Origin of the sequence: Stenotrophomonas sp. G4 (assembly GCF_003428825.1) — a bacterium.
Classification (GTDB): Bacteria; Pseudomonadota; Gammaproteobacteria; order Xanthomonadales; family Xanthomonadaceae; genus Stenotrophomonas; species Stenotrophomonas indicatrix.
Map to the genome: position 1 here is coordinate 420,001 of NZ_CP031741.1, position 56,826 is coordinate 476,826.

Annotated in this window: 49 protein-coding genes, 3 rRNA genes and 1 pseudogene (2 of these 53 cut by a window edge); 33 read left to right on the forward strand and 20 right to left on the reverse strand. The window is 66.1% G+C overall.

All coding sequences use genetic code 11. The annotated features are described in order from the left end of the window. The 3 genes from D0Y85_RS01880 to rrf (D0Y85_RS01890) form a co-directional block, all read left to right on the forward strand. Positions 1-1,776, forward strand: a 23S ribosomal RNA gene (locus D0Y85_RS01880); it begins 1,100 nt to the left of the window's first position. Positions 1,777-1,944: 168 nt separating this feature from the next. Beyond that, a 5S ribosomal RNA gene (rrf, locus tag D0Y85_RS01885) occupies positions 1,945-2,059 on the forward strand. Positions 2,060-2,190: 131 nt separating this feature from the next. Further along, a 5S ribosomal RNA gene (gene rrf / locus D0Y85_RS01890) occupies positions 2,191-2,305 on the forward strand. Positions 2,306-2,520: 215 nt separating this feature from the next. On the opposite strand, the gene D0Y85_RS01895 is transcribed toward rrf (D0Y85_RS01890), so the two are convergent. Next, the gene (locus D0Y85_RS01895) at positions 2,521-4,236 is read right to left on the reverse strand and encodes a M28 family metallopeptidase (RefSeq protein ID WP_117309337.1); all 1,716 of its coding nucleotides are present in this window, start codon (positions 4,234-4,236) and stop codon (positions 2,521-2,523) included. Positions 4,237-4,314: 78 nt separating this feature from the next. Beyond that, entirely contained in the window at positions 4,315-4,977 is a 663-nt protein-coding gene (locus tag D0Y85_RS01900; RefSeq protein ID WP_117309338.1) for a hypothetical protein, read from the reverse strand. Positions 4,978-5,146: 169 nt separating this feature from the next. On the opposite strand from D0Y85_RS01900, the gene D0Y85_RS01905 reads away from it, so the two are divergent. Together D0Y85_RS01905 and D0Y85_RS01910 are read left to right on the forward strand one after the other, a co-directional pair. After that, complete coding sequence (locus D0Y85_RS01905; protein WP_240329379.1) at positions 5,147-6,376, forward strand: peptidoglycan DD-metalloendopeptidase family protein; 1,230 nt, start codon at positions 5,147-5,149, stop codon at positions 6,374-6,376. Positions 6,377-6,483: 107 nt separating this feature from the next. Next, positions 6,484-7,977, forward strand: a complete 1,494-nt coding sequence (locus D0Y85_RS01910; protein WP_117309340.1) for a S41 family peptidase — start codon at positions 6,484-6,486, stop codon at positions 7,975-7,977. Positions 7,978-8,063: 86 nt separating this feature from the next. Here D0Y85_RS01910 and D0Y85_RS01915 read toward each other — a convergent pair whose 3' ends face one another. After that, positions 8,064-8,756 carry a rhomboid family intramembrane serine protease gene (locus D0Y85_RS01915; protein WP_117309341.1) on the reverse strand — a complete coding sequence of 231 codons (693 nt, stop codon included), beginning with the start codon at positions 8,754-8,756 and terminating at the stop codon, positions 8,064-8,066. A 226-nt stretch (positions 8,757-8,982) separates the two neighbouring features. Here D0Y85_RS01915 and D0Y85_RS01920 point away from each other — a divergent pair, with 226 nt between their 5' ends. The 3 genes from D0Y85_RS01920 (at position 8,983) to D0Y85_RS01930 (ending at position 12,138) form a co-directional block, all read left to right on the forward strand. Then, positions 8,983-10,335: an outer membrane protein transport protein gene (locus D0Y85_RS01920; RefSeq protein WP_117309342.1), complete on the forward strand. Its 1,353-nt coding sequence runs from the start codon at positions 8,983-8,985 to the stop codon at positions 10,333-10,335. 137 nt (positions 10,336-10,472) lie between these two features. Beyond that, entirely contained in the window at positions 10,473-11,081 is a 609-nt protein-coding gene (pnuC, locus tag D0Y85_RS01925; RefSeq protein ID WP_033830164.1) for a nicotinamide riboside transporter PnuC, read from the forward strand. Then, positions 11,068-12,138, forward strand: a complete 1,071-nt coding sequence (locus tag D0Y85_RS01930) for an AAA family ATPase (RefSeq protein WP_117309343.1) — start codon at positions 11,068-11,070, stop codon at positions 12,136-12,138. Before pnuC ends, D0Y85_RS01930 begins: the two co-directional genes overlap by 14 nt. A gap of 89 nt (positions 12,139-12,227) precedes the next feature. Here D0Y85_RS01930 and putA read toward each other — a convergent pair whose 3' ends face one another. After that, positions 12,228-15,446, reverse strand: coding sequence for a bifunctional proline dehydrogenase/L-glutamate gamma-semialdehyde dehydrogenase PutA (putA, locus tag D0Y85_RS01935; protein WP_117309344.1), 3,219 nt, complete (start codon positions 15,444-15,446; stop codon positions 12,228-12,230). A gap of 273 nt (positions 15,447-15,719) precedes the next feature. Here putA and D0Y85_RS01940 point away from each other — a divergent pair, with 273 nt between their 5' ends. The 6 genes from D0Y85_RS01940 (at position 15,720) to D0Y85_RS01965 (ending at position 20,516) form a co-directional block, all read left to right on the forward strand. Next, on the forward strand, positions 15,720-16,196 hold the full coding sequence (locus D0Y85_RS01940; RefSeq protein WP_025878297.1) for a DUF2244 domain-containing protein: 477 nt from the start codon (positions 15,720-15,722) through the stop codon (positions 16,194-16,196). 50 nt (positions 16,197-16,246) lie between these two features. After that, positions 16,247-17,164, forward strand: coding sequence for a cytochrome c oxidase subunit II (coxB, locus tag D0Y85_RS01945; protein ID WP_229290603.1), 918 nt, complete (start codon positions 16,247-16,249; stop codon positions 17,162-17,164). Positions 17,165-17,225: 61 nt separating this feature from the next. Next, entirely contained in the window at positions 17,226-18,833 is a 1,608-nt protein-coding gene (gene ctaD, locus D0Y85_RS01950) for a cytochrome c oxidase subunit I (RefSeq protein WP_025878294.1), read from the forward strand. An 8-nt stretch (positions 18,834-18,841) separates the two neighbouring features. Then, the gene (locus D0Y85_RS01955) at positions 18,842-19,039 is read left to right on the forward strand and encodes a hypothetical protein (RefSeq protein ID WP_093821020.1); all 198 of its coding nucleotides are present in this window, start codon (positions 18,842-18,844) and stop codon (positions 19,037-19,039) included. Next, positions 19,036-19,626, forward strand: coding sequence for a cytochrome c oxidase assembly protein (locus tag D0Y85_RS01960; RefSeq protein WP_025878292.1), 591 nt, complete (start codon positions 19,036-19,038; stop codon positions 19,624-19,626). The genes D0Y85_RS01955 and D0Y85_RS01960 overlap by 4 nt, the downstream gene beginning before the upstream one ends. A 14-nt stretch (positions 19,627-19,640) precedes the next feature. Further along, the gene (locus D0Y85_RS01965) at positions 19,641-20,516 is read left to right on the forward strand and encodes a cytochrome c oxidase subunit 3 (protein WP_117309345.1); all 876 of its coding nucleotides are present in this window, start codon (positions 19,641-19,643) and stop codon (positions 20,514-20,516) included. Positions 20,517-20,569: 53 nt separating this feature from the next. Here the strand turns inward: D0Y85_RS01965 and D0Y85_RS01970 are convergent, their stop codons facing one another. Next, positions 20,570-20,788 (reverse strand): twin transmembrane helix small protein, encoded by a 219-nt coding sequence (locus D0Y85_RS01970; protein ID WP_010484233.1) that lies wholly within the window; start codon positions 20,786-20,788, stop codon positions 20,570-20,572. A 57-nt stretch (positions 20,789-20,845) separates the two neighbouring features. On the opposite strand from D0Y85_RS01970, the gene D0Y85_RS01975 reads away from it, so the two are divergent. Genes D0Y85_RS01975 through cyoE form a run of 4 tightly spaced genes read left to right on the forward strand, consistent with a single transcriptional unit; the run spans position 20,846 to position 24,254 of the window. Then, the gene (locus tag D0Y85_RS01975) at positions 20,846-21,562 is read left to right on the forward strand and encodes an SURF1 family protein (protein WP_025878288.1); all 717 of its coding nucleotides are present in this window, start codon (positions 20,846-20,848) and stop codon (positions 21,560-21,562) included. A gap of 50 nt (positions 21,563-21,612) precedes the next feature. Next, positions 21,613-22,182, forward strand: coding sequence for a hypothetical protein (locus D0Y85_RS01980; RefSeq protein WP_117309346.1), 570 nt, complete (start codon positions 21,613-21,615; stop codon positions 22,180-22,182). A 10-nt stretch (positions 22,183-22,192) separates the two neighbouring features. Continuing rightward, positions 22,193-23,356, forward strand: coding sequence for a COX15/CtaA family protein (locus tag D0Y85_RS01985; RefSeq protein WP_117309347.1), 1,164 nt, complete (start codon positions 22,193-22,195; stop codon positions 23,354-23,356). A 4-nt stretch (positions 23,357-23,360) separates the two neighbouring features. Continuing rightward, positions 23,361-24,254, forward strand: a complete 894-nt coding sequence (gene cyoE / locus D0Y85_RS01990; RefSeq protein ID WP_117309348.1) for a heme o synthase — start codon at positions 23,361-23,363, stop codon at positions 24,252-24,254. An 80-nt stretch (positions 24,255-24,334) separates the two neighbouring features. Here the strand turns inward: cyoE and D0Y85_RS01995 are convergent, their stop codons facing one another. From D0Y85_RS01995 to rpsU, 6 genes and pseudogenes are all read right to left on the reverse strand, one after another. Next, positions 24,335-25,306, reverse strand: coding sequence for a bile acid:sodium symporter family protein (locus D0Y85_RS01995; RefSeq protein WP_117309349.1), 972 nt, complete (start codon positions 25,304-25,306; stop codon positions 24,335-24,337). Beyond that, positions 25,303-25,844: pseudogene (locus tag D0Y85_RS02000) on the reverse strand (protein tyrosine phosphatase family protein). The gene D0Y85_RS01995 and the pseudogene D0Y85_RS02000 overlap by 4 nt, the downstream one beginning before the upstream one ends. A 26-nt stretch (positions 25,845-25,870) precedes the next feature. Further along, a complete protein-coding gene (gene dnaG / locus D0Y85_RS02005) occupies positions 25,871-27,610 on the reverse strand; it encodes a DNA primase (protein WP_117309350.1) in 1,740 nt (579 codons plus the stop codon). A 59-nt stretch (positions 27,611-27,669) separates the two neighbouring features. After that, positions 27,670-28,629 carry a YihY/virulence factor BrkB family protein gene (locus tag D0Y85_RS02010; RefSeq protein WP_051501539.1) on the reverse strand — a complete coding sequence of 320 codons (960 nt, stop codon included), beginning with the start codon at positions 28,627-28,629 and terminating at the stop codon, positions 27,670-27,672. Between the two features lie 105 nt (positions 28,630-28,734). Next, entirely contained in the window at positions 28,735-29,178 is a 444-nt protein-coding gene (locus D0Y85_RS02015) for a GatB/YqeY domain-containing protein (RefSeq protein WP_032975623.1), read from the reverse strand. A gap of 133 nt (positions 29,179-29,311) precedes the next feature. Next, entirely contained in the window at positions 29,312-29,527 is a 216-nt protein-coding gene (gene rpsU / locus D0Y85_RS02020) for a 30S ribosomal protein S21 (protein WP_002808376.1), read from the reverse strand. Between the two features lie 167 nt (positions 29,528-29,694). On the opposite strand from rpsU, the gene tsaD reads away from it, so the two are divergent. After that, complete coding sequence (gene tsaD, locus D0Y85_RS02025) at positions 29,695-30,720, forward strand: tRNA (adenosine(37)-N6)-threonylcarbamoyltransferase complex transferase subunit TsaD (protein ID WP_117309351.1); 1,026 nt, start codon at positions 29,695-29,697, stop codon at positions 30,718-30,720. 42 nt (positions 30,721-30,762) lie between these two features. Here tsaD and D0Y85_RS02030 read toward each other — a convergent pair whose 3' ends face one another. Next, a complete protein-coding gene (locus D0Y85_RS02030; RefSeq protein ID WP_032952052.1) occupies positions 30,763-31,422 on the reverse strand; it encodes a hypothetical protein in 660 nt (219 codons plus the stop codon). Between the two features lie 365 nt (positions 31,423-31,787). Between D0Y85_RS02030 and folB the strand changes: the two genes are divergently transcribed. From folB to D0Y85_RS02050, 4 genes are all read left to right on the forward strand, one after another. Then, a complete protein-coding gene (gene folB, locus D0Y85_RS02035) occupies positions 31,788-32,141 on the forward strand; it encodes a dihydroneopterin aldolase (protein WP_025878255.1) in 354 nt (117 codons plus the stop codon). A 91-nt stretch (positions 32,142-32,232) separates the two neighbouring features. Beyond that, positions 32,233-33,504 (forward strand): mechanosensitive ion channel domain-containing protein, encoded by a 1,272-nt coding sequence (locus D0Y85_RS02040; protein ID WP_059065752.1) that lies wholly within the window; start codon positions 32,233-32,235, stop codon positions 33,502-33,504. Between the two features lie 128 nt (positions 33,505-33,632). Continuing rightward, positions 33,633-35,807 (forward strand): glycoside hydrolase family 3 N-terminal domain-containing protein, encoded by a 2,175-nt coding sequence (locus tag D0Y85_RS02045; protein ID WP_117309352.1) that lies wholly within the window; start codon positions 33,633-33,635, stop codon positions 35,805-35,807. 137 nt (positions 35,808-35,944) lie between these two features. Continuing rightward, on the forward strand, positions 35,945-36,535 hold the full coding sequence (locus tag D0Y85_RS02050; RefSeq protein WP_117309353.1) for a hypothetical protein: 591 nt from the start codon (positions 35,945-35,947) through the stop codon (positions 36,533-36,535). A gap of 106 nt (positions 36,536-36,641) precedes the next feature. Here the strand turns inward: D0Y85_RS02050 and D0Y85_RS02055 are convergent, their stop codons facing one another. Continuing rightward, complete coding sequence (locus tag D0Y85_RS02055; protein ID WP_117309354.1) at positions 36,642-37,808, reverse strand: PQQ-dependent sugar dehydrogenase; 1,167 nt, start codon at positions 37,806-37,808, stop codon at positions 36,642-36,644. Positions 37,809-37,980: 172 nt separating this feature from the next. Between D0Y85_RS02055 and yiaA the strand changes: the two genes are divergently transcribed. Then, a complete protein-coding gene (yiaA, locus tag D0Y85_RS02060; protein WP_025878247.1) occupies positions 37,981-38,433 on the forward strand; it encodes an inner membrane protein YiaA in 453 nt (150 codons plus the stop codon). 107 nt (positions 38,434-38,540) lie between these two features. Here yiaA and D0Y85_RS02065 read toward each other — a convergent pair whose 3' ends face one another. From D0Y85_RS02065 to D0Y85_RS02090, 6 genes are all read right to left on the reverse strand, one after another. Beyond that, positions 38,541-38,888, reverse strand: a complete 348-nt coding sequence (locus D0Y85_RS02065; protein WP_025878246.1) for a hypothetical protein — start codon at positions 38,886-38,888, stop codon at positions 38,541-38,543. 82 nt (positions 38,889-38,970) lie between these two features. Beyond that, entirely contained in the window at positions 38,971-40,272 is a 1,302-nt protein-coding gene (locus D0Y85_RS02070) for an amino acid permease (protein WP_117309355.1), read from the reverse strand. Further along, positions 40,269-41,033: a L,D-transpeptidase family protein gene (locus tag D0Y85_RS02075; protein ID WP_117309356.1), complete on the reverse strand. Its 765-nt coding sequence runs from the start codon at positions 41,031-41,033 to the stop codon at positions 40,269-40,271. Before D0Y85_RS02075 ends, D0Y85_RS02070 begins: the two co-directional genes overlap by 4 nt. 12 nt (positions 41,034-41,045) lie before the next feature. Further along, on the reverse strand, positions 41,046-41,894 hold the full coding sequence (locus tag D0Y85_RS02080) for a MurR/RpiR family transcriptional regulator (RefSeq protein ID WP_117309357.1): 849 nt from the start codon (positions 41,892-41,894) through the stop codon (positions 41,046-41,048). 301 nt (positions 41,895-42,195) lie between these two features. Next, entirely contained in the window at positions 42,196-43,290 is a 1,095-nt protein-coding gene (locus tag D0Y85_RS02085; protein WP_025878242.1) for a dipeptide epimerase, read from the reverse strand. Further along, positions 43,291-44,736: an SH3 domain-containing protein gene (locus D0Y85_RS02090; protein WP_117311831.1), complete on the reverse strand. Its 1,446-nt coding sequence runs from the start codon at positions 44,734-44,736 to the stop codon at positions 43,291-43,293. 132 nt (positions 44,737-44,868) lie between these two features. Here D0Y85_RS02090 and D0Y85_RS02095 point away from each other — a divergent pair, with 132 nt between their 5' ends. From D0Y85_RS02095 to D0Y85_RS02135, 9 genes are all read left to right on the forward strand, one after another. Next, on the forward strand, positions 44,869-46,341 hold the full coding sequence (locus tag D0Y85_RS02095) for a transglutaminase domain-containing protein (protein ID WP_117309358.1): 1,473 nt from the start codon (positions 44,869-44,871) through the stop codon (positions 46,339-46,341). Between the two features lie 50 nt (positions 46,342-46,391). After that, positions 46,392-49,391 (forward strand): TonB-dependent receptor, encoded by a 3,000-nt coding sequence (locus D0Y85_RS02100; RefSeq protein ID WP_117309359.1) that lies wholly within the window; start codon positions 46,392-46,394, stop codon positions 49,389-49,391. An 83-nt stretch (positions 49,392-49,474) separates the two neighbouring features. Next, complete coding sequence (locus tag D0Y85_RS02105; RefSeq protein ID WP_117309360.1) at positions 49,475-51,031, forward strand: serine hydrolase domain-containing protein; 1,557 nt, start codon at positions 49,475-49,477, stop codon at positions 51,029-51,031. Continuing rightward, positions 50,964-51,677 (forward strand): M15 family metallopeptidase, encoded by a 714-nt coding sequence (locus tag D0Y85_RS02110; protein WP_117309361.1) that lies wholly within the window; start codon positions 50,964-50,966, stop codon positions 51,675-51,677. The genes D0Y85_RS02105 and D0Y85_RS02110 overlap by 68 nt, the downstream gene beginning before the upstream one ends. 555 nt (positions 51,678-52,232) lie before the next feature. Next, positions 52,233-52,604 carry a hypothetical protein gene (locus tag D0Y85_RS02115; protein WP_117309362.1) on the forward strand — a complete coding sequence of 124 codons (372 nt, stop codon included), beginning with the start codon at positions 52,233-52,235 and terminating at the stop codon, positions 52,602-52,604. A gap of 227 nt (positions 52,605-52,831) precedes the next feature. Continuing rightward, a complete protein-coding gene (locus D0Y85_RS02120; RefSeq protein ID WP_117309363.1) occupies positions 52,832-53,251 on the forward strand; it encodes an EF-hand domain-containing protein in 420 nt (139 codons plus the stop codon). A 97-nt stretch (positions 53,252-53,348) separates the two neighbouring features. Then, positions 53,349-54,101, forward strand: coding sequence for an HAD family hydrolase (locus D0Y85_RS02125; protein WP_032975604.1), 753 nt, complete (start codon positions 53,349-53,351; stop codon positions 54,099-54,101). Positions 54,102-54,132: 31 nt separating this feature from the next. Next, positions 54,133-54,621 carry a hypothetical protein gene (locus tag D0Y85_RS02130; RefSeq protein WP_117309364.1) on the forward strand — a complete coding sequence of 163 codons (489 nt, stop codon included), beginning with the start codon at positions 54,133-54,135 and terminating at the stop codon, positions 54,619-54,621. A 165-nt stretch (positions 54,622-54,786) separates the two neighbouring features. Next, the gene (locus D0Y85_RS02135; RefSeq protein WP_117309365.1) at positions 54,787-56,148 is read left to right on the forward strand and encodes a VOC family protein; all 1,362 of its coding nucleotides are present in this window, start codon (positions 54,787-54,789) and stop codon (positions 56,146-56,148) included. Positions 56,149-56,321: 173 nt separating this feature from the next. Here the strand turns inward: D0Y85_RS02135 and D0Y85_RS02140 are convergent, their stop codons facing one another. After that, positions 56,322-56,826: the 3' end of an acetyl-CoA hydrolase/transferase family protein gene (locus D0Y85_RS02140; protein ID WP_093820982.1), read on the reverse strand. The gene runs 1,010 nt beyond the window's last position; only the last 505 of its 1,515 coding nucleotides appear in the window; its start codon lies beyond the right edge, outside the window; the stop codon is at positions 56,322-56,324.

Below are 56,826 nucleotides of genomic sequence, written 5' to 3' on the forward strand. Positions count from 1 at the left end.
TGCGGGGAAGATTTAACGGGCTAAGCACAGAACCGAAGCTTGGGGTGTGCATATTTATATGTACGCGGTAGAGGAGCGTTCCGTAAGCCGTTGAAGGTGGATTGAGAAGTCTGCTGGAGGTATCGGAAGTGCGAATGCTGACATGAGTAACGATAATGCGGGTGAAAAACCCGCACGCCGAAAGCCCAAGGTTTCCTTGCGCAACGTTAATCGGCGCAGGGTGAGTCGGCCCCTAAGGCGAGGACGAAAGTCGTAGTCGATGGGAAGCAGGTTAATATTCCTGCACCTCGCGTAAGTGCGATGGAGGGACGGAGAAGGTTAGGCGTACCGGGCGTTGGTTGTCCCGGGAAAGGCGGTAGGTTTGGATCTTTGGCAAATCCGGGATCCTTCAAGACCGAGCACCGAGACGAGCCTTTATGGCGAAGTCGCTGATACCACGCTTCCAGGAAAAGCTCCTAAGCTTCAGCTTACGCAGACCGTACCGTAAACCGACACAGGTGGGTAGGATGAGAATTCTCAGGCGCTTGAGAGAACTCGGGTGAAGGAACTAGGCAACATGGCACCGTAACTTCGGGAGAAGGTGCACCCTTTTTGGTGGCTCGTGCGAGCTATAGCTGAAGAGGGTCGCAGTAACCAGGCCGCTGCGACTGTTTATCAAAAACACAGCACTCTGCAAACACGAAAGTGGACGTATAGGGTGTGACGCCTGCCCGGTGCTGGAAGGTTAATTGATGGGGTCAGCCGCAAGGCGAAGCTCTTGATCGAAGCCCCAGTAAACGGCGGCCGTAACTATAACGGTCCTAAGGTAGCGAAATTCCTTGTCGGGTAAGTTCCGACCTGCACGAATGGCGTAACGACAGCGGCGCTGTCTCCACCCGAGACTCAGTGAAATTGAAATCGCTGTGAAGATGCAGCGTTCCCGTGGCAAGACGGAAAGACCCCGTGAACCTTTACTATAGCTTTACACTGAACGTTGAGTTCGTCTGTGTAGGATAGGTGGGAGGCTATGAAACCATGGCGCTAGCTGTGGTGGAGCCATCCTTGAAATACCACCCTGTCGTGCTTGACGTTCTAACCTGGGCCCATTATCTGGGTCGGGGACCGTGTATGGTGGGTAGTTTGACTGGGGCGGTCTCCTCCTAAAGAGTAACGGAGGAGCTCGAAGGTACGCTCAGCGCGGTCGGACATCGCGCACTGTGTGCAAAGGCATAAGCGTGCTTGACTGCAAGATCGACGGATCAAGCAGGTAGGAAACTAGGACTTAGTGATCCGGTGGTTCTGTATGGAAGGGCCATCGCTCAACGGATAAAAGGTACTCCGGGATAACAGGCTGATACCGCCCAAGAGTTCATATCGACGGCGGTGTTTGGCACCTCGATGTCGGCTCATCACATCCTGGGGCTGTAGTCGGTCCCAAGGGTATGGCTGTTCGCCATTTAAAGTGGTACGCGAGCTGGGTTCAGAACGTCGTGAGACAGTTCGGTCCCTATCTGCCATGGGCGTTGGAGATTTGAGAGGGGCTGCTCCTAGTACGAGAGGACCGGAGTGGACGAACCTCTGGTGTTCCGGTTGTCACGCCAGTGGCATTGCCGGGTAGCTATGTTCGGAAGCGATAACCGCTGAAAGCATCTAAGCGGGAAGCGCGCCTCAAGATGAGATCTCCCGGGGCACAAGCCCCTGAAGGAACCATGTAGACTACGTGGTTGATAGGTCAGGTGTGTAAGTACAGCAATGTATTGAGCTAACTGATACTAATGATCCGAGAGGCTTGACCATATAACCTCAAGTTGCCTTGGCCGACATGACATGTCGATAGATCCAAGTGCACGCTACGTCACAAGACCAAACGAGAGGCAGGCGCTCAGGCGCGTCTCTTTGCAACGCTGGCATCACCATGCCTGCCCCTGCAAGGACACGACGCCCAAGCGACACTCCAACCGCCTCCCTGGTGAAATTAGCGCTATGGAACCACCCGATCCCATCCCGAACTCGGAAGTGAAACGTAGCTGCGCCGATGGTAGTGTGGCCTAAGCCATGCGAGAGTAGGTCATCGCCAGGGTTTATACCCAAACCCCCGCTGCTCACGCAGCGGGGGTTTTTCTATTAAGTGAAGGCTCTGCTTTCTTGAGTTCCTTCCGCCCCAAGGGCAAGTACGCGAGCTGGCGCTGCAAGCGCTGCTGCAACCGTCTCCCTGGTGAAATTAGCGCTATGGAACCACCCGATCCCATCCCGAACTCGGAAGTGAAACGTAGCTGCGCCGATGGTAGTGTGGCCTAAGCCATGCGAGAGTAGGTCATCGCCAGGGTTTACATCCAAAAACCCCGCTGCTCACGCAGCGGGGTTTTTCTTTGCGCGCGAGAAACTGAAGGTAGTGCCGGCCGCCGGCCGGCAACCTCATGAACATCACGCGGCTGCACGTGGTTGCCGGCCAGCGGCCGGCACTACCGGCGCCCAGCACTCACGCACAAAAAAGCGGCGCCCAAGGGCGCCGCTTTCTTTGGAGCTCAACGGCTGGAGGACTTACTTCGCCGCAGCGGCCGGTGCCTTGGCCTTCATCATCGTGTCGCGGGCAGCCTTGAACGGATTGCCTTCGTACCAGTTGGGCCAACGATCGCCGCCGGCCAGTTCCTTGCCGACGCCATACATCAGCTGCAGGTCCTCGACCGTGCCATCCAGCTTCCAGGTGGCCGGGTCATACTCATCCTTCGGGCCGTGGTAACGGTTGGAACCGTAGTCGGCGGCCGCCTTGCGACCGGCCTCGACGCCGCCGTCGCGCAGGTCTTCCCCGCCGTCGGCGTACAGCGCCGGCACACCCGCCTTGGCGAAGTTGAAGTGATCCGAACGGAAGTAGAAGCCGCTCTGCACCGAGGTCTCGCCGTGCAGGGTGCGATCCTGGGCTGCAGCCAGCGGCTTGAGGATGTCTTCCAGCTCGGAACTGCCGAAGCCGGTCACCGTCACGTCCTTGGCACGACCGGCCACCGACATCGCATCGATGTTGATGACACCAGCGATCTTGTCCAGCGGGAAGGTCGGGTGGGCGACGTAATACTTCGAACCCAGCAGGCCGGATTCTTCCAGGGTCACCGCCAGGAACACCACCGAACGTTCCGGCTTCGGTTCCTGATGGGCCATTGCTTCGGCCACCTCAAGGATGCCGGCCACGCCGGTCGCGTTGTCGACGGCACCGTTGTAGATGTTGTCGCCCTGTTCGCCCTCGTGCTTGCCGAGGTGGTCCCAGTGCGCCATGTACAGCACGGCCTCGTCGGCGCGCTTGCTGCCAGGCAGTACGCCCACCACGTTGCGCGACTGCTTCTGCGCGACCTTGCTCTTCAGGTCCACCGAAGCGGTTGCCTTCAGCGGTACCGGCTTGAAGCCGCGCTTGCTGGCATCCTTGTAGGCCTGGTCCAGATCCAGCCCGGCACCGGCGAACAGGGCCTTGGCCGCGTCGGCGCTCAACCAGCCCTGTACCGGCAGGCGCGGCTCCGCATCGTCCTTGGCCGGCAGGTCGTACTGCGGGCCGGCCCAGGAGTTCTTCACCACGTCCCAGCCGTACGAAGCGCCTGCGGTGTCATGGACGATCAGCGCGGCAGCAGCTCCCTTGCGCGCAGCTTCCTCGAACTTGTAGGTCCAGCGGCCGTAGTAGGTCATGCGCTTGCCGTCGAACAGCTTTTCGTCATCGACATGGAAGCCTGGGTCGTTGACGAACATGACCACCGTCTTGCCCTTCCAGTCCTGGCCGGCGTAATCGTTCCACCTCTGCTCCGGTGCATCCACGCCGTAGCCGACGAAGACGAGGTCGCTGGCATCGACCTTCACTTCTGTCTGGCCGGTACGGGTGCCCACCACCATGTCGGTGCCGAACTTCAGTTCGCGGGTCTTGCCGCCCTGGGTGAGGGTGAGCACGGTCGATTCATCGGCCGTGGTCTCGGTCATCGGCACGTCCTGGAACCAGCTGTCGCCGTTGCCGGGCTGCAGGCCGATGCGCTGCATCTGGTCGCGGATGTAGTTGACCGTCAGTTCTTCGCCCTTGCTGCCGGGCGAGCGGCCTTCGAACTCGTCAGAGGCCAGGGTCTTCACCATCTCGGCGAAGTCGGCGGCGTTGATCGCCGCTGAGAAGGTGTGCGTGGCCGGCTTGGCGGCGCTGTCGACGCTGGGCGCCGGAGCCGGGGTGTCTTCGCCTTTGCAGGCGCTGAGCGCGGCCGCGGCGGCCAGGCACAGGAGGAGTTTGCGGGGCATCATCGGTTCCTGGAAACACAAGGGACGGCCACGCAGCACGCGCGACCGGTAGCGGGGAGTATCTCCCAAGCCGCAGGCTCAGTCGGCCGGGGCGGTATCGGTATCGAAGGGGATCGGATCGGCGCCGGTGACCGGGCCGATCCGCGCACTGCGGTGGACGTACAGCACCACCTCGCGCTCGAACAGCAGGCTGCCGTTGACCACGGCATTCGGCCCGATGATGACCCGCGGCTTGCGACTGGCCGTCAGCGAGACACTGAAGTTCGGCTTGCGCACATGCACGCCACCGCCGACCTGTGAGCCGATGCCGACGGTGATGTCGCCGTTGACGGTCTCCACGTCCTTGCGCACGCGGCTGCCGACCAGGCCGATGCCACCGTTGACGGTTTCCACGCCGCCTTCGATCTGGCTGCCCTGGTCGCTGAAGATGCTGCCGTTGACCGTGCTGACATCGCCGTGGGCAGTCACTTCGCGCCCCAGGCGGATGCCGCCGTTGACGGTCTCGATGCTGCCCGTGCGCGCACGAGCGGCGACCTTGACGCCGCCGTTGACGGTATCGATGCTGCCGGTTTCCACGCCTTCGCCGACACGGATGCCACCATTGACGGTGTCCAGCTTGCCGTAGCGCTGGCCCGGATCGGCGCTGATGCTGCCGTTGACCTTGCTCACGTCTGCCTGGGCCCAGGCCGGGCCACTGGCCAGCGCAATGCCCAACAGCAGCGGAATGGAGAGAGCTTTCATGGGAACCTCGTTGTTGTGCGGCTGGCAGGCCGCGTGCGGAGATGTCACCATTCCCTGCACGTCTCCGCATCTGCCTGAAGTCACTGGAAAGCCCTTGCGCAACAACGTCTTCCCCTCACGCCGGCATCACATCGCCACCCTGCGCGGTGGACGTTGCCTGTTGCTGGGAATGGCGCTGGCCCTGGCGCTGCCATTGCCGGGTGCGGCGCAGACCTCGTCGGCCCGCGAGGCCGAACGCAAGCTGCAGAAGCTGCGCACCGAACTGAAGGGCGTGGCGCAGGAGCGCCGGCAGATCGAGGGCCAGCGCGGACAGGCGTCGCAGCAGCTGCGCGAGGCCGATGAAAAGGTGGCACGCAGTGGCCGTGCGCTGGCCCAGACCGAATCGGCGCTGCGCGAGCAGACCCAGGCGCTGGCCCAGGCCGAACAACGGCGCAATGCACTGCAGTCCAACCTGGAAAAGCAGAATCGCGAATTGGCCGGACTGCTGCGCGCGGCCTACCAGCTTGGCAACCACGCGCCGTTGAAGCTGCTGCTTTCGCAGGACACGGTGGCCGATGCCAACCGTGCGCTGGCCTATCACCGCTACCTGCAGCGCGAGCGCGCGCAGCGCATCACCACGCTGACGGCCGACCTCAAGGAACTGGAGACGCTGCAGGCACAGATCGCCCAGCGCCAACAGCAGTTGCAGGGCACTCACCGCGAGCAGAAGCAGCAGGTCGCCACGCTCGCATCGGACCGTCGCGCGCGTGCGCAGACCGTGGCTTCGCTGGAAGAGCGCTTCAAGGACAAGCGCGAGAGGGAACAGGCACTGGGCCAGGACGCCAAGGCGCTGGAAACCCTGCTGGCCAACCTGCGCGCTGCCGCGGCCCGTGCCGAGGCCGAGCGCCGTGCCGCCGCCCGCAAGGCCGCTGCGGAGAAGGCCGCCGCCGAAAAGGCCGCACGCCAGGCCAAGGCCGAAGGCCGTCCGGCACCGGCGACCAAGGTCCCGCCGGCCGTCGCCTCGGCACCAGCGCCGAAGGTGGGTGGCCTGGGCTGGCCGCTGTCGGGCAATCTGCTGGCCCGCTATGGCGGCAAGCTGCCCGATGGCCGCACCAGCAGTGGCGTGTTGATCGGCGCACCGGCTGGAAGCACGGTCACTGCGGTGGCCGACGGTACCGTGGTGTTCTCCGATTGGATGACCGGCTACGGCATGATCCTGATCGTCGACCATGGCAACGGCTACATGAGCCTGTACGCGCACAACGACACCCTGCTGAAGGATGCCGGTGCGCGGGTCAGCCGTGGCGATGCGGTGGCCAAGGTCGGCAACTCCGGTGGCCAGGGGGTGACGGCGCTGTACTTCGAGCTGCGCCGCGGCGGACAACCGGTCAATCCGGACAGCTGGCTGCAGCGGCGCTGAATTCCGCCTGGCCGCAGCAGGGCGGATTCAACGGGAATTTAGCCACGCTTCGCGCATAATCGGTGCATGTGCCTTGGGCACGATGCCATCGTCGACAGGAGTGATCCATGCGCGCAGCCCGTACCGCCACCCTCTTGCTGGCTCTGTTGCCGGCCCTGTCCTGGGCACAGCAGACCGCCCCCGTCCCGTTGAAGGAAACTCCCGGGAAGGCGGCGAGCAGCGAGGAGGCGGTGACCTCGAAGGTGCCGCTGGACGACATCCGGCGCTTCGTGGCCGTCTACAACGCGGTGCGCGCGGCCTACGTCGATCCGGTCGATGACAACAAGCTGATGCAGTCGGCTGTGCGTGGCCTGCTGCTCGACCTCGATCCGCACAGCACCTACTTCAACAAGGAAGATGCCGAGGCGTTCGACGAACAGGCCAATGGCGCCTATGAAGGCATCGGCGTGGAGCTGCAGCAGCAGCCGGACAACGCCAGCATGAAGGTGATCTCGCCGATCGACGACACGCCGGCGGCCAAGGCCGGCATCCTCGCCGGCGACCTGATCATCGCCATCGATGGCAAGCCGATCAGCGCGATCGATGCCAGCGAACCGCTGCGTGGCCCGGCCGGCAGCAAGGTGGTGCTGACCATCGTCCGCGACGGCAAGCCCAAGCCCTTCGACGTCAGCCTGACTCGGCAGACGATCCGCGTGACCAGCGTGCGCAGCCGCCTGCTGGAACCGGGTTATGGCTATATCCGCCTGAGCACGTTCCAGGCCGACACCGGCTCTGATTTCCAGAAGCACCTTCAGCAGCTGCAGAAGCAGTCCGGCGGCAACCTCAAGGGGCTGGTGCTGGATCTGCGCAGCAATCCGGGTGGTCTGCTGACCGCTGCCGTGCAGGTGGCCGATGACCTGCTCGACAAGGGCAACATCGTCAGCACCCGCGGCCGCATCAGCATCAGCGATGCACGCTTCGACGCGACCCCGGGCGACCTGCTGAAGGGCGCGCCGGTGGTGGTGCTGGTCGATGCCGGTTCGGCCAGTGCATCGGAAGTGCTGGCCGGCGCACTGCGCGACAACAAGCGCGCGCGCGTGATCGGCAGCCGCACCTTCGGCAAGGGCTCGGTGCAGACCGTGCTGCCGCTGGACAACGGTGATTCGGTGAAGCTGACCACGGCGCGCTACTACACGCCCAGCGGTAAATCGATCCAGGCCACCGGGATCGTGCCGGAAGTGGAACTGAAGGCAGCGCCGCGTCCGGAGGACGAAGCATTGCCGGCCAGCCTGAGTGACTACAGTGAAGCGACGCTGCCGGGCCACCTGCGCGGTGATGAGGAAGGCACCGAGGGCTACCACGCAGGCGCCGTGTTGCCGGGCGATGGCCCGATCAACGATGCACTGGCCGAACTGAAGAACCCGGGTTCGGTTGCGGCGCGCTTGAAGGCAGAAGCTGCGAAGGGCGAAGCGGACAGGGCAGCAAAGGCCGCCGCCAAGCCTGCACCGAAGGCGGAGCCCAAGGCTGAAGCAAAGCTGGAAGCGAAGCCGGAAGCCAAGCCCGAAGCCAAGCCCGAAGCCAAGCCCGCAGCCAAGCCCGCAGAGATCCCGGCCAAGCCTTGATTGCGTAGCGTCGAGCCATGCTCGACTGATGAGCGGACACCGCCCGAGCATGGCTCGGGCGTTTCGCAGAATGCAGCAAGCGGACGCTAGAACCCGTGCCGCTTGCGCAGACGCCGCGCGATCGCCGCGCGCACGTACATGCCGTACACCACGCCGAACACGAAGCCCCCGATGTGCGCCCACCAGGCGACCATGCCGAAGGTCGGGCCGATGTAGGCGAACACCACCTGCAGCGCCGCCCACACACCAATCAGCAGATAGGCCGGGGCGCGCACGAACTCCAGGAACAGCCCCAGCGGGATCACCACGCCCAGGCGCGCGCCGGGGAACAGCGCGAGATAGGCACCGATCAGCGCCGACACCGCACCGCTGGCGCCGATGATGATCTGGTCCGGGCTGCCCATGGTGTAGATCGCGACCAGGTTGGAGATCGCCCCGCCCACCAGGAACAGCAGCAGCAACCGCCACGGGCCCAGCACCCGCTCGGCCGGCAGGCCGAAGATCAGCAGGAACACCAGGTTGCCCAGCAGGTGCGACCAGTCGGCGTGCAGGAACAGGGCCGTGAACAGGCGCAGCACGCTGCCGTCCTGCAGCGTTGCCCACCAGTCCAGCGGGTGGGTCAGGCCGGTGGACAGGGCGCCCCAGTCCAGCCACAGGCTTCCGCGGGCATCGTTCGGGCGCGAGATCGACCACAGGAATGCCAGCCACAGTGCCGCAAACAGCACGGGTGTAGCCCAGCGCAGGGTCGCCTTCTTGCGCGAGGGGAGGGAGACAAACATGGCACTAGCCTAGCGTGCGGGCGCTTTTGGCGGGGAGGGAGCCTGTTCAGCTTTTGCGACGAAGAAAGCGCCAGCGCTGTTATTGTTTCATTAACGGCTCTGGGTAATACTCGCATACGGCGTCGTATGTCGGGAGGGGAATCCGGCGCGCTTCGAAAGGCCATCCGGCCTGACGGGCGCAGGCGCACTTAGAGCACCATCACCGCTTACCGGAGAGAGAACTACGATGCAAACTGCTTCCACCATTGCCCGCCTGACCCTGCTGGCCGTCGGCGTTGCCGGTGCGCTGGCCGCCGCCGACGCCAATGCCGCCGCCTTCCAGCTGAAGGAAAACAGTGCCAAGGGCCTGGGCCGCGCCTTCGCTGGTTCCGCCAGTGCGCCGGATGATGCCTCGATCATCGTCAACAACCCGGCAGGCATGCGTCAGCTCGACGGACGCCAGGTCCAGTTCGACGCCAGCGCTGTCAGCTTCTCGGCCGAGTTCAAGGGCGCTGGCCGAAATGCCGGCCCGACCGGTCCGGGTACCGGCACCGCGATCAGTGGCGGCGACGGCGGCGACGCCGGCAAGATCGCTGCCGTCCCGGCCGCCTACTTCCATACCCCGCTCGGCGAGAAGGGTCACTTCGGCGTGTCGCTGAGCGTACCGTACGGCTTCGCTACCAAGTACGACACCGACTGGGTCGGCCGTTACAGCGGCACCCGCACCGAGATGGAAACCGTCGACCTGGGCTTCTCTGCCTCCTACGACGTCAATCCCTACGTGTCCTTCGGCGCCAGCGTGTTCGTCGAGCGCATGAACATCGAACTGCGCAACGCCATCGACTTCGGCGCCATCATGGCGCAGTCGCGCGTTCCGGGCTATGCACCGGGCAGCGCTGACGGTTCGTTGAAGGTCAAGGGGGACAACAACGAAATCGGTTGGACCGTCGGTGGTCTGTTCAGCCCGGATGAGAACACCCACATCGGTATCAGCTACCGTTCCAAGGTCGAACACAAGATCACCGACGGTGACGCGACTTTCGAGGTCCCGAACGGTCCGAAGGCGGTCCTTGGCGCAGCACGTCCAGGCTGGTTCGTCGACACCAAGGGCCGCGCCACCGTGACCCTGCCGGCGTCGGCCACCTTCAGCGTGACCCACCAGGTCAACGACAAGCTGCTGATTGCCGCCGACGTCACCCGTACCGCCTGGTCGACCGCGTTTGATTCGGTCACCATCGACTACGATTCCAACCAAGCCAACTCGGTGCTGAACTTCAGCTACCGTGATACCACCTTTGCCTCGATCGGTGCCGATTACAAGGTCAATGACAAGCTGACCCTGCGCGGCGGCCTGGCCTACGACCAGACCCCGACGACCGACGCGCACCGTGACGTGCGGGTGCCGGATACCACCCGCAAGTGGGTCACGCTGGGCATGAGCTACGCCACCTCGGAGCAGATGGAGTTCAACCTGGGCTACCTGCACATCTTCGCCAAGGATCCCACCGTCACCGCCACCTCGGACACCGGCAACGTCGTGCGGGGCAAGTACGACGTCGTGGGTGACGTTCTGGCTGCATCCATCAACTACAAGTTCTGATTCCGGCGATTGCCTGAAGCAGTACATGGAGGGCCCCGCGCAAGCGGGGCCTTTCCATTTCCGGGGAACGCATCCACGCATGGCGTGGATCTATTGACCCGACGACGTGTGGCGTGGATCTACGCGACAATAGCGCGATGAACCTGTCCGACCCGAACTTCCAGCTGGAGCTGGCTGCCAATATCGCCGTCGCCGGCTCGATCCTGCTGGCCGGCCGCAACAACGTGCATACGTGGTGGCTGGGCATCGTCGGCTGCGCGTTGTTCGCCGCGGTGTTCGAGCGCTCGCACCTGTACGCGGACATGGTCCTGCAGTTCTTCTTCGTGGTCATCAGCGTGTTCGGCTGGTGGCAGTGGCTGCGTGGTGACCATGGCGCGCCGTTGCCCATCACCCGCTTGCCAGCACGCGCGTGGAGCTGGCTGCTGCCGCTGGCGGTGCTGGCGACCTTCGGTTACGGCTGGATGCTGACCCGGCTGACCAATGCGTATGCGCCCTACATCGACTCGGCGGTGCTGGTGCTGAGCGTGATCGCACAGATCCTGATGATGCGGCGCAAGCTGGAATCGTGGTGGGTGTGGCTGCTGGTCAACACCATCGCGGTGCCGCTGTACTACAGCCGCGGGCTGCACCTGACCTCGATCCTGTATGTCGGTTTCTGGATCAACGCGCTGGTGGCGCTGCGTCACTGGCGGCACCTGATGCGCGCCGAAGCGGACACGGACGGGGCGGCCGATGGCATTGCCTGAGCGGGTACCGCGCGGGTTGGTAGTCGGCAAGTTCTGCCCGCTCCACCTCGGCCACGAGCGCCTGATCGAATTTGCTTCTGCACGCTGCACCCAACTGCTGGTGATCGGCTGGTCGCAGCCGGGCTTTGCCGGCTACAGCGCAGAGCGCCGCGAGCGCTGGCTGCGCGCGCGCTTTCCGCAGGCGACGGTGGCGGTGCTGGATGATGCGCGGCTGGCGGCGTTGTGCAGGCAACAGGGTGTTCCCGTACGTGCGCTGCCGCAGGACAAGGACAGTGAGCAGGTGCAACGCGCGTTCACCGCATGGCTGTGCGTGGCATTGTTTGGCGGACCGGTGCAGGCTGTTTTCACCGGCGAAGACTACGGCGATGGTTTCGCTGCAGCCCTGGCGCAGCACTTCAATGCGCCGGTGCAGCACCATCGGCTGGAGCGTTCGACCGACATCGGTCAGGCCAGTGGTACCGAACTGCGCGACGATCCGCATGCGCATCGGCAGGGCCTGAGCCGGTCGGTCTATGCCGACCATGTGCAGCGGGTGGCCTTCATCGGCGGTGAGTCCACGGGCAAGAGCACGCTGGCGCGGGTGCTGGCCGAACGCCTGGGCACGGCATGGGTGCCGGAGTTCGGGCGTACGTTGTGGGATCAGCAGTGCGGCGAGCTGCAGGCGCAGGATCTGCTGCGTATCGCTGCGACCCAGCTGCAGCACGAGCACCAGGCCGCGCAGCATGCGCATCGCTGGTTGTTCTGCGATACCACGCCGTTGGTGACGCTGGGCTACAGCGGCTGGATGTTCGGCACGGCGCCCGAAGCACTGCAGCGGGCCGCGGCGCGTGCGTACGACCTGCTGTTCCTGTGCGCCCCGGATATCCCGTTCGAGCAGGATGGGACGCGTGTGGGCGAGGAATTCCGCATGCGCCAACACGCGTGGTATCTGCAGCAGTTGCAGGCGCGAGGAATGGCGTATGTGCTGCTGGAAGGCGACCTGGAGATGCGTATCGCGCGGGTGCTGGAGGAATTGGTGAGGCGTGCGGACAACCGCTTCAGTGTGGTGGCGGAATGAGCTGCCAGGGGCTGGCAGCTTCGCATTCGCCCCGCCATGAAAAAACCCCGCTTATGCGGGGTTTTTCGTTTACTGCATGACGCCTGGGATCAGTCGCCCAGGGTCAGCAGCGAGGCATTGCCGCCGGCAGCGGTGGTGTTCACCGTCACCGTCTTTTCGGTGGCGAAGCGCAGCAGGTAGTGTGGGCCGCCGGCCTTGGGGCCGGTGCCGGACAGTCCCTGGCCGCCGAACGGCTGCACGCCGACCACCGCACCGATCTGGTTGCGGTTGACGTAGACGTTGCCGACGTGGACGCCGTTGCTGATGCGGTCGACGGTTTCGTCGATGCGCGAATGCACGCCCAGGGTCAGGCCATAGCCGGTGGCGTTGATCTGGTCGATCACCGCGTCGAGCTGGTCGCCCTTCCAGCGGATCACGTGCAGCACCGGCCCGAAGATCTCCTTCTGCAGCTGGCCCAGGTCCTTCAGCTCGTACGCACGCGGTGCGAAGAAGGTGCCGTTGGCCGCTTCGGCGGACAGTTCGGCCGCAGCGATCAGGCGCGCTTCGCGGTCCATGCGCGCGGCGTGTTCCTGCAGGGTCTTCAGTGCATCGGCGTCGATCACCGGGCCGACGTCGGTGGACAGCAGGCCGGGGTTGCCGACCTTCAGTTCCTTCATCGCACCGGCCAGCATGGTCATCACCTTGTCGGCGATGTCGTCCTGCACGAACAGCACGCGCGCGGCCGAGCAGCGCTGGCCGGCCGAGGTGAAGGCCGAACCGATGGCGTCCTTGACCAGTTGTTCCGGCAGTGCCGAGGAGTCGGCGATGAAGGCGTTCTGGCCGCCGGTCTCGGCGATCAGCACGCCGATGGCGGCATCGCGTGCAGCCATCGCGCGGTTGATCGCACGGGCGGTGTCGGTGGAGCCGGTGAAGGCCACGCCGGCCACGCGCGGGTCGGCGGTCAGCGTGGCGCCGACGGTGGCGCCATCGCCCGGCAGGTACTGCACCACGTCAGCCGGCACGCCGGCATCGTGCAGCAGCTTCACTGCGTAGTAGCCGATCAGGTTGGTCTGCTCGGCCGGCTTGGCGATCACGCTGTTGCCGGCGGCCAGTGCGGCAGCCACCTGGCCCAGGAAGATCGCCAGCGGGAAGTTCCACGGGCTGATGCAGACGAACACGCCGCGGCCATGCAGCTGCAGTTCGTTGGATTCACCGGTCGGGCTGGGCAGCTTCTCGGCGTGGCTGAACTGCTCGCGCGCCTGCTTGGCGTAGTAGCGCAGGAAGTCCACCGCTTCGCGTACTTCGGCGATGCCGTCGGGCAGGCTCTTGCCGGCTTCCTTCACGCACAGCGCCATGAATTCGGGCATGCGCGCTTCCAGCTGTTCGGCGGCGTGCTCGAGGATGGCGGCGCGGCTGGCGGCCGGGGTGCGGTTCCAGGCCGGCTGTGCGGCCACGGCATTGGCCAGCGCCTTCTGCACGGTGGCGGCATCGGCGGCCTGCCAGTGGCCGACCACTTCTCGGGTATCGGCCGGGTTGGTCACCGGCAGCGAGGCACCGGTCGGGTTCGCGCCCGGTACCAGCGGTGCGGCCTGCCAGGGCTTCACTGCAGCGTTGAGCTGCTCGGCCAGGGCGCGCAGTTCGTTGTCGTTGGCGAGGTTGGCGCCCATGGAGTTCTTCCTGTCGTGGTTCTGGCTGCGCAGCAGGTCAACCGGCAGCGGGATCTTGGGATGCGGAATCGATTCGAACGAGGACACCATCTCGACCGGATCGCGGACCAAATCGGCGATCGGCACGCGCTCGTCGGTGATGCGGTTGACGAAGCTGGAGTTGGCGCCGTTTTCCAGCAGGCGACGCACCAGGTACGGCAGCAGGTCTTCATGCGAGCCGACCGGCGCGTACACGCGGCAGGGCAGGCCAAGGCGATCGGCCGGCACTACTTCGGCGTACAGGTCATCGCCCATGCCGTGCAGCTTCTGGTGCTCGTAGACGCCACCGTTGGCGATGCTGCGCACTGCGGCGATGGTGTGCGCGTTGTGCGTGGCGAACATCGGGTAGATCGCGTCGGCATGGGTAAACAGACGCTTGGCACACGCCAGGTAGGACACGTCGGTGTTCTGCTTGCGGGTGAACACCGGGTAGCCGGCATAGCCTTCGATCTGCGCGCGCTTGATCTCGGCGTCCCAGTAGGCGCCCTTGACCAGGCGCACCTGCAGGCGACGACCGGCGCGGCGCGCCATGTCGGCCAGGTGGTCGATCGTGTACGGCGTACGCTTCTGGTAGGCCTGCACGACCACGCCGAAGCCATCCCAGCCGGCCAGCGAGGCATCGCCGAACACCTGCTCGATGATGTCCAGCGACAGTTCCAGGCGATCGGACTCTTCGGCGTCGACGGTGCAGCCGATGCCGTAGCTCTTGGCCAGCTGCGCCAGTTCCAGCACGCCGGGCACCAGGTCCTTCAGCACGCGCGCGCGCTTGGCGTGCTCGTAGCGCGGGTACAGCGCCGACAGCTTGATCGAGATGCCCGGGGCGTTGTTGACGTCGCCATCGGCACGGCCACCGCGCGACTTGTGGTCACCACCGATGGCGTGGATCGCACGACGGTAGTCTTCCAGGTAACGCAGGGCGTCCTTCATGGTCAGCGCGCCTTCGCCGAGCATGTCGAACGAGTAGCGGTAGCTCGCGCTGTCGCCCTTGTGCGAGCGTGCCAGCGCTTCGCCGATGGTACGGCCCATGACGAACTGGTGGCCCATGATCTTCATCGCCTGGCGCACGGCCAGGCGTACCACCGGCTCACCGACGCGGCCGACCAGGCGCTTGAACGCGCTGGGCGCGTCGGCGCGGGTGGCGTCGTTCATCTGCACCAGCTTGCCGGTCAGCATCAGGCCCCAGGTGGAGGCGTTGACCAGCACCGAGTCGCTGCCGCCCAGGTGTTTTTCCCAGTCGGCATCGGCCAGCTTGTCGCGGATCAGCTTGTCGGCGGTCTCCTGGTCCGGAATGCGCAGCAGCGCTTCGGCCACGCACATCAGCAGCACGCCTTCCTCGCTGCCCAGGTCGTACTGGCGCATGAAGGCTTCGATCGCGCCCTGGTCCTTGGCGCGCACACGCACCCGGGCGACCAGGTCGGCGGCCAGCGCCTGCACCTTGGCCTGCTCGTCGGCCGGCAGGCGTGCCTGCTCCAGCAGTTCGCGCACATGGCTGGCCTCGTCCTTCAGCCAGGCATCGGTGATGGCCTGGCGGAACGGGTTGGGGGACGCCGGCAGTTCCGGCGACAGCAGCGCCGAGGGACGCGGGGCGTCGCTGGCGGCAAGGGGAGAGGAGGGTGCGTTCATGCCGGTCCGGCCAGTGGAAAACTTGGCGATTTTAATCATTTTTTCGACTTCAGGAAGGCCCGCGCAACCACCTTCATGAATGCTGATAGCCCCTAGCGGTGGTGGATTCAGCGTGTTCAGCAAAGTTGGGCCGTTTTGTGCCGAATTCGTCATTCGTGCCGCTGGGCCCATGCTGTATTGCAGCATCGGAAAAAGTGTGAATGCACCCTTGCTACCGGCGAGAGGGCAGGGCTACCATCGAGACGTTTCCCGCGGCAGGAACGCGGTTGCGACATGATCGAGGTGCTTACAGCTCCGGATGGGTCAGGTACGCAGCTGCGACTGCGTCCCCCACGGGCGCTCGATGCCCGGCAGTTCGTCCTGTTGTTTGCTGTGTTGTCGGGAGTGATGTGGCTGGTGTCCGCCTTCGGGTGGGTGGCCGGCAATGCATTCGCCCCCCTGTTCGCGCTGCTGTACAGCCTGTTGCTGGCAGCTGCGTTGCGCGCGTTGTGGCGCAGTGGTGAACGGCAGGAGGAAATCCGGGTAGTGCCGGCGTGCGTGGAGGTCATCCCCGTGCCCGGTGGATCGCCGGTGTTCCGGGCTCATCCGCACTGGGTGCGCCTGCTCACCGACGACCAGAGGGTCCGGCTGGCATCCAGCGGCCGGCAGGTGGAGGTGGGGAGTTTCCTCGCGCCGGCCGAACGTCAAACGCTTGTTGAAACGCTTGAAGATTTGCTCGCCGCCAGCGATGGCGGCAACCGACGACGCTAAGGGTCTAGGCAATGAAGCAAAGCAGAGGGTGGGGCACGAAGTGCGTTGCAATGGCCGCCGCGATGGGGGCCCTGCTGTCGATGACGGGGACGGTGCTGGCCCAGGCGGCCGATCCAAAGCCGTGGCAGCTGAACATGGGCAAGGGGGTGACCCAGACCTCGCGCCTGGCCTGGGAATCGAACAACCTTTCGCTGATCGTCTGTACGGTGATCGGCGTGATCGTGTTCGGCGCGATGGCCTACGCGATGTTCAAGTTCCGCAAGTCCAAGGGTGCGGTCGCTGCCACCTTCAGCCACAACACCAAGGCCGAAGTCATCTGGACGGTGATCCCGGTGATCATCCTGGTGGTGATGGCGTGGCCGGCCACGGCCAACCTGATCAAGATGTACGACACCCGCGATGCCGAGATGACGGTCAAGGTCACCGGCTACCAGTGGATGTGGAAGTACGAGTACCTGGGCGAGAACGTGACCTTCACCAGCCGCCTGGACCGCGAGTCCGACCGCATGCGGCAGAGTGGCAAGGTACCGACCCGCGAGAGCCATCCGCACTACCTGCTGGATGTCGACAACCGGCTGGTGCTGCCGGTGGACACCAAGGTGCGGTTCGTCATCACCTCCGACGATGTGATCCACGCCTGGTGGGTGCCGGCGCTGGGCTGGAAACAGGACGCCATTCCCGGCTTCATCAACGAAGCCTGGACCAGCATCGAGCAGCCCGGTGTCTACCGCGGCCAGTGCGCGGAGCTGTGCGGCAAGGACCATGGCTTCATGCCGATCGTGGTCGAGGCGGTGTCCAAGGAAGAATTCAAGCAGTGGCTGGCGCAGCGCAAACCGGCGCCTGCACCGGCAGCCCCTGCCGCGCCCGCCGAACCCACCGCACCTGCCAGTGAAACGCCGGCGCAGCCGGCGGCACCGGCAGCCGCCGAGGCCGGCAACACGCCTGCGGCGGCGGCCAGCGGAGCCTGATGTAACTGCCCGCGGCCGTATTGCGGCTGCGGCGACAACCGATCCTGAGAGGTGTTTTGCAATGGCGCACTCGGCAGTTGGGCACGACGATCACCATCACCCGCAGAGCTTCTTCGAGCGTTGGTTCTTCTCGACCAACCACAAGGACATCGGCACGCTGTACCTGGGTTTCAGCTTCATCATGTTCGTCATCGGCGCGTTCATGAGCGTGCTGATCCGGCTGGAACTGGCCCAGCCCGGCATCCAGTACATCCGTCCGGAAATCTTCAACCAGCTGACCACCGTGCACGCGCTGGTGATGATCTTCGGCGGGGTGATGCCGGCCTTCGTCGGCCTGGCCAACTGGATGATCCCACTGCAGATCGGTGCGCCGGACATGGCGCTGCCGCGCATGAACAACTGGTCGTTCTGGTTGTTGCCGGTGGCCTTCAGCCTGCTGCTGCTGACCTTCCTGCTGCCCGGTGGCGCGCCGGCCGGTGGCTGGACGCTGTACCCGCCGTTGTCGCTGCAGGGCGGCTACAACGTGGCGTTCACCGTGTTTGCCATCCACGTGGCCGGCATCAGTTCGATCATGGGCGCGATCAACATCATCGCCACGGTGCTGAACATGCGCGCGCCCGGCATCGACCTGCTGAAGATGCCGATCTTCTGCTGGGCCTGGCTGATCACCGCGTTCCTGCTGATCGCGGTGATGCCGGTGCTGGCCGGTGCGGTGACGATGCTGCTGACCGACAAGTTCTTCGGCACCAGCTTCTTCAATGCGGCCGGTGGTGGTGATCCGGTGATGTTCCAGCACATCTTCTGGTTCTTCGGCCATCCCGAGGTCTACATCATGATCCTGCCCGCCTTCGGCGTGGTCAGCGAGATCATCCCGACCTTCAGCCGCAAGCCGCTGTTCGGCTACCAGGCGATGGTCTACGCCACTGCGGCGATCGCGTTCCTGTCGTTCATCGTCTGGGCCCACCACATGTTCACCGTGGGCATGCCGCTGGGCGGTGAGATCTACTTCATGTTCGCCACCATGCTGATCTCGATCCCGACCGGGGTGAAGGTGTTCAACTGGGTCAGCACGATGTGGCGCGGCTCGCTCACGTTCGAAGCCCCCATGCTGTGGTCGGTGGCGTTCGTCATCCTGTTCACCATCGGTGGGTTCTCCGGCCTGATGCTGGCGATCGTGGCCGCCGACTTCCAGTATCACGACACCTACTTCGTGGTCGCCCACTTCCACTACGTGCTGGTGACCGGCGCGGTGTTCGCGCTGATCGCGGCGGTGTACTACTGGTGGCCGAAGTGGACCGGGCGCATGTACAGCGAGAAGTGGGCCAAGGTGCACTTCTGGTGGTCGATCGTGTTCGTCAACCTGCTGTTCTTCCCGCAGCATTTCCTGGGCCTGGCCGGCATGCCGCGCCGCATCCCCGATTACTCGGTGGCGTTCGCCGACTGGAACCTGATCAGCTCGATCGGTGCGTTCGGCATGTTCGCCACGCCGTTCATGATGGCTGCGATCCTGCTGTCCTCGCTGCGCAACGGCGAGAAGGCCGAGGCCCGCTCCTGGGAAGGCGCGCGCGGTCTGGAGTGGACGCTGCCGTCGCCGGCACCGGCGCACACCTTCACCACGCCGCCGACCATCCGCCCGGGTGACCTGGCCCACGACGATATCGGTCATTGAGGTGGTGCATGCATAACGAGAGCCCGATCACCCCGGCCAGAGCCGAGCCACGCCTGGCCGCAAGCGCATCGGCAGGCCAGCGGCCGGGCACCGCGCCGCTTTATGCGGAGCAGCGCCAGCGCGCCAAGCGCACCGCGTTGTGGGTGGGCGCGATCGCCGTGCTGGTGTACGTCGGCTTCATCCTCAGCGGCGTGATCGGTCGATGAGCGAAACACCGGCCACCGCTCCGTCACGCAGCGCCGGCCTGCCGCGCCTGATCGGCGTTGCGGTGGTGGTATTCCTGCTGACGTTCTCGCTGGTACCGCTGTATCGCATCGCCTGCGAGAAGGTATTCGGCGTGCGCCTGGAACGTGGCCCGGGCAGCGAAGCCAGTACCGGTGCTGCCACCGGCAAGCGCACCGTGCGGGTGGAATTCGATGGTGGCGTCAATTCGCGGCTGCCGTGGTCGTTCCATCCCGAGCAGCTGACCATGGATGTGGTGCCTGGCGAGCTCAACGAGGCGCTGTACTTCGCCCGTAATGACAGCCAGCAGGCCGTGGTCGGCAGCGCGGTGCCGTCGGTGGCGCCGGCACGCGCGTCCGGGTTCTTCAGCAAGACCGAATGCTTCTGCTTCACCGCGCAGACCCTGCAGGCCGGCGAGAAGCGTGACATGCCGGTGCGCTTCATCGTCGATCCGGACCTGCCGCCGGAAATCCGCACGATCACCTTGTCCTACACCTTCTACCGCAACGATGCGTTGTCCGATCGGCTGGCGCCCGCCGCCACGTCGGAAGGCGCCCACGCTGCTCCCTGACCCGGATACCGACCATGGCCCAGACACCTACCGACGCCAACGTGTACTTCGTCCCGGCCCAGAGCAAGTGGCCGTTCGTCGGTTCCATTGCGATGATGGTGACCATGGTCGGCGTGGCCAGTTGGCTCAATGACGCCAGCTGGGGCCGCTGGACCTTCTACATCGGCGTGGCGATGTTGGTGCTGACCCTGTTCTGGTGGTTCAGCGATGTGGTGCGCGAGTCGCAGGCCGGCAACTACAACCGGCAGGTGGATGGTTCGTTCCGGATGGGGATGGTCTGGTTCATCTTCTCCGAAGTGATGTTCTTCGGTGCCTTCTTCGGTGCCCTGTTCTACACCCGCCACCTCGGCCTGTCGTGGTTGAGCGGCGAAGGGCGCGGGGTGATGACCAACGAGCTGCTGTGGCAGGGCTACTCGGCCGGCTGGCCGACCAATGGCCCGGCAGCGATCGGTGGCGCGTTCCAGACGATCCCGGCCTGGGGCCTGCCGCTGATCAATACGCTGATCCTGCTGACCTCGGGCGTGACCCTGACCATCGCCCACCATGCGCTGAAGGCGGGCAACCGCCGTCAGCTGTTGATCTGGCTGGGCCTGACCGTGCTGCTCGGCCTGGGCTTCCTGACCCTACAGGCCGAGGAGTACATCCACGCCTACAAGGAATTGAACCTGACGCTCGGCTCGGGCATCTACGGTTCGACCTTCTTCATGCTGACCGGCTTCCACGGCGCACACGTGCTGCTGGGAACGATCATGCTGATCGTGATGTGGCTGCGGTCGGCGAAGGGACACTTCAGCCGCGACAACCATTTCGGCTTTGAAGCGGCCGCGTGGTACTGGCACTTCGTCGACGTGGTGTGGCTGATGCTGTTCCTGTTCGTCTACGTGCTTTGACCGCGCAGGCGTCGGCAGCGTCAGCCGCCGGCGCTGCCTGGTCTGATGGGGCGTCAGCCGCCGATGCCGTGCGGTTTGATCCAGCCCATGTAGATGCTCACGATCACCAGTACGATCAACGCCACCGACACTCCGATGCGGCGGGTCAGTGCATTGACCGTGCGCTTGGTCTGGCCGCGGTCCACCAGCAGGTAATACAGGCCGGCGCCCAGATTCCAGACGATGACGATCAGAAACGCGATTACCAGCAGGGTCTTCAGCGAATCACTCATGCGCGGCTCGAGGGCAGGGTGGATGTGCCTATCTGACCGCGTTTGCGCGGACTTGTCATGATGCGCCAGCACACGCGCCTGATCGGCTGGCTGATGGCGTTGCTGGCGATGGCCGGATTCACCGCGCTGGGGCTGTGGCAGCTGCAGCGGATGCAGGCCAAACAGGCGTTGCTGGATGCACAGGGGCCAGCCGTGGCGCAGGCGCTGCCGTTGGCGCAGGCGCTGGCGGCGCAGGGCGCGCTGCATGGCGTGGCCGATCACGGTCGCTTCCTGCCGGGCGTGGTACTGCTGGACAACCAGACCCGCCACGGCCGCGCCGGAGTGAAGATCTATCGTCCGTTCCGCAGCGATGCGGGCAGCGTGTTGCTGGTGGACCTTGGCTGGCGCGCGCTGCCGCCGGACCGCAGGTTGCCGGTGGTGCCGGCACCGCCGTCGCCGGTGGCCGTGCGAGGCCTGTTGGCGCCGCCCCCTTCGTCCGGGCTGGCGCTGGGGCCGGCGTTCACTACCACCGATGTTGCAGGGCGCTGGCTGGCCAGTCGCCTTCCGGCCGATGGCCTGGCTGCGGCACTGGGCCTGCCATCGTTGCCCGAACGCGTGCTGCGGCTGGACCCGGCGCTGCCGTTCGGCGATGAGCGCGATCTCGACCTGCTGCCGAACACGCTGCCGCCGCAGCGCCACCTGGGTTACGCCGTGCAGTGGTTCGGGCTGGCGCTGACCGTGCTGGTGGTGGCGCTGGTGCTGGAATGGCGCAGAAGACGGCCCGTTGCCCGGTAGTGCCGGCCGCTGGCCGGCATCCCTTTCCCAACCATGAGAAAATGCCCCGCATGAACACTGCTACCTCCCCGCAGGCGCGCGGCAACGGCCGCCGGACCCTGGTGCTGCTGTTCGCCGTTTTCTTCGGGGCGATGGCGCTGGCCGCCCTCCTGCGTTTCTCCGGCTGGCAGCCAACCGCGCACCGCAATGCAGGGCAATTGCTGAAGCCGCCGGTGGATCTGCGCCAGCAACCGCCGACGCTGGCCAATGGCGCGGCCTACCCCTGGAACCCCGAGGCGCGCACATGGCGCCTGCTGGTGGCCCCGGCCGGAGCCTGCGACGCGCAGTGCGTCACTTTGTCGCAGGGACTGGGCAAGGTGTGGCAGCTGTTCGGCCATAACGCCGATAATGTCGAGATCCTGTGGCTGGGAACGCCACCGGCGTCGATCGCCTCGCTGCCCGCGCTGCGGCCGCTGGCCCCGGCGCCAGCCCTGCGCGCGGCGCTGCCTGGCGTCGATGATCCGGCGGGCCTGCCGGTCTACGTGATCGATCCGAACGGCTTCGTGATCATGCGTCATGCCCCCGGGAGCGATCTCGGCGGCCTGCGCAAGGACATGGCCACGTTGCTGAAACTGAAGTGAGTCCCGTTTGATGAGCCTTTCCGCGCGTCCGGCGCTGCACCGCAATTTCCACCGCCTGGCGTGGTTCGCCATGATCATGACCGCGAGCACGATCATGTTCGGTGCCTTCGTGCGCCTGTCCGATGCCGGCCTGAGCTGCCCGGACTGGCCGACCTGCTATGGGCAGGCAACCTGGCCGCAGCACGTGGAAGAGACCATCGGCCACCCGGCAGCGGAGATCCGTCCGCTGGAAACACACAAGGCCTGGCGTGAGCAGGTGCACCGCTTCCTGGCCGGCGCGCTCGGCATCGAGATCCTGACCCTGGCCCTGCTGGCCACGCGCAAGCGGCGTTTCGGAAGCACGGCGGTGGTCACCGCCTGCGTGCTGGTGGCCGCGGGCATACCGTTGTACATGATGGGCTGGCATGGAACCGCCAGCGCGCTGGCGCTGGTCGGCGAGGCCATCCTGCTGATCGCGGCGCTGCGCTGGAGCAACATCGACCTGGCGCGCGCTGCGCTGCTGACGTTGGCGGTGGTGATCTTCCAGGCGCTGCTGGGCATGTGGACGGTGACCCTGCTGCTCAAGCCGATCGTGGTGATGGGGCATCTGCTGGGCGGCATGCTGATGTTCGGCCTGCTGGTGTGGATGGCCTGGCGTGCCACGCACATGCCGATCACCCTGGCCGAGGCGCCGAAGCTGAAGTGGTTGCTGCGCATTGGCGTGGCGGTGCTGGTCACCCAGATCGCGCTCGGTGGCTGGGTCAGCGCCAACTACGCGGCGCTGGCATGCGGCGGCGGCAGCGCCTCGCTGGACAACTTCCCGCGCTGCGCCAACCAGTGGTGGCCACAGCACAACTTCGCCGAAGGCTTCACCCTGTGGCGCGGTATCGGTGTGGACTACGAAGGCGGCGTGCTCGACGGTGCCTCGCGCATCGCCATCCAGATGGCCCATCGCCTGTTTGCCATCGTCGTTGCCCTTTACCTGCTGTGGCTGGGCCTGCGCCTGTTCCGGCTGCCGAGCATGCGCGGCTGGGCTTCGGCCCTGGTTGCGCTGCTGGTGCTGCAGGTCACCCTCGGCATCCTCAACGTGAAGCTGGCGCTGCCACTGGAAGTGGCAGTGGCGCACAACGGCGTTGCCGTTGCCCTGTTGTTTGTATTGGTCAGCCTGCTGGCCCGCCTGCGTGCCCCGGACTGATCCCATGTTTTCCAACTATCGCCAGTACTGGGACCTGACCAAGCCCAAGGTCGTCGCCCTTATCGTCTTCACCGCCCTGGTCGGCATGGTCCTGGCCATTCCCGGCGCGCCCAGCTGGGAGCAGGTGCGTGCCGGCCTGCTCGGCTTCCTCGGCATCTGGCTTGCTGCGTCCGCCGCTGCAGCCATCAACCAGCTGCTGGATGCGCACATCGACGCGCAGATGGCGCGCACCTCGTGGCGTCCGCTGGTGGTGGGCAAGGTCAAGCCGTGGCAGGTGCTGGTATTCGCCGGCGTGCTGATCGTGCTGTCGATGGCGATCCTGATGCTGTGGGTGAACTGGATCACCGCGGTGCTGACCTTCGCCTCGCTGATCGGTTATGCGGTGATCTACACCGTCTACCTGAAACGTGCGACCTCGCAGAACATCGTCATCGGTGGTCTGGCCGGTGCGATGCCGCCGATGCTGGGGTGGGCGGCGGTGACCGGCATGCAGGGGCAGTCGGACTGGGCGTACTCGTCGCTGCTGGTGCTGATCATCTTCATCTGGACGCCGCCGCACTTCTGGGCGCTGGCGATCTTCCGTCGCGAGGATTACGCCAAGGCGGAAATCCCGATGCTGCCGGTCACCCATGGCGTGGTGCACACCCGCAAGCAGATCATGGCGTACTCGGTGGTGCTGGCGCTGGTCTGCCTGCTGCCGTACCTGGTTGGCATGAGCGGAGCGTTCTACCTGGGCGGGGCGGTCGTGCTCAACGCGGTGTTCCTCTGGTACGCCTGGCGCATGCTCAACCCGCCGGACGAGCTGTTCTCGATGAAGATGTTCAGTTACTCCATCGTCTACCTGATGGCGCTGTTCGCCTTCCTGCTGGTGGACCACTGGATCCTGCCTTGGTTGTGACGGGGTGACGCCGCCGGGCATAGCCCGGCGCTACCACCGCGTCCGGTAGCGCCGGGCCATGCCCGGCGATGTTCCACAGGTCAGGGCGCGCGCTTGGCATAGCGTTGCGCGATCACGCCGCAGACGATCAGCTGGATCTGGTGATAGATCATCACCGGCAGCACGATCGCGCCGAGGCTGCCACCGGCGAACAGCACCTTGGCGATCGGAACGCCGGTGGCCAGGCTCTTCTTCGAGCCGCAGAACACGATGGCGATCTCGTCTTCGCGGTTGAAGCGCAGGCGGCGGGCGATGAAGGTGATCAGCGGCATGGCGATGCCCAGCAGCACCGCCGACACCACCGCCACCGCCAGCAGCGACAGCAGCGGCGTCTTGCTCCACAACCCCTCGGTAACCGCTTCGCCGAATGCCGAGTACACCACCAGCAGGATGGTGGCCTGGTCGGTGTAGCGCAGCAGCGCGCGCTGCTTTTCCACCCAGCCGGCAATCCACGGCCGCAGCAGGTGGCCGGCCACGAACGGCACCAGCAGCTGCAGCATGATGCCGCCGATGGCATGCAGCGGGTCATGCACGCCGCCGGAGGTACCGGCCAGTGCGGTCAGCAGCAGGGGCGTGAGGAACACGCCGAGGATGCTCGACAGCGAGGCACTGCACACGGCCGCCGGCACGTTGCCGCGCGCCATCGAGGTGAACGCGATGGACGACTGCACGGTGGAGGGCAGGGTGCACAGGAACAGCACGCCCAGGTACAGCTCGGGTGTCAGCAGCCAGCCGGACAACGGCTTGAACAACAGCCCCAGCAGCGGGAACAGGATGAAGGTGCAGGCGAGGATCGTCAGGTGCAGGCGCCAGTGCAGCATGCCGCCGATGATCGATTCGCGCGGCAGGCGCGCGCCATGCAGGAAGAACAGCGCGGCGATGGCGACGGTGGTGACATCGTCGAGCACCAGGGCGGCGGCGCCTTTCATCGGCAGCAGCGAGGCCAGGCCGACGGTGCACAGCAGGGCGAGGGTGAAGTTGTCCGGTCGCAGGCGCGACCACCAGCGGGTCATGGTGGATGGGCTCCTTGGTGCGGGGGATTACCCCGGGAATCAGGGGTGGAAGAAGGAATCGCCAGACGCTCGCGGGTGGCCGCTTCCAACGACTTCAGGCCGGCTCGCTGGCCCAGCTGCAGCGCCTGTTCCGGCTGGCGTGTTCGTAGCGTGCGTTGACGAGGCCGAGCACGGCACCGGCGCGGTTGCCGGAAGCGCAGTGCAGCAGCACCGGCCCCTGGCTCTGCTGCAGCGCCTGGTGCACGGCGCGCAGGTTGGTGGCATCCAGGCCCTCGGCGCCGGCTACCGGGATGCGCACATAGCGCAGGCCGAGCACTTCGGCCTCGCGTGTTTCATCGAAGCCGCGATCTTCATCGGGTTGGCGCAGGTCGATCACCGTGCGCACGCCTTGCGCAGCCAGTTCGCGCAGTTGCGCGGCCGTGGGCTGGCCACCGGCGTAGAGGCCGGGGCGGACTTCAGCAAGGACAGGGTCCGCAGCCCAGGCCGGCAGGACCGGGCAGAGCGACAACAACAGCAGGCAGGTCAGGCGCAGCAGCATGCTCTCTCCGGGGATGTGCTCTGCCGCTACAGGCGCAGATTGGCGCGGGCCTTCAGCAGCTCGCGCATCTCGTACTTGTCAGTATCGTCCAGACCCTGTTGTCGCTGCTTGGCGTTGAGGTCGTCGATCCGCTGGAACAGCAGCTGCTTCTCCAGCTGGCCGACCGCGTCATGCAGTTCCACCGTCCACATCGCTTCATCGCCCGCCAGCGTCTGCGCGGCCAAGGTGTGCAGCGAGGCCTGTTCTTCGCGGCCGTCGAAATGCTCCAGCAGGGCGCCGGTACTGATGTCCGGGCGCTGTTCCACCAGCCCCAGCAGTTCCAGCAGCAGCTCCACGCCGGGCAGGCGCAGGCCCTGGAAGTGGTGCTTGCCGCCCAGGGTCAGGGCCAGCGATGGCTGCTGCAGCAGGACGGCGATCGCGCCACGCACCAAGCTGCGCTTGGCCGCCGGCTGGATCGTGCGCGGCGAGGCGCGTTGCGGCATCTGCGGCCGGCCGGCCTGCGCGTTGCCGCCCAGGCCGGTCAGCTGCGCCAACTGCTGCTTCATCAGGTCGCCGAAGGCACCATCGGGAATCTGCGCCAGCATCGGCTTGGCGCGCTCGGCCAGCCGTGCCTTGCCATCCAGCGTGCCCAGGTTGATCTCGCGGGTCAGCTCGTCGAAGAAGAACTGCGACAGCGGCGTGGCCTGCTTCAGGCGTTCGTCGAAGGCCTCGGCGCCTTCCTTGCGCACGATGCTGTCCGGGTCTTCGCCGTCGGGCAGGAACAGGAAGAAGGCCTGGCGGCCGTCCTTCATGCGTGGCAGCACCGATTCCAGCGCCTTCCAGCCGGCGCGGCGGCCGGCGGCGTCGCCGTCGAAGCAGAAGAATACGTCCGGCGCGTTGCGGAACAGCAGCTCGGCATGGTCCGGCGTGGTCGCCGTGCCCAGCGTCGCCACCGCCTGGGTGACGCCGAACTGGAACAGCGAGACCACGTCCATGTAGCCCTCGACCACGATCAAGCGCTCGATCTTCTGGTTGGCCTGGCGCACCTGCCACAGGCCGTACAGCTCGCGGCCCTTGTGGAACAGCGCGGTCTCGGGCGAGTTGAGGTACTTGGGGCCGTCATCCTTCTCGAACACGCGCCCGCCGAAGGCGATCACCCTGCCACGGCGGTCGAAGATCGGGAACATCACCCGGTCGCGGAACTTGTCGTAGACGTGGCCGCGGTCGTTCTTGGAGAACAGGCCGGCGCGGTCGAGCAGTTTCATCCGCCGCTCGTCCTTGCCCAGTGCATCGCGCAGGCCGCTGTAGCCATCAGGCGCATAGCCGATCTGGAAGCGCGCGCGGTTCTCTTCATCCACGCCACGACCGTCGAGGTAGCTGCGGGCTTTCTCGCTGCCCTCAAGGTTCTTCTGGAAGAACTTGGCTGCCGCGTCCAGCGCGGAATACAGCTCGCGGCTGTCATCCTGCTGCTGGGCACTGCGTGGGTTCTCGCTGCGCGGCACTTCCATGCCGGCACGCTTGGCCAGTTCATCCACCGCGTCGAGGAACTCGAGGCGGTCGTAGTTCATCAGGAAGCTGATGGCCGTGCCGTGCGCGCCGCAGCCGAAGCAGTGATAGAACTGCTTGGTCGGCGAGACGGTGAAGGAGGCCGAGCGTTCGTCATGGAACGGGCAGCGCGCGGCGTACTCCTTGCCCTGGCGCTTCAACGGCACGCGGCTGCCCACCACCTCGACGATGTCGGAGCGGGCCAGCAGGTCGTCGATGAAAGCGTCGGGGATACGGGCCATGGGCAACGAGGCAGGGCGCGGCGGCAGCCACGCGGAAGGGGGAAGTCAGTCCCCCTAGTTTACCCCTTGCCGGCCACGTTCCCGGGCGCGTTCGCCGCAGTGCCAGGGTCGATGCCGGCAGCGAGCAGATGATGGCGTGCGCGCAGGCGTTCATCGATCACCGCGGTCATCAGCGCGCCGACGAAGAAGACCACGGTGGCGTAGTAGATCCAGACCAGCGAGATCACCAGCGCACCCATCGAGCCGTAAGCGCTGCCCGGTGCGACGGTGGCGATGTACACGCCGATGCCATAGCGGCCGAGTGCGAACAGCGCCGAGGTGATGAGGCCGCCGATGAAGGCCTGGCGCCACGCCACGCGCCGGTCCGGCAGGTAGTGATACATGAAGGCGAAGCCGACCGCGTACAGCAGCAGGCTGGTCAGGTAGCCGATGGCCGGCAGGATCGAGGGCAGCTGCGCAAAGGCCACCTGCAGCACGGTGGTGGCGGTCATCGACAGGATCAGCAGGAAGCCCAGCGCCAGCACCACGCCGAAGGAGAACACGCGTTTGCGCAGCCACGCCTTGATGCCCTCCAGGCGTTCGCCGCTGGTGCGGAAGATCAGGTTCAGTGCGTTCTGCAACTGGGCAAACACCGCAGTGGCGCCAACGAACAGCAGCAGCGTGCTCCACAGCCCGGCCAGCGATCCGACGTCGGGCTGGTTGTCGGCATTCTTCAGCACGGTTTCGGCCACGGTCGCGGCACTGCTGCCGGCCACCGAGCTGATCTGGTCGACCAGGGCCTGCTGTGCCGGCGGATACAGCGAGGCGGTCAGCCACAGCAGCAGCACCAGCAGCGGCGCCATCGACAGCAGGGCATAGAAGGAAACCGAGGCGGCCTGGGTCAGCACGTCGATTTCGACGAAGCGCTTGACGACGGCCATCGGGAAACTGTCCTGCAGGCGCTTGATGTACTTGTGCAGGGACGCGGGGCCGCCGTGCGGCGCGCGGTCTTCGGGGGCGTGGGACGTTGGATCAACCATGCCGGAGTTGTAGCAGCACCACGTCGAAGACGCGGTGAAGCAGGTGCGCAGGAGCGCGTCCCGCAGTCCCTTCGCAGTGCGGAAGGGACCCGGGTCAGGCGTCGCTTACGACAGCGCCTGCTTGACCAGCTTGGACACCAGGCCCATGTCGGCCTGGCCGGCCAGCTTGGGCTTCAGCGCGCCCATCAGCTTGCCCATGTCGGCCGCGCTGCTGGCGCCGGTCTCGGCGATGGCCGCCTGGATGGCCGCGACGATCTCGGCTTCGCCCATCTTGGCCGGCAGATAGGCTTCGATCACCACGATTTCGGCGCGCTCGATGGCCGCCAGGTCTTCGCGGTTGGCCGCTTCAAACTGGCTGACCGAGTCCTTGCGCTGCTTGACCATCTTGTCGAGCACCGCAATCACGGCGGTGTCGTCGAGCTCGATGCGCTCGTCGACTTCCTTCTGCTTGATGGCCGCGTTGATCAGGCGGATGACGCCCAGCTTGTGCTTCTCGCCGCCCTTCATGGCGGCCTTCATGTCTTCGGTGAGCTGCTGCTTCATGCTCATGACGAACCTCGTGGTGGTAGTGGGGCAGGGCGGATGCCCGGGCCCGGAAACGCAAAAAGCCGGCGACGCTCGCGCGTGCCGGCTTCGACTCCATCGCGGCAGGGAATGCCCACCGCAATGAAGATGCGTCCGATCAGTACAGGCGCTGACGCTTGGTAACGTCGCGCGACGAGCGGCGCAGCTGACGCTTCACAGCAGCGGCGGCCTTGCGCTTGCGCTCCTGGGTCGGCTTTTCGTAGAACTCGCGCTTGCGGGTTTCGGCCAGCACACCGGCCTTTTCGCAAGTGCGCTTGAAGCGGCGAAGAGCAAACTCAAAGGGTTCGTTCTCGCGGACTTTGACGCTGGGCATGGAATCTCCGGGACACAGTAGAACCGGGTCACGCCCGGCGAGCCGCACATTATAGTGGCGAATAAACAAACTGCAAGCCACAAATCCTGAATAGGGGCAAGTTGTTGGATTGCAGTAAGACCTGCCAGTTCCCCCGAGGGGTTGGCAGGGGCGTCATAATAGCAGGCATGCGAGTCCTTGGCATCGAATCTTCCTGTGATGAGACCGGCGTGGCGGTGTATGACACCGACCTGACCGGCAGCGCTGCCCTGCGCGCCCATGCGGTCTACAGCCAGATCGCCCTGCACGCCGAGTACGGCGGTGTGGTGCCTGAACTGGCCAGCCGTGACCACGTGCGCAAGCTGCTGCCGTTGATCCGGCAGACGCTGGCCGAGGCCGGGCTTGGCGTGAACGACATCGACGGGGTGGCCTACACCGCCGGCCCCGGCCTGGTCGGGGCGCTGCTGGTGGGCGCCGGCGTGGCCCGGTCGCTGGCCTGGGCGCTGGAGGTCCCCGCCGTGGGCGTGCACCACATGGAAGGTCACCTGTTGGCGCCGCTGATGGAAGACGATCCGCCGCAGGCCCCGTTCGTGGCCCTGCTGGTGTCCGGTGGCCATACCCAGCTGGTGGCCGTTGATGCCATCGGCCAGTACCGGCTGCTGGGCGAAACCCTGGACGACGCCGCAGGCGAAGCCTTCGACAAGACCGCCAAGATGATGGGCCTGCCTTACCCGGGCGGGCCGCAGCTGGCCGCGCTGGCCGAGCAGGGCACGCCGGGCATCTACCGCTTCACGCGGCCGATGACCGATCGCCCGGGCCTGGATTTCAGCTTCTCCGGCCTGAAGACCCAGGTCCTGATGGCCTGGCGCGACAGCGACCAGAGCGAGCAGACCCGCGCCGACATCGCCCGTGGCTTTGAAGACGCCGTGGTCGAGACCCTGTGCATCAAGTGCGAACGCGCGCTGGAAGCGGCCGGCACCAATGTGATCGTGGTGGCCGGCGGCGTGGGTGCCAACAAGCGCCTGCGCGCCCGCCTGCAGCAGATGGCCGAGCGCCTCGGCGGCCGCGCCTGCTTCCCGCGGCCGGCGTTGTGCACCGACAACGGCGCGATGATCGCCTTCGCCGGCGCGCTGCGCCTGCTGGCGGGCCAGCACAGCCCGCCGAAGGTGGACGTCACCCCGCGCTGGGACATGGCCACGCTGCCGGCGGTGTGAAGCCCCGCAAACGGTAGCGCCGGGCCATGCCCGGCGGACGCATCATGGGCGCCCTGCCAACGGCGACGCCGCCAATACCGTCGTCGCCCGTTCATGGCGCTGCAGCCATGCCAGCGTGTGCGGGCACCGGGCGTGGATCAGCCGCCCGATCGCGGCCAGGTCGGCGCCGATGTCGCGCTCAAGGATCGGTTCGTGGTGGGCGATGCGGTTGCGCAGGTGGCGGATGCGTCCGATATCTGCGTGGATGGCTTTCCTGGTGACACTGGGATGGGCCGAAGGCGCATGGCGTAGAACGCCGCTGAGTGCTGGTATCCACAGCGAAGCGTCGAAGCGGCAGGTGAAGAGCTGCTGCCAGAAAACCATCGGCAGGTTGGCGACGATCTCGGGCGTGTCGGTGGTACGGCCGGTGACCAGTTCCAGTGCGGTTCTCGCCGAAGCGGATGAAGATGCCGGCAGCCTGCGTCGGAAGGCATCATTCCACGGCCATCGAGGCCCATGTTGCCGGGCCAGCGCCGATGCGGCTGCGTTGCGGATGACAACTTCGCACAGATGCACCGGCATCATCAGCGCACCGCACATCCGCATGTTCCACAGGTACAGGGATTCGGCGGTGACACCCGGGCTGCAGGCCGATGCAATTCTCTCGTAGGTCGACAGGCGCTCCGCTGACAGAGCGCGCCTCAATGCATCGTATGCAGCCATCGTGATGTGCGGTGGTGAAGGAAGGGTCGATGCTGGCCAGAGACGGCGGCGATCACCATCGGGGAACGCCGTTGCCTGCGTGACCGATTTCCTGTGTTTCGGCTCGGACGAATTCCGTGAGTTGCTTTGTCGCAATTGGCCTTGACCGGCGATTGGGTCCTTGCCTAACCTCAGTGCCTGCGCCACCGGGACACGCGGCTTGAGAAAGCTCCCCCCGGGGACAAAACGGTAGTACCAAAGGGCCCCGCTAGCAGGGCCCTTTGTCTTTTCCAGACCTTGCGAATGCCCGGCGGCCCGCCTCCGTTCCGGGCAGGCTCACTGCCGTCCCGTTACCATGGCCACCTGTTTTCCGGCTGGTAACCGCAATGGACAAGGTTTTCATCGAAGGGCTGACGATCGACGCCCTGATCGGCATCTACGATTGGGAGCGGCGGATCCGCCAGGACCTGGTGTTCGATCTGGAGATGGGGTTCGACAACCGTCGCCCGGCCGCCAGCGATGACATTGCCCATACCCTGAACTACAAGGCGGTCAGCAAGCGCCTGGAGCAGTTCGTGCGCGAATCGGAATTCGGGCTGGTGGAGACCCTGGCCGAGCGCTGCGCGCAGATCGTGCTGGACGAGTTCGACGTGAAGTGGCTGCGCCTGAAGCTGAGCAAGCCAGGGGCGGTGCGCGGTGCACGCGCGGTCGGCGTGATCATCGAACGCTCGCGGGACTGACACGCCGGTAGTGCCGGCCGTCGGCTGGCAACCCCCGGTAGTGCCGGCCGCTGGCCGGCAACCTCAACAGCAATGGAGAAGGAGACAACCGATGGTGGACGCAGTGGTGGCGGTACAGTGGCTGGAAAAGCTGCAGAACACACTGGAACCCTATCCTGGCGCCTACCTGGCGTTGATGATCTCGGCGCTGCTGGTTGCCGCCGGCCTGGCCAACTGGGTGACCAAGCGCATCCTGCTGCGTGGCCTGCGTCGCCTGCTCAACCGCCTGCCCGGCGCCGATACCGGCCGCGGCAGCCATCTGATGCGGGTCATTTCGCGGCTGTCCAACGTGGTGCCCAGCCAGGTGATCGCCTCGGGCATCCGTATCGTGCCGGACCTGCCGCCGGGTCTGGTCGGCTTCATCATCGGTGCCTGCCAGGCGTGGGCGATCCTGACCGTGGTGCTGGCGCTGTCGCATGCGCTGGATGCGGCCAACGACCTGTACGAACGTCGCCCCGAGGCGCGCAACAAGCCGATCAAGGGGTACCTGCAGGTCGCCAAGATCATCATCTTCGTGATCGCCGGGCTGTCGATCGTTGCCACCCTCGCCGGTGTCGACCTGCGCTACCTGGTCACCGGCCTGGGCGCGGCCACCGCAGTACTGATGCTGATCTTCCAGGACACCATCCTGTCGCTGGTGGCCAGCGTGCAGATCAGTGGTGATGGGCGTATCCGCATCGGCGACTGGATCGAGATGCCCAGCCAGAATGCCGACGGCGATGTCATCGATATCGCCCTGCATACGGTGACGGTGCAGAACTTCGACAAGACCATCACCACCATCCCGACCAAGAAGCTGGTGACCGAGTCGTTCAAGAACTGGCGCGGCATGCAGGAGGCCGGTGGCCGCCGGATCAAGCGCGCGCTGTTCCTGGACCAGCACAGTGTGCGTTTCATGGAGGAACAGGACCTGGCCTTCCTCGGCCAGTTCGCCCTGCTGGGCGACTACCTGCGCGGCAAGCAGCAGGAGCTGGGCCAGTGGAACGGGCGCCTGCGCGAGCAGGGCGTGGCCGAGGTCAACAGCCGCCGGGTGACCAACCTGGGCACCTTCCGCGCCTACGTGGAGCGCTATCTGGCCAGCCACCCGGGCATCCATACCGATATGACCCTGCTGGTGCGCCAGCTGCAGCCGACCACCGAAGGCCTGCCGCTGGAGCTGTACTGCTTCACCCGCAGCACCGCCTGGGGCGAATACGAGGCGGTGCAGTCGGACATCTTCGACCACCTGCTGGCGATCCTTCCCGCCTTTGGCCTGCGGGTGTTCCAGGCGTCCAGCGACGCGATGTTGATGGCCGGGCAGCGCCAGTTGGCCGGCTCGGAGTAAGCTGCGATGCCCCCGGCCGGACCGTACGGATCCGGCTGGTGGCTGAAACTGAATGACGAAACCTCTCGCCAAATCGTCCGGGATCGCTAGAATGCCGGGCTTGTAAACGTTTTCATCAAGGACTGCCGGTGGCCTCCGATCGCATCGAATCCCTCATTGCCCAGATGACCGTCGAGGAAAAAGTCGGCCAGCTGGGTGTCTTCGCGGACATGGTCCGCCCGTTCGCCCCGGACGTGAACCCGGAAGCCAACGTGCGCAATGCCGACCAGGTGCTGCAGCAGGTGCGCGAGGGCAAGGTCGGCTCGCTGTTCAACGGTGTCGGCGCCGAGCTCGGCCGCCGCATCCAGCAGGTCGCCACAGAGGAGAGCCGCCTGGGCATCCCGGTGATCCTGGCGGCCGACGTCATCCACGGCATGCGCACGGTGTTCCCGATTCCGCTGGGCGAGGCCGCCAGCTTCGAGCCGGACCTGGCCGAGCGCACCGCGCGCGCCACTGCGGTTGAAGCCACCGCTGCCGGCCTGCACTGGACCTACGCACCGGCAGTGGACATCGCCCGTGACCAGCGCTGGGGCCGCGGTGCCGAGGGTGCCGGTGAGGACGTGGTACTGGGCTGTGCCTTCGCCGCCGCCCGCGTGCGTGGCTTCCAGGGCAGCGACCTGCGCGCCGCCGACTCGCTGCTGGCCACGCCCAAGCACTTTGCCGCCTATGGCGCGGTGATGGCCGGCATGGAATACAACATGGTGGACATCTCGCCGCAGACCCTGCGCGATGTGCACCTGCCGCCGTTCAAGGCGGCCTTCGACGCTGGCGCGATCACCGTGATGTCCTCGTTCAACGACATCAACGGCGTGCCGGCCAGCGCCAACGCCGAGCTGCTGACCGACATCCTGCGCGGTGAATGGAAGTTCCCGGGCGTGGTGATCTCCGACTACACCGCCGACATGGAACTGGTCGCGCACGGTTATGCCGCCGACGACCGCGATGCCACCGCCAAGGCGTTCACCGCAGGCCTGGACCTGAGCATGCAGAGCGGCTTCTACGCCGAGCACCTGCCGGGCCTGGTGGAGAGCGGCGAGGTGCCGATGAGCGTGCTGGATGAAGGCGTGCGCCGCATCCTGTGGCTGAAGGAAGCCATCGGCCTGTTCGACGACCCGTACCGTTCGCTGGACCCGGCGCGTGAAGCCGATACCTCCCATATCGCCGCCCATGACGAACTGTCGCGCGATGCCGCGCGCCGTTCGATCGTGCTGCTGAACAACCGCGACAACGTGCTGCCGCTGCAGAAGAACGGGCAGAAGATCGCGCTGATCGGCCCGTTCGTGCAGGACCGCGACAACATCGAAGGCTGCTGGACGCTGTTCGGCGACAAGCAGCGCTACGTGGATCTGGAAACCGGCGTGCGCGCGGCCATCGGCGATGACGCGCTGCTGGAAGTGGTGCCGGGATGCGAACTGGAAGCCGCCATTGCCGGTGGCACCGAGGCGGCCGTGGCCGCTGCGCTGCGCGCCGACGTGGTGGTGCTGGCGCTGGGCGAGCCGCAGCGTTACAGCGGCGAGGCGCAGTCGCGCGTAGAGATCACCCTGCCGCCGGCACAGCAGGCGCTGGCCGAAGCGGTGGCGATGACCGGCAAGCCGCTGGTGGTGCTGCTGCGCAATGGTCGCGCGCTGGCCCTGCAGGGCGCGGTGCGCAATGCGCATGCCGTGGCCATCACCTGGTACCTGGGCACGCAGACCGGCCATGCCGTGGCCGATGTGCTGTTCGGCGATTACAGCCCGTCCGGCCGCCTGCCGGTCAGCTTCCCGCAGGTGTCCGGCCAGCAGCCGTACTTCTACAACCACCCGCGCACCGGTCGCCCGGAACTGCCGACGATGTCGGAATTCAAGGCACGCTGGCGCGAGATTCCGAACGAGCCGTTGTACCCGTTCGGCCATGGCATCGGCTACACCACCTTCGCCTACGGCGTGCCGCAGCTGAGCAGTGCGCGCGTCGGCTGGGACGACACCCTGACCGTGACCACCACGCTGACCAATACCGGCAGCGTGGCCGGCGAGGAAGTGGTGCAGCTGTACATCCACGACCGCGTGGCCAGCCGCGTGCGGCCGGTACGCGAGCTGAAGGACTTCCGCAAGGTGGCCCTGCAGCCGGGCGAGTCGGCCGAGGTGGTGTTCACCCTGACCCGTGAACAGCTGGCATTCACCGGCCGCGACGGCGTGCTGCGTGCCGAGCCGGGCCTGTTCGACGTGTGGGTGTGCGCCTCGTCGATGGCCGGTGACGCGGTGCAGTTCGAGCTGCTGAGCGCCTGATCGGTAGAGCATCCACGCATGGCGTGGATCTACTGGCAATGAGGAGCGCCGGGCCATGGCCGGTGTCCTCACCCATGGCGAACACGCCGGGCACGGCCCGGCGCTACCATCGGAGCCTGATCCGATGGAGACCGCGCATGCGTACGATGGCCTACCTTGTTCCTGTCCTGTTGCTGGCAGCGTGCTCGCAGCCGGCACCGCCGCCCGAACCTGCCGCCGATGCGCCTCCGCCGATGACGGGCGCGACGCCGGCCGAGGCGGCCGCCAGCACCACGCCCGATGCCGTCGCCGCGCCACAGGCTGCGGCGGAGCACGCCAAGGATGCGGCTGCGACGCCGGCCGATGCTGCCAACCCCGCAGCACCTGCGGCAGACGACGCCCGCGCGCGCATCGAGACGCTGCTCGGCGATGCGGCGCAGTATGAAAAAGTATTCACTGCCTTCAAGACCGCAGTGGTCGGTGGCGATCGCGCGGCGGTGGTTGAAGAAGTGCGTTTCCCGCTGAACATCAGCGATGGCAGGAAGATCACCGGGCCCGGTGAATTCCAGCGCAACTACGAAAAGATCATCACCCCGGCGGTGGTCAAGGCGGTGTCCGCGCAGGACTTCGGCACGGTGTTCGTCAACCAGCAGGGCGTGATGATCGGCGATGGCCAGGTCTGGCTGACCGGCCAGTGCCTGGACAAGGCCTGCACGCGCACCGAGGTGAAGGTCGGCACCATCCAGTAACGAAAACGGCCCCGTATGCAGGGCCGTTCCAGATCGGTGGTGCCGGCCGCTGGCCGGCAACCAGGGCTCCTGCAGGTGCCGGCCAGCAGCCGGCACCACCCGGCCATCAGGCCTTCGGCGTGAGCTTCAGCAGCCGTGCCTTGCTGCCGTCTTCCAGCAGCCACAGCGCGCCGTCCGGGCCCTGTTCCACTTCGCGGATGCGCTCGCCCATGTTGAAGCGTTCGGCCTCGCGCGCGCTGTCGCCGTCGAAGGCAACCCGCACCAGCGAGGTGGACGACAGCCCACCGATGAAGGCGCTGCCCTTCCACTGCGGGAACAGGCTGCCGCTGTAGAACATCAGGCCGGCCGGGGAAATGACCGGGTTCCAGGTCACCTTCGGTGCGGCGAACTCCGGGCGGGTGTCATGGTCGGGAATCGGACGGCCGTCGTAGTGGTCGCCGTTGGACACGATCGGGTAGCCGTAGTTGGCACCGCGCACGATCAGGTTCAGCTCATCGCCGCCGGCCGGGCCCATCTCCTGCGCCCACAGCTTGCCGTTGGCATCGAAGGCGATGCCCAGCACGTTGCGGTGGCCGAGCGACCACACCTGCGCGGCCACACCGCCCTGCGAGGCGAACGGGTTGTCGACCGGCAGGCTGCCATCGTCGTTGAGGCGGATGATCTTGCCCAGGTTGCCGCTCATGTCCTGCGCAGGATCGAACTTCTGCCGTTCGCTGGAACTGATCCACAGCTTGCCGTCCGGGCCGAAGGCCAGGCGGTGGCCGTAGTGGCCTTCGCCACTGACCTTCGGCGTCTGCCGCCAGATCACCTTCAGGTCCTTCAGCTGGCCGCCACCGTTGGCATCGAGGGCGAGGGTGGCACGGGCCACGGCCGCGCCGCGCGTGTCCAGCGTGCCTTCCTCGGCGTAGCTGACGTACACCACATGGTTGCGGGCGAAATCTGGATGCAGGATGACGTCACCGAACCCACCCTGGCCGCCGTAGGCGACCTTCGGCACACCGGTGATTTCATGTTTCTGGCCGCTGGCCAGGTCAAGGTGCTGCAGCTTGCCGCGCTTTTCGGTGACCAGCAGGCTGCCATCGGGCAGGAAGGTCATCGCCCACGGCTGGTCGAACCGGCTGACCTCGGTGGCGGTGAAGGGGCGTTGGTCTGCGCTGGCCGCGGCGGTGGCCGGGGCCTTCTGGCCAGAGGCATCAGGGCCGGCCGCGTTGCAGGCGGTGGTGGCGAGGATCGGCAGCAGGCCGAGGGCGAGCAGCAGGGGCGTGCGGGTCATGGGTATCTCCAGCGGAAGGGGATGCGGATGGCCAGGCTCTCCCTTGTATACCACCGGGGCGGTGACGGTCGTGGCCCGAAGGTCCTGCTCCCCCCTGTGCGGCATGGCGCGGATCGTCTAGGGTGTTGTCGCCCGGGCAAAGCATTGCCCGCCTGTCTGCCAAGGACCTGCAATGAACGCACCCCTCATCCATCGACCCTCGCCCGCCTTCATCGCCGCCTCGTGGGTGGCCCTGCTGCTGGGCGCGGTGGCCTACCTGGTCGGCCTGTTCAATGCCGAGATGCCACTGAACGAGAAGGGCTATTACCTGACCCTGCTGCTGTTCGGCCTGTTTGCGGCGGTATCGCTGCAGAAGAGCGTGCGCGACCGCGTCGAGGCCATTCCGGTGAGCGGCCTGTACTACGCGCTGTGCTGGTTCGCACTGCTGTCGGCGCTGTTGCTGCTGCTGGTCGGCCTGTGGAACGCCACCCTGGTGCTGAGCGAAAAGGGCTTCTACGGCATGGCATTCGCGCTGTCGCTGTTTGGCGCGGTGGCGGTGCAGAAGAACACCCGCGACCTGATTGCCGCCAACGCGGCCGAGCCCAAGCGCGCTTCGTCGATTCCGCCGCTGCCGGAACAAGAATGATCGGCTGAGGTAGCGCCGAGCGCCTGCCCGGCCCAGGCCTGCACAGCAGAAGGCGCCGAGCATGGGCTCGGCGCTACTGTGGCTGCATCAGTCAACAGCTGGAGGGCTCAACCGTGGCGCGTCAGCCGCGGATCGGCCACATGGGCTTCATCCCAACCGCGGCGGACAGCGGCGCGGGCCTGATCCCATTCCAGGCGGCTCTTGCCGCGCTCGGTCGCCCAGCGGGACTGCAACTCCGCTTCGACCTGTTCGTAGGCGCGGATCACCTGATCGGCGCGGGTTTCGTTGAAGCGTGCTGCGTGGCCGATCTGATAGGCCGGCTCGTAGTCATCGAACAGCAGGCTGGCGTCGTAATACGGTTCGGCGCTGTAGCGGTCGCGCCAGTAGTCGGAAATGGCCTCGCGCGGGGTGCTGTCTTCCGGCACGCGACCGGGGATCTGGTAATCGGGGCTCATGGACAGAAGGCTCCGTAGTGGACGAAGCCTGATCGTGCCCATCGGCCGGTTAACGCGCCGGACCGGCAGCGTGATCGGCAGGTCAATCAGCAGCGGCATCCTTGCGCGGCAGCTTGTAGATCACCCCGCCAACGGCGAAGGCGACCAGCGCCGCGACGATGTTCTGCCAGCTGGCACTGGCAAACAGGGCCACGCACAGCAGCAGGGCCAGCACCGGAATCAACGGGCCGCCGGGCAGCTTCAGCGCGCCGGGACGGCCGGCATAGCGCTTGGCCAGTACCAGCACTGCGGCGGCCGTGCCGATGTAGGCGAACAGGCGCGTGGTCATCGACAGCAGTGCCAGCTGCACGAACGACCCGGACAGCGCCAGGCCGAGGGCGATCAGCCCTTGGCAGAAGATCGCCGCGGCCGGGGTGCGGAAGCGCGGGTGCACCTGCGCCAGCACCTTCGGGCCGTAGCCATCGCGGGCCAGGGCGAACAGGAAGCGCGGGCCCATCATCATCGTGTTGCTGTTGGTGCCGAGGATGGAGATGGTCGCGCCCACGGTGAGGATCAGCGCCAGCGCCTCGCCGCCGAAGCTGGAGGCCGCATCGGCCAGTGGCGTGGCCGAGTTGGCCAGGCCGGGCAGCGTGCCCTGCGCCACGATCTGCACCGCCGCGTAGATCACGGTGACGGTGACGATCATGGTGATCAGCGCGAACGGGATGTCGCGGCGTGGGTTGCGGTATTCACCGGCCGCGGCCGGAATGTTCTCGAAACCGGCATAGGCATACAGCAACAGCAGCGCCGCCTCGCCCATGCGCTGCAGGTCGTGCGGGTCCGGGCGCTGGCCGGAGAAGGCCAGCTGCGGGTCGATGTAGAAGGCGCCGATGGCCACGAACAACAGCAGCGGCAGCATCTTGCCGATCACCAGCACGATGCCGGTGCGCGCGGCCGAGCGCACGCCGATGATGTTCACCCCGGTGAGGAAACCGAGCGAGACAACGATGATCGCGATACGGCCCATGCCTGCGCCTGCCCACGGCCAGAACCGCGCCACGGCGTCGGCCAGCGCATTGCTGAGCGCTGCCGCCGAGCTGATGCGGGTCAGCCAGATCATCCAGCCGATCTCGAAACCGGCAAAGCGGCCAAAGGCTTCGCGCGCGTACAGGTAGCTGCCACCGGGCTCATCGAAATAGCTGGCCGCCTGCGCGTAGCACAGCACCAGCAGGGCGACGACGATGCCGGCGGCGACCACGCCCCACAGGCTGAAGGGACCGAGCAGGGCGACCGTGGCCGCCGGCAGCAGGTAGATGCCGCTGCCGACCACATCGTTGATGGACAGGCCGACGATCTGCCAGCGGCTGACCGCGCGCTGCAGTTGCGGTTCGTCGGCGGCGCTCAACGTACGGCTCCTTCAAGCGCGGGCAGTTTCCACTGCGCCTGCAGGCGCCGGTATTCGGCCCTTGGCAACAGGACGAAGCGTGGCGTGTCCTGCGGGCGCAGCCAGTCCAGCAACGCCTGCATGCGCACCTCTGGCATCGCAGTGCAGCCAGCGGTGGCCTCGCCGGGCTGGCGCCACAGATGGGCGAAGATGCAGCTGCCCTTGCCGGGTTGGTTGTCCGGGTTGTGCGCGATCACGAAGCCTTCGCGGTAACGCACGTCGCCCTGGTTGTGCAGGTCCAGCCGCATCGGTTCGGTGGAACCGGCGATGGCGGCGCTGCCCACCTTCTTCGCATCGACGATGCGGTTGTAGAACGGCGATGCTGGCACGTCCATGCAGTAGCTGCTCTCGAGCATTGGCTGATAGGTCATCGCCGTGCCGGGCCGGGTGATGGCATAGCCGAACGCGCTGCCCAGCGCGAACACACCGGCCGGACTGCGGCCATCGCCTTCCTGCTTCTGCGGACCGTCGGCCTGGGCAGGATGCAGGCCCAGGCCCCAGGCACTGCCGGTGCGACCCAGCGCCACCGGGAAGGCCTGGCCATGCCGGCGCCAGTGCTTGCCGTCGCGCACGAAGGCCTGCAGCTGGCCCTGCGTGCTGTCCCAGGTCTCGCTGGTGACCACGATCAGTTGGCGAGCGTTGTCCAGCGGGGCAGCGTGGAGAGCCGCTGCGGCAACGAGCAGCAGCGCGGCAGATGCAAGGCGGGCCAGCAGCAGGTTCATCGGGTGCTCCGGTCAGGAATCCAGCAGGTGGTCGATCCGTTCCAGGTTCATCGCCAGCTGCTGCTGGCGATCCGGATTGGCGTGGCAGAGCAGCACGAACAGGAAGTCGAGCAGGGCATGCATGGCGCTACGGTACAGCAGCTGCGCCACCTGCGGCGCGCGGTCGTGCGCGCACACCACCAGCGCCGCATCGGCATGCGCGCGCAGCGGATTGGCGGTGTGGCGGGTGATCGACACCACCTTGCCGCCCATGTCCTGGAACTGGCGCGACAGCTGCGAAAGCTGCGGCAACTTGCCGAACTCGGAGAACATCAGCAGCACATCGCCCGGGCGCGCGGCGGACAGGTTGGCCAGCATCAGGATCGGATCGGTATGCGGCACCACCAGCAGGCCGAGCAGCGACAGCCGCATGGCGAATTCGCGCGCGTACAGGCCGTCGTCACCCAGGCCGTGCACAAACAGCTTGGGCGCGCCGTCGAGCAGCTGCACGATGCGCTCGATCTCCTCGCGTGGGTTGGCCTGGCGGGTTTCTTCCTCGGCCTGGGCCTTGCTGCGGCGCAGGGCGTCGCCCAGGCGCAGGTAGTCATCGCTGATGTCCGGTTCGGCGGGCACCTGCTGTGGGTCGGCACCGGCACGGGCCACGTCCTCGCCGATGGAATATTTCAGGTCCGGGTAGCCCTTGAAGCCGAGCTTCTGGCTGAACTTGACCACGCTGGACTGGCTGATGCCCAGCGCGCTGGCCAGCTGCTGCGAGGAGTAGTCGCGCAGCAGGTGCGCGTTGTCGAGGATGAAGTCGGCGATGCGGCGTTCGATGGCCGACATCTGCCCGCGCTCGGTGCGTATTTTCAGCAGGGGCGGCATGCGAGGCGTCCGGGTGTCTGCAACGGCGTTGCGGTTGGCAGCGTAGAGCGTGTCATGGGATGGGTCGGGCGGGTGGGGTTTGCAGGGGACGCCGTGAATCCGTCCATGGAGGCTTGGCCGCGCCATCCATGGCGCGGACACCCCTGCAAACCCCACCCGCCCGACCTCGGACAGATCGCGCGCGTGCCAGCCGCGAAGGGGGTACGGGGTAGGGCAGAAGCAAGAGCAGGAGCATCCACGCATGGCGTGGATCTACCGGGGCGCGGCCCTTGTAGAGTCGAGCCATGCTCGACTGCGCGGATCAACCCAGCATCTCCAACCCGCGCACTTCGGTGATACCCAGCCCCGGCACATCGCTGATGCTGATCTCCGACTCGTTGAAGCGCACCCCGCCGCTGACCGGGTCGAACTGGCCCAGCGATGGGCCGTCGAGGTCGACCTTGGTGATCACATCGCTCTTGGCTACCGCCAGGTGCACCGCTGCGGCCACGCTGATGCTGGATTCGATCATGCAGCCGATCATGCACGGCACGCCGTAGATGCCGGCGATGTCGGCAATGCGGATTGCGTTGGACAGGCCACCGGTCTTCATCAGCTTGATGTTGATGATGTCGGCGGCGCGCTGCTGGATCAGGTCCATCACCTGGCTCGGACTGAACACGCTCTCGTCGGCCATCACCGGGGTGTTGACCCGATCGGTCACGTACTTCAGGCCGCTGATGTCGGCGGCCTTGACCGGCTGCTCCAGCAGTTCCAGCACCACACCTGCATCTTCCAGCGTGCGCATCGCATGCACCGCCTGCTTGGCGGTCCAGCCCTGGTTGGCATCCAGGCGCAGCAGCGCGCGGCCTTCGACGGCGGCATGGATCGCCTTGACCCGCTCGATGTCCACGCCGATGTCCTTGCCGACCTTGATCTTCAGCGACTCGAAGCCGCGTTCGATCGCCGACAGCGAATCGGCCACCATCTTGTCGATGTAGTCCACGCTGATGGTGATGTCGGTGGTGATCACCGGGTCGCCACCACCGAGCATCTGGTACAGCGGCGCGCCATGCAGCTGCGCCCACAGGTCGTACAGGGCGATCTCCACCGCCGCCTTGGCGCTGGTGTTGCGCTCCATTGCGGTCTGCACCAGCGTGCACAGGCGGTTGAGGTTGACCACCTCCTGGCCGATCAGGCGCGGGGCGATGAAGTGCCGGATCGCTTCGATGATCGAGCCGTGGGTGTCACCGGTGATCACCGCGGTGGCAGGCGCCTCGCCGTAGCCGGTGTGGCCGCTGTCGGTGCGGATCAGCACCACCACGTCCTCCACGGTTTCCACCGTGCGCAGCGCGGTCTTGAAAGGGGTCTTCAGCGGCACGCGCAGCATGCCCAGTTCGATGGCGGTGATCTTCATTCAGGGGTTCTTGGCACGCAGGCGTTGGATGTTGGTGATGCGATCGATGTAGCGGACGCTGTCGCTGGCCATCATCGGCTCCAGCGGGGTGACCGATACGCCATTGAGGTGGGCCTGCACACGCTTGCCGTCGGCGCCGAACCAGCTGCCGCCCGCGGTATCGTGGATCACCCAGGTGCGGCCATCAACGTGGCCGATGGCCATCATCACGTGGCCGGGGATGTAGACCAGGTCACCCACCTGCAGATCGGTGACGGCGCGGTCGCGCACGGCCTTGCCGTCCTTGGCGGTGAACGGCAAGCGGTCCAGCGCGGGACTGACCGCCTGTGCGCTGGTATTGCGTGGCAGCAGCACGCCGAAGCTGCGGTAGATCTCCGATACGAATCCACTGCAGTCGCGGGTGTCGTAGTCGTGGCCCCAGCCGTAGCGCTCGCCGAGGAACTTGAACGCTTGCTGCAGCAGCAGGCGCGGGGTCAGCGGCAGGTAGTCGGCGGCGGAGTCCTGCGAGCGCGGCAGCAGCGCCGGCACCAGCTTCAGGCGGCCATCGGCCTCGCGCACCGGCAGCTGCACCACCCACGAGGCGTGCGCCTGTTGCCCGTTCACCGGCTCGGCGGCGGGCCAGTCGGCCAACACCGGCAGGCGCACGCCCATGTCCAGCTGCAGGCGCGAGACACGCGGTTTCTCGGGTGTGTAGGCGGTGTGTGCTGTGGCAGCGGTGACGATGCGGTACGGGCCCTTCGCGCCGTAGCCGAGCACCGTGGCCTTGTCACCGCTGGCCACCGCGTCGGCTTCGATCCATGCGCTGTAGCGCTCGCTGTGCACGAACAGCCAGCGGCCGTCGGTGCTGCGGTGGACGACGGCAACCTTGTCGCCGGGGAACAGTGCCGACTCCTGGAAGCGGTCGATGTCGGTATCGCCGACGGTGCTGAAGACACGCTGGCGGGTGGGGAAGGTGCGCAGCGCGGCGCGCTTCACCACCAGGGCGTAGTCCGGCGACACCTGCGACGGAACTGCATCGAGACCGAGGTTGGCTTCGATCGCGCTGCGCACGTCCGGTGCGATGGCGCGGCCTTTGTCGTCATACAGTGCCCGCGCGGGCCAGCTCGACAGCGTGGTGATGCTGTCACGCACCTGTGCCGCGCTGAGCTGCGCAGGCAGGGTGGCGATGTCCTGGATGTGCTTGTCCTGCGCGCGCATCCGTGCGTTCTGCGCCTCGATCTGCGCGCGGTCCAGGATAGGCGCGTCGGCATTGTCCAGCCGTGCCGCCCAGTAGTCCGCGGTGAGGTAGGCCTCGTGCAGGCCGATCACGTAAGGCAGCGGGGCGCCGGGGTCGGGTACAGGCGTGGCCGCCTGGGTGAATGCGGGTGCGCCCAGCAGGCCCAGGGCCAGTGCCAAGGTCAACCGGTGCGGCCAGTGCCGACGCGGTTCGCGGGAAGCCAGGATCATGCGCTGCACACCCTCCTCGAATGCCTGTTGGAATATTTATTCCTTTCGGCCTCGAAAGCAAGAATAAATTATTGACCGGTCTTCCGGCCCGTGTTACACAGCCGTTACCACCCGCGCTTGGGAAGTGTCGCTGTGGATCCTGCCGTTCGCAAACCGTCTCTGCCTGCCGCTGCCGGCCTGTGTGCCGCGCTGCTGCTGTGGGCGTCGGCGGCACCGGCCGCGGATCCGCGCAGCGCCACTGAACGCGAACGGAAAACCCAGCTGATCGATCTGGTCGACAGCGGTCGTTTCAGCGATGCCGATGCGTTGCTGGCGACCGCAGGCGATGCTGCCGAAAGCGCGTTCCAGCGCGAGCGCATGCGCCGCATCAAACTGGATTTCTCCCTTGACCAGGCCGCTGCCAAAGCAGCGGTACGCCGCTGGATTCCCGACCTGACCGACGAGGAATTCGCGCGCTGGGACCAGCTTGGCCTGATCGAGCATCTCGACATCGATGGCACGCGCTGGTACTTCAAGCGCGCACCATCGAACCTGTTCCTGCTCAGCGATGAAGCGCGTGCACGCCGCCGCGCGGATGCGCCGATGCCGGCGCCGGGCCCCAACGAGGTGCTCAACGCGCATCACGCGCGCGTGGTTGCCGCCGCCGAACAGAGCGGCATGGCATCCGTGCTGCCGCAGCGCATCGAATTCACCCAATCGTTGACGGTCAAGGCGGATGCCGTACCGGCCGGCGAAACCGTACGTGCCTGGATTCCGTACCCGCGCGAGATTCCCGGCCAGCAGGAGCGCGTGCAGTGGATCGGCAGTGCACCAGGCCAGGCACGAATCGCCCCGGCCAGCACCCAGCAGCGCACCGCCTACCTGGAGGCCAAGGCGGTGGCCGGGCAGCCGACACACTTTGAAATCCGCTATGCGCTGACGATCTTCGCGCGCCACACGGCAATCGATGCGACGAAGGTGCAGGCCACGCCGGATGATCCAGCATTGAAGCCCTATCTGGCCGAGCAGCTGCCGCACGTGCGCTTCACGCCCGCGCTGAAGCTGTTCTCCGACCAGGTGCTGCAGGGCGAGACGCGCCCGTATGAAGTGGTGCGCAAGCTGTTCGCCGCGGTCGACCGTATTCCGTGGGCCGGTGCGCGTGAGTACTCGACCCTCAGCAACATCAGCGACTACGCGTTGCGCGCCGGCCATGCCGATTGCGGGCAGCAGACACTGCTGTTGATCGCCCTGCTGCGCATGAACGGCATACCCGCGCGCTGGCAGTCGGGCATGGTGTTCTCCGACGATGGCAGCGGCTACAACAACCTGCACGACTGGGGCCAGGTCTACCTGGCGCCCTATGGCTGGCTGCCGATGGATGTGACCACCGGCGCGCTGGCCAGCGACACGCCCGCGTTGCATGACTTCTACCTCGGTGGCCTCGATGGCTACCGCATCGCCTTCAACGACGATTTCGGCCAGGCGTTCGTGCCGGCCAAACAGCACTACCGCTCGGAAACGGTCGACTCGCAGCGCGGCGAGGCCGAGTGGTCAGGCGGCAACCTGTACTTCGACCAATGGAGCTACGACCTCCAGTGGCGGGTACTGCCAGCCGGGCAACGCTAGCGCGACACACCACCCCACCACCATTCAATTCTTGCAGGAGAGAGCAGGGGATGAAGGCTTACAACATCAAGCGGGCGGCCTTGTGCGTCGCCCTCGGCGCGTGCATGGCCACGCTGGCGCCCAGCGCATTCGCACAGGACGGTGCCGTGGTCGGCCGCCTGACCAGCGATGCCGGGCAGGTGCCTGCCGGTGCCACCGTTACCGTGCGCAACCCCGCTACCGGCTTTGTGCGTTCGGTGCAGGCCGACAGCAAGGGCAGCTACCGCATTCCGTTGTTGCCGGTCGGCACCTATGACATGGAGGTCAGCCTGCCGGGCGGTGCTGCCAGCCGCGTCGGCCAGGTCACCGTCAGCCTGGGCAGTGCAACCACGGTGAATGTGCCGCTGGGCGCGGTCAGCACGTTGGGCGCCGTGGAAGTGCGCGCGCCGCAGGTGGTGTCGATGGTGGACGTGAAGTCCACCGAGTCGGCCACGAACATCACCCGCGAGGAACTGTCGCGGCTGCCGGTGGACCGTGACATCACCGCGGTGGCGCTGCTGGCGCCCGGCGCGGTGAAGGGCAAGGGCTCGCTGGGGGGACAGGGCATCTCCTTCGGTGGTTCGTCGGTGGCGGAGAACACCGTCTACATCAACGGCCTGAACGTCACCGATTTCTACAACCGGGTCGGGTTCTCGTCGGTACCGTTCTCGTTCTACCAGGAGTTCCAGGTCAAGACCGGCGGCTACTCGGTGGAGTTCGGGCGCAGCACCGGCGGCGTCATCAACGCCGTCACCCGCTCGGGCAGCAACGACTTCAAGGCCGGTGCCGAACTGGTGTTCGAGCCGCGCGCCTGGCAGTCGCAGGCGCGCGACCGCTATGACGGCGACGGCAGCCGTTACATCACCGCAAGCCGTGACGACTACTCGCGCAGTGCGCTGAATGTGTTCGCCTCCGGTGCGCTGGTGCAGGACCGGCTGTTCTTCTTCGGCATGTACGAAGCGCGCGACTACACGCCCCGTTCGACCAATGATGCCGGTACCGTATTCAACCGGGGTACTGCCGATGATCCGTTCTGGGGCGGCAAGCTGGATTGGCAGATCACCGACAACCAGATGCTGTCGTTGTTCGGATTCTCCGACAAGAGCGATACCGTCACCGACGTCTATCGCTACGACCATGACACCGGCATTGTTGCAGCCGAGCGCAACAACCAGATCTACAACACGGTGGGCGGCAGGAACTGGTCGGGCACCTACAGCTGGCAGGTCAACAACGATCTGACCATGAAGCTGATGTATGGCGAGAATAAGCGCAACCGCACGCAGAGCTCGTTGATGGACGAGAACTGCAACCGCGTGTTCGACAACCGCACTGCCAGCCAGGGCGTGCCGTCCAACCTGCAGGGTGACCGCAGCTGCACCAGCAGCTCGCAGCTGGAGTCGGCGCTGGATACGCGCAAGGCCGCGCGCGCCGACTTTGAATGGTCCATCGGCAACCATCTGCTGCGCTTTGGCCTGGACCGCGAAGAAAACACCTCCGACTACGAGCGCGCCTATCCCGGTCCCGGTGGCCTGCGCTACGACATCTACTACCGCACGCCGGGCAGTTCACTCAACGGCGGCACCGTGCCCGCCAGCGGCCTGGTCGCGCGTACCCGCCGCTACGAAGTGGCCGGTTCGTTCGAGACCATCAACTCAGCCTACTACCTGGAAGACAACTGGCAGGTCACCCCGAACTTGCTGCTCAACATCGGCGCGCGCGTGGAAGGGTTCGACAACAAGGGCGGCGACGGCGACAGCTACATCAAGATCGACAACATGATCGCGCCACGCCTGGGCTTCGCCTGGGACGTGCGTGGTGATGGCACCACCAAGGTGTTCGGCAACCTGGGTCGTTACTACCTGCCGGTGGCCAACGTCATCAACATCAAGCAGGCCGGTGGCTTCCTCGATGAGCGCACCTGGTATGAGTTCCTGGGTTACACCGGCGCCGCGAACAACGTGCCGAACCTGGGCGGCCAGATCGGTCCGGTCGACAATTCGCAGGGCGATGGCAGCGTGCCGGACCTGCGCGCCGAGGTGAACCGGGACATGGATCCTGTTTATCAGGATGAAGCGATTCTAGGCTTCCAACACATGCTGAGTGAATCGTGGTCGGTTGCCGCCAGCGTCACCTACCGGCGCCTGAGCAACGCCATCGATGACATGAACATCACCGCCACCGGCCAGTGTGGTGCGATCGACGGCGTCTGGATCATGGGAAACCCCGGGCGCACGAACACAGTCTGGGGGGACACCAATTGCGATGGCAGCAACGATGGCTGGATCGACATCGACACCTCCAAGGAAGGCTGGGCGCTGTATGACGACGACGGCAATTACGTGGGCCAACGCGGCTGGGTGAAGCCCAAGCGTGACTACAAGGCGCTGGAACTGCAGGTCGATCGCGCGTGGGATGGCAAGTGGGGCTTCAATGCCTCCTATACGCTGGCCTACGGCCGCGGCAACGCCGAAGGCCCGGTCAACTCCGATACCGACTTCGCCGACGCTGGCCGCACTGAGAACTTCGACAACCCATGGGTGAACTACCGCGGTTATGGCTATCTGGCCAATGACCGCCGCCATCAGTTCAAGTTCCGCGGCAGCTACGCGTTGACCGAGAACCTCAGCGTGGCCGCCACCCTGGGCGTGCAGTCGGGCAGCCCGATCACCCGCTTCGGTGCGGGCAATCCCTTCGACGACACCGACTTCCACAGCTATTACGTGTGTGTGTCCAACTGCCAGTCGACGGTGCCCTCCGAACGTGTGTTCGTGCATTCGCCGCGCGGTGGCGATGGCCGTACCCCGTGGACCTACGATCTGGACGTCAGCGTTTCCTACAAGGTGCCGATCCCCACCGACCTGCGCCTGAAGCTGGCGGTGTACAACGTGCTCAACCAGCAGCGCGTGGTCACCGTGGACCAGGACTACGAACCGCAGGACAGCATCGGCACGCCGAACCCGATGTATGGTTATGGCACGGGCTTTCAGTCGCCGCGCTATGCGCAGTTGACGGTGACCTGGAATTATTGAGGATGCATCTGCGCGCCGCCCTGCGGGGCGGCGTGGCGTGATGAACGCCGTACCTGCCTGCGCGCTGCCTGACGGAGACTGACTTGCATCGTCTGTTGCTACTGGCTGCAGCACTGGCCAGCCCCACCGCCCCAGCAGGGGCGGTGGACACCGCACGCCTGGACGCCGACATCGCCTTCGTGGGCCAGCACGAGCACCTGCCGGGGCTGGCGATGGCGGTGGTCGAGGATGGCCAGGTGGTCTATCGCCACGCCGAAGGCGCGCGCGGTGACGGCGGCCGCATCGACGAAGACACGCTGTTCAAGATCGCCTCCAACAGCAAGGCGATGACCGCCGCGCTGCTGGCCACGCTGGTGGAGCAGGGCAAGCTGCGCTGGGACGACCCGGTACGCCGCCATCTTCCGGCGTTCCGCATGCATGACCCGTGGGTGGGCGAACACCTGCAGGTGCGCGATCTGCTGATTCACAACAGCGGCCTCGGCCTGGGTGCCGGTGACCTGATGCTGTGGCCTGAGCCCAATGCCTTCACCCGCAGCGATGTCATCGCCGGGTTGGCACACCTGAAGCCGGTCACCAGTTTCCGCAGCGGCTACGCCTACGACAACCTGATGTACGTCGTTGCCGGGGAGGTGGCTGCGGCCGCCGGTGGCAAGCCCTATGACCAGCTGATGCGCGAGCGGGTGTTTGAACCGCTGGGGATGACCCGTTGCCAGGTGGGCGCATGGTCGGTGAAGCAGGTCGGCAATGTCGCCCAACCGCATATGCGTCGCGATGGCCGCAATGTGGTGGCCGGTGCCGATGGAACGCTCAGCCCCGATCTGACGTCGATGGCGGCCGGTGGCATCCGCTGTTCGCTGCGCGACATGACGCGCTGGATGCAGGTGCTGCTGGACCCGGCGCTGGCACCGGCGTGGTTGGGCGCCGAGCAACGCCGCATGCTGTGGACGCTGCACATGCCGATGCCATTGGGCGAACGCCAACGCAAGTGGGACAACGCCCACTTCTATGGCTATGGGTTGGGCTGGCGGGTGTCGGACATGGACGGGCACTGGAAGGTAGCGCACACCGGTACGCTGTCGGGCATGTATTCCTCGCTGGCGCTGCTGCCGGATCGCAAGGTCGGCGTGGTGATGCTGATCAACGGCGAGGCCGAAGAAGCCCGCACCGCGTTGATGCAGTCGACGCTGAAACAGTTCACCGCGCCGGATGACGCGCAACCTGTGGGGTACTACCTGGCCGAGCTGAAGGCCGATCAGGCCGCGCGTGCCGCCACGGGAAGTCGTGTGCCCTCCACCCGGGCGGCGCAACCGGCCGCCGCCACCGATCTGGCGCAATGGCAGGGGCGTTACCGCGATCCCTGGCTTGGCCCCGCCTCGCTGTGTCCCACCGCCAACGGCCTGCGCTTCAGCGTCGACAAATCGCCCACGCTGCAGGCAACGGTGCAGCAGCTGCAGGGTCGCTGGCTGTTGCAGTGGGATACGCTGGAACCTTCGGCGCAGGCGTGGCTGAATCCCGATGCAGGCACGCCGACGCTGGAACTGCGCGCCATCGATCCGGAGATCGACTTCAGCTATGACTTCCAGGACCTGCATTTCACTCGTACTGGCGATTGCCCTGGCAGCGGCGGCCCACGCCGCTGAGCCACCACGCATCTCGACCGCCACCGACGCCACTGCGGCAGGACTGGTGGAGATCCGCACGCTGTCACCGCGCATCGAGATGGACATCCGCTACGCCGGTGCCAACAACTTCACCGCTGCGCGCGTGCCCGGCTATGAGGCGCCTGCATGCTACCTGCTGGCGCCGGTGGCAAAGGCGTTGGCCGATGTAGAGGCCGACCTGCGCGCGCAGGGTTTCGCGCTGCGCCTCTACGATTGCTACCGCCCGGTGCGCGCGGTGCAGGCGTTCATGGCCTGGGTAAGTGATCCGCAGGAACAGTCGCGCAAGGCGCTGCAGTATCCGGATCTGGACAAGCCGCAGCTGCTGAGCGACGGCTACATCGCCGAGCGCTCTGGCCACAGCCGTGGTGCCACCGTGGATCTGGGCGTGCTGGATTGCCGCAGCGGGCGCTGTACGCCGATGGACATGGGCACCGATTTCGACTTCTTCGGCCCGCGCGCGCACACGCAGACGCCCGGCCTGAATGACGCACAGAGGGCCAACCGCCAGCAGCTGGTACAGGCGATGGCACGGCGTGGTTTCGCCAACTATGCGCAGGAGTGGTGGCACTACACGCTGCAGCCCGAGCCGGACCCCGGTACCGCCTACGACGTGCCAGTGCGGTAAGGGGGTGTCGGCAGGGCTGCGCCCTGCACCCGCCGAATCGACGGCAACAGCAACAGCAACAGCAACAGCAACAGCGGGCTATCCGTGGGATGGCGGGGTGGGTCCGGTTGCGGGGGACGCTGCAAGTACGTCCATGTAAGCTCGGTCGCCGCATCCATGCGGCTCACGCCCCCGCAACCGGACCCACCCCGCCTTCGACAGATTTCCGCGATCTGTCGGGATGGCATGGCGTGCTCCTGGTGGGTGTCGACCTTGGTCGACACAGTAGATCCACGCCATGCGTGGATGTTCTTCGTTCAATTGTCGAAATATTCGATTCGATGGAAATCCATCCACGCCTAGCGTGGATCTACTGAAGCCGCCGGTACTCGTCTGGGGAAGAGCCCCCTGAGTCAGGGGGCGGCCGCGAAGCGGCGGGGGTATGGAAGCTGGTAAGGGGGGCCCGCGGTTCGCGTAGCGAAGCGTGGGAGCGACAGCGCGTATGCGATGGCGCGTACCAGAGCGCAGCCCTGCCGATACCCTTACACTGGCCGCCTTCTCCTGCGTCCCCGCCTGATGAACCTTCCCCTGCATTTCGGCCTGCTCGGTACGCTCGAGGCGGGCCTCATCGCCCTGCTGGTCGGCCTGCTGGTGTATTTCCTGTGGCACCACCTGTGCCGGGTGCTGCGCTGGACCGTGGGCCATGCGATCGGCTGGTCGTGCGTGATCGCGGTGATCATCTCCGCCGGCATCGATGCCTGGAAGCTGTTTTACATGGGCATCGTGCGGCTGGAGTCGCCGCTGTATGCGCGCCTGTTCCTGTCCACCATCCACGATCCGAACGAACTGGGCAGCCGCGTGGTGCTGGAGATCGCCGGTGCGCTCTTCGGTGTTGCATTGGGATGGGTGTTGTTCAGTTCGCGGTCATCGGAAAAAACCGTCGACTGACGCAGGTTTTTCGTTCGCTGCCGGTTAAATGCTGCAGCGCTGAATGCTCGTCTTACTACCTGCTCACTTCGCACTAACCACCCTGCTAACGCATGCGCCTGCGCCAGTGGTTAACCATGCGTGTTCGAGGGAATCGCGGCGCAAAATCGATTCAGAAACGCGGTGGCAGGGTGGGTGCCGTGCGGAGACAACGACCGCGCACTACCACCCTTCAGGAGACACCCCAGATGACTATTCGCAACCGCAAGCCCCTGATCGCCCTGATCGTCGCCGCCGGCAGCGTGTTGGCCATCCCGGCGATGGCGCAGTCGGCCAAGCAGCAGGCCGCGCAGGCACAGAACGAAGCGGCGCAGGCCCAGCAGGCGGCGGCACAGGCAGGCCAGGCGGCCGACCAGGCCACCGACGCGGCCGCAGCAGCCTCGGCGCAGGCCAACGGCGGTGGCCAGACGTGGGCCAGCATCGATACCGATGGCAACGGCACCATCAGCAAGAGCGAGTCGCAGGTGAATGCGGGCCTTGCGCAGGTGTTCGACCAGGCCGATGCCAACAAGGACGGCCAGTTGAGCGCCGACGAGTACAAGGCCTACGTGGCCGCCCAGCAGGCGGGTGCCGGCGCCGGTGGCACGGCCGCAGGCCAGGGTCGCTGATCCACGGTTGAATTCGGGACAACCGGTGCATGGGCAACCCGGGTGGCTTCGGCCACCCGGGTTTTTTTCGTCATCGCCGCGCCTGTATCCTAGGCCGATGAACACCTCCACGCCTGCGCCCTCGCGCGCCATCGGCCTGGTCGGTTTTGACGGTGACGACACGCTGTGGAAGAGCGAGGACTACTACCGCAAGGCCGAACAGGATTACCTGGATCTGCTGTCGCGCTACATCGACGTCCACGACACCCAGACCGCCCGCCACCTGCTGGAAGTGCAGCAGCGCCACCTCGGCGTGTTTGGTTACGGGGTGAAAAGCATGACGCTGTCGATGATCGAAGCGGCCATCGAGATCACCTCGCAGCGGATCGAGGCCAAGGACATCCAGCGCATCCTCGATATCGGCCATGACACCCTGCGCCACCCGGTCGAACTGATCGACGGCGTACGCGAGTCGGTGGCGGCCATCGCCGCGCAGTACCCGGTGGTGCTGATCACCAAGGGCGACCTGTTCCACCAGGAGGCCAAGATCAAGGTCGCGGCGCTGGCGGACCTGTTCCCGCGCATCGAGATCGTGTCCGAGAAGGATCCGGAAACCTACGCCCGCGTGCTGGCCGAATTCGACCTGCCGATGCAGCAGTTCGTGATGGTCGGCAATTCGCTGCGCTCGGACATCGAACCGGTGATCACCCTCGGCGGCTGGGGTATCCACACCCCATACGCGGTGACCTGGGCGCACGAGACCCAGCACGGCGTGGCCGACGACGAACCACGCATGGTCAACGCCGATACCGCCTGGGACTGGCCGGCGGCGCTGGCGACGATCGAGGCCAAGGCCGCTGCCGCGGCCTGACACGGTGCGGCGGCTGCGGCAGAATCGAAGGATGAAACTGCCACTGCGCGCCCTGCTGTTGTCCCTGCTGCTGGCGCCGGCCATCGTGCTGGCGCAGCAGACCGCCGAACGTTCGGCGACCTATGAGGTGGATACCGGCGATGCCTGGGTCGACACCCAGCTGGCCGACATCAACCACTACGCCGAGCGTTACCCCGATGCCTTCCTCGACGAGGTATCGCGCTACGCCGGTGTACCGCGCGGTTACATCGCCGCGCTGGCAACCACCCACCGGTGGCAGGCCGGCGACATCTATTTCGCCTGTTTCTGGGCCAAGGCCAGTGGCCAGACCTGCCGCGACAGCGTGCGTGCCTTCAGCCAGGAACCCGACGGCGGCTGGGCCGAGGTGGTGAAGCGGATGCCGGCAAAGCCGCAGAACCTGCACTACCGCGCCGTGCGCCACGCCATCGTGGCCAGCTACGAGCACTGGGATCGGCCGATCACCCTCGATGCCACGCTGAAGCGGCAGCTCAAACGGTAGTGCCGGCCGCTGGCCGGCAACTGCATGTCCCCGACGCACAGAGGTTGCCGGCCAGCGGCCGGCACTACCCATCGCAGGTCATGTTGCTCTGCGTATCGCCGCGGCCGCGCGCTCCGGCGACAATACGGGTCCGAGCTGTTCCCCGTTCCCGTAATCGAGTGACTGATGAGCGCCTCTTTCGTTTCGCCTGATGTGATCCGCCGCCTGTTCGCCCAGGCCATGTCCCGCATGTACCGCACCGAAGTGCCGTTGTACGGCACGCTGGTGGAGCTGGTGGAGCGGATCAACACGCAGGTCCTGGCGCAGGACCCGGCGCTGGCCGCGCAGCTGCTGCGCAACGACGAGCGTGCCCGCCTGGATGAAGAACGCCACGGCGCGATCCGCGTCGGTACCCCGCAGGAACTGGCAACCCTGCGCCGCCTGTTCGCGGTGATGGGCATGTACCCGGTGGGCTACTACGATCTGTCGGTGGCCGGCGTGCCGGTGCATTCCACCGCCTTCCGCCCGCTGACCGCCGCCGCGCTGGCACTGAACCCGTTCCGCGTGTTCACCTCGCTGCTGCGCCTGGAGCTGATCGAAGACGGGGCACTGCGTGCGCAGTCGGCCGAAATCCTCGCCCGCCGCCGCATCTTCACCGACGACGCACTGGCGCTGATCGACCAGGCCGAGCGTGACGGTGGCCTGACCCAGGCCGATGCCGAGCGCTTCGTCGAACAGGCGCTGGAGACCTTCCGCTGGCATGGCGACGCCACCGTCGACCTGCCGACCTACCATGCCCTGCACAAGGCGCACCGGCTGGTGGCCGACGTGGTCAGCTTCCGTGGCCCGCACATCAACCACCTGACCCCGCGCACGCTGGACATCGACGCTGCGCAGGCGGCGATGATCGAGCACGGCATGGCCGCCAAGGCGGTGATCGAGGGCCCGCCGCGTCGCGTCTGCCCGATCCTGCTGCGGCAGACCAGCTTCAAGGCGCTGGAAGAGGCGGTGCACTTCCCGGGCAACGAAGGCGGCGACGCCGGTACCCATACCGCGCGCTTCGGCGAGATCGAGCAGCGCGGCCTGGCGCTGACCGCCAAGGGCCGCGCGCTGTACGACCAGCTGCTGACGCAGGCGCGCGATGCCGACGGCGCGGGCAGCACTGGTGGTGATTATGGGCAGCGCCTGCAGGCGGTGTTCGCCAGCTTCCCGGATGACCACGACACCCTGCGCCAGGAAGGCCTGGGGTATTACCGCTACCAGCTGACCGACGCTGGCCGCGCCGCGCCGGAGCGCGTGGCCGATCTGCCGGCCGAAGTGCTGGTTGCCGCTGGCCTGGCCACGGCCGATCCGATCGTCTACGAGGACTTCCTGCCGGTCAGTGCCGCAGGCATCTTCCAGTCGAACCTGGGCGGCGGTGAGCAGCGCGCGTACGCCGCCCATGCCAATCGCGAGGCCTTCGAACAGGCGCTGGGTGCGGCGGTGAACGATGAGTTCGAGATCTACGAGCGCATCCAGGCCGAATCGCTGGCGAGCCTGCGCAGCTGATGCGGAACACCCGCCGGGCATGGCCCGGCGCTACCAAGGTGCGATGCGGGACACCCGCCGGGCATGGCCCGGCGCTACCGAGGTGCGATGCGGAACAGCCGCCGGGCATGGCCCGGCGCTACCGAGGTGCGATGCGGGGTAGCGCCGGGCCATGCCCGGCGAACCGGCAATACTCAGGCCTTCATGGTGCCCGTATCCAGCCACCGCTGGTGCCACGACAGCGCCTCCGGCAGCAGGTGCGGGGTGTGCTTGCCGTAGCTCTCGCGGCTGGCGCGGTCGAAGTAGTCCTGCAGCTGCGCGCGGAAATCCGGGTGCGCGCAGTTGTCGATCAGCACCTGCGCGCGCTTGCGCGGGGTCAGGCCACGCAGATCGGCCAGGCCCTGTTCGGTCACGATCACCGACACGTCGTGCTCGGTGTGGTCGACATGGCTGGCCATCGGCACGATCGCCGAAATGGTGCCGTTCTTCGCCGTCGACGGGCTCAGGAACGCAGACAGGAAGCCATTGCGCGCGAAGTCGCCCGAACCGCCGATGCCGTTCATGATCCGCGTGCCCATCACGTGCGTCGAATTGACGTTGCCGTAGATGTCCACCTCGATCATGCCGTTCATGCCGATGCAGCCCAGGCGGCGCACCAGTTCCGGATGGTTGGAGATCTCCTGCGTGCGCATGATGATG

What these genes read in the sequence shown, in the direction of transcription:
- tsaD (WP_117309351.1), top strand. Translation starts at nt 29,695, where the DNA reads ATGCGAGTCCTTGGCATCGAATCTTCCTGTGATGAGACCGGCGTGGCG.
- D0Y85_RS02030 (WP_032952052.1), bottom strand. Translation starts at nt 31,422, where the DNA reads ATGGCTGCATACGATGCATTGAGGCGCGCTCTGTCAGCGGAGCGCCTG.
- D0Y85_RS01975 (WP_025878288.1), top strand. Translation starts at nt 20,846, where the DNA reads ATGATGCGCCAGCACACGCGCCTGATCGGCTGGCTGATGGCGTTGCTG.
- coxB (WP_229290603.1), top strand. Translation starts at nt 16,247, where the DNA reads ATGGCCGCCGCGATGGGGGCCCTGCTGTCGATGACGGGGACGGTGCTG.
- D0Y85_RS02135 (WP_117309365.1), top strand. Translation starts at nt 54,787, where the DNA reads ATGAGCGCCTCTTTCGTTTCGCCTGATGTGATCCGCCGCCTGTTCGCC.
- D0Y85_RS01905 (WP_240329379.1), top strand. Translation starts at nt 5,147, where the DNA reads ATGGCGCTGGCCCTGGCGCTGCCATTGCCGGGTGCGGCGCAGACCTCG.
- D0Y85_RS01995 (WP_117309349.1), bottom strand. Translation starts at nt 25,306, where the DNA reads ATGACCCGCTGGTGGTCGCGCCTGCGACCGGACAACTTCACCCTCGCC.
- D0Y85_RS02050 (WP_117309353.1), top strand. Translation starts at nt 35,945, where the DNA reads ATGCGTACGATGGCCTACCTTGTTCCTGTCCTGTTGCTGGCAGCGTGC.
- folB (WP_025878255.1), top strand. Translation starts at nt 31,788, where the DNA reads ATGGACAAGGTTTTCATCGAAGGGCTGACGATCGACGCCCTGATCGGC.
- D0Y85_RS01910 (WP_117309340.1), top strand. Translation starts at nt 6,484, where the DNA reads ATGCGCGCAGCCCGTACCGCCACCCTCTTGCTGGCTCTGTTGCCGGCC.
- yiaA (WP_025878247.1), top strand. Translation starts at nt 37,981, where the DNA reads ATGAACGCACCCCTCATCCATCGACCCTCGCCCGCCTTCATCGCCGCC.
- D0Y85_RS01900 (WP_117309338.1), bottom strand. Translation starts at nt 4,977, where the DNA reads ATGAAAGCTCTCTCCATTCCGCTGCTGTTGGGCATTGCGCTGGCCAGT.
- D0Y85_RS02075 (WP_117309356.1), bottom strand. Translation starts at nt 41,033, where the DNA reads ATGAACCTGCTGCTGGCCCGCCTTGCATCTGCCGCGCTGCTGCTCGTT.
- D0Y85_RS02125 (WP_032975604.1), top strand. Translation starts at nt 53,349, where the DNA reads ATGAACACCTCCACGCCTGCGCCCTCGCGCGCCATCGGCCTGGTCGGT.
- D0Y85_RS02085 (WP_025878242.1), bottom strand. Translation starts at nt 43,290, where the DNA reads ATGAAGATCACCGCCATCGAACTGGGCATGCTGCGCGTGCCGCTGAAG.
- D0Y85_RS01930 (WP_117309343.1), top strand. Translation starts at nt 11,068, where the DNA reads ATGGCATTGCCTGAGCGGGTACCGCGCGGGTTGGTAGTCGGCAAGTTC.
- D0Y85_RS02015 (WP_032975623.1), bottom strand. Translation starts at nt 29,178, where the DNA reads ATGAGCATGAAGCAGCAGCTCACCGAAGACATGAAGGCCGCCATGAAG.
- D0Y85_RS02080 (WP_117309357.1), bottom strand. Translation starts at nt 41,894, where the DNA reads ATGCCGCCCCTGCTGAAAATACGCACCGAGCGCGGGCAGATGTCGGCC.
- D0Y85_RS01985 (WP_117309347.1), top strand. Translation starts at nt 22,193, where the DNA reads ATGAGCCTTTCCGCGCGTCCGGCGCTGCACCGCAATTTCCACCGCCTG.
- ctaD (WP_025878294.1), top strand. Translation starts at nt 17,226, where the DNA reads ATGGCGCACTCGGCAGTTGGGCACGACGATCACCATCACCCGCAGAGC.
- D0Y85_RS01895 (WP_117309337.1), bottom strand. Translation starts at nt 4,236, where the DNA reads ATGCCCCGCAAACTCCTCCTGTGCCTGGCCGCCGCGGCCGCGCTCAGC.
- D0Y85_RS02130 (WP_117309364.1), top strand. Translation starts at nt 54,133, where the DNA reads ATGAAACTGCCACTGCGCGCCCTGCTGTTGTCCCTGCTGCTGGCGCCG.
- pnuC (WP_033830164.1), top strand. Translation starts at nt 10,473, where the DNA reads ATGAACCTGTCCGACCCGAACTTCCAGCTGGAGCTGGCTGCCAATATC.
- D0Y85_RS02115 (WP_117309362.1), top strand. Translation starts at nt 52,233, where the DNA reads ATGAACCTTCCCCTGCATTTCGGCCTGCTCGGTACGCTCGAGGCGGGC.
- cyoE (WP_117309348.1), top strand. Translation starts at nt 23,361, where the DNA reads ATGTTTTCCAACTATCGCCAGTACTGGGACCTGACCAAGCCCAAGGTC.
- D0Y85_RS01915 (WP_117309341.1), bottom strand. Translation starts at nt 8,756, where the DNA reads ATGTTTGTCTCCCTCCCCTCGCGCAAGAAGGCGACCCTGCGCTGGGCT.
- D0Y85_RS02040 (WP_059065752.1), top strand. Translation starts at nt 32,233, where the DNA reads ATGGTGGACGCAGTGGTGGCGGTACAGTGGCTGGAAAAGCTGCAGAAC.
- D0Y85_RS02110 (WP_117309361.1), top strand. Translation starts at nt 50,964, where the DNA reads ATGACTTCCAGGACCTGCATTTCACTCGTACTGGCGATTGCCCTGGCA.
- D0Y85_RS02100 (WP_117309359.1), top strand. Translation starts at nt 46,392, where the DNA reads ATGAAGGCTTACAACATCAAGCGGGCGGCCTTGTGCGTCGCCCTCGGC.
- D0Y85_RS01965 (WP_117309345.1), top strand. Translation starts at nt 19,641, where the DNA reads ATGGCCCAGACACCTACCGACGCCAACGTGTACTTCGTCCCGGCCCAG.
- putA (WP_117309344.1), bottom strand. Translation starts at nt 15,446, where the DNA reads ATGAACGCACCCTCCTCTCCCCTTGCCGCCAGCGACGCCCCGCGTCCC.
- D0Y85_RS01980 (WP_117309346.1), top strand. Translation starts at nt 21,613, where the DNA reads ATGAACACTGCTACCTCCCCGCAGGCGCGCGGCAACGGCCGCCGGACC.
- D0Y85_RS01970 (WP_010484233.1), bottom strand. Translation starts at nt 20,788, where the DNA reads ATGAGTGATTCGCTGAAGACCCTGCTGGTAATCGCGTTTCTGATCGTC.
- D0Y85_RS02120 (WP_117309363.1), top strand. Translation starts at nt 52,832, where the DNA reads ATGACTATTCGCAACCGCAAGCCCCTGATCGCCCTGATCGTCGCCGCC.
- D0Y85_RS02065 (WP_025878246.1), bottom strand. Translation starts at nt 38,888, where the DNA reads ATGAGCCCCGATTACCAGATCCCCGGTCGCGTGCCGGAAGACAGCACC.
- D0Y85_RS01960 (WP_025878292.1), top strand. Translation starts at nt 19,036, where the DNA reads ATGAGCGAAACACCGGCCACCGCTCCGTCACGCAGCGCCGGCCTGCCG.
- D0Y85_RS01940 (WP_025878297.1), top strand. Translation starts at nt 15,720, where the DNA reads ATGATCGAGGTGCTTACAGCTCCGGATGGGTCAGGTACGCAGCTGCGA.
- rpsU (WP_002808376.1), bottom strand. Translation starts at nt 29,527, where the DNA reads ATGCCCAGCGTCAAAGTCCGCGAGAACGAACCCTTTGAGTTTGCTCTT.
- dnaG (WP_117309350.1), bottom strand. Translation starts at nt 27,610, where the DNA reads ATGGCCCGTATCCCCGACGCTTTCATCGACGACCTGCTGGCCCGCTCC.
- D0Y85_RS01955 (WP_093821020.1), top strand. Translation starts at nt 18,842, where the DNA reads ATGCATAACGAGAGCCCGATCACCCCGGCCAGAGCCGAGCCACGCCTG.
- D0Y85_RS02010 (WP_051501539.1), bottom strand. Translation starts at nt 28,629, where the DNA reads ATGGTTGATCCAACGTCCCACGCCCCCGAAGACCGCGCGCCGCACGGC.
- D0Y85_RS02055 (WP_117309354.1), bottom strand. Translation starts at nt 37,808, where the DNA reads ATGACCCGCACGCCCCTGCTGCTCGCCCTCGGCCTGCTGCCGATCCTC.
- D0Y85_RS01920 (WP_117309342.1), top strand. Translation starts at nt 8,983, where the DNA reads ATGCAAACTGCTTCCACCATTGCCCGCCTGACCCTGCTGGCCGTCGGC.
- D0Y85_RS02090 (WP_117311831.1), bottom strand. Translation starts at nt 44,736, where the DNA reads ATGATCCTGGCTTCCCGCGAACCGCGTCGGCACTGGCCGCACCGGTTG.